The following is a 56,666-nucleotide window of genomic DNA, read 5'->3' as shown; positions in this document are numbered from 1 at the left end:
TTCACGCTCACCGATACGGTGAACACGGGGCTATGGTCGGGGCCGGAGCGATCGGCGACATCATAAAATGGCGGCTTGCGGCGATGCGCGGCGGCCCATTCCTGCAAGGCTGATTTGGGATGCTGCGGGACGGCGGCGGTGCCGGTCACTTGTTCTGCCCAAAGCTTGCGGATCAGCGCTTGCGCGGTGTCGATCCCGGCCTCGAGATAGATTGCGCCGATCAGCGCCTCCATCACATCGCCGAGAATATTGGTCGAGGACGATCCGCCATCGTCGCGAGCCTGTTTGCCGAGGCGCAATCGCGCCGGCACGCCTAGCGCACGGGCGATGCTGGCGCAGCTTTCCCCTGATACCTGTGCATTGAACCGTTTCGACAAATGCCCCTCTGGCTCGTCTGGATAAAGTTCATACAGCCATTGCGCCATCACGAGGCCAAGCACGCGGTCGCCGAGAAATTCCAGCCGCTGATAATGCACCTCTCCATGACTGCCATGAGTCAGGGCCTGCATGAACGGGGCAAGATTGGTCGGACGATGGCCGAGCGCATCGGCCAGCCAATCGGCGATGTCGGCGGGGGGTGTCAGAAACCTTCCCCGATGCGCGAGGGGCGCATGGCCCCAAGCCATGTCCACGGCAGCAGCCAATTGGCGCTGCCATCGGTGGAGAAATAGGTAAAGGCGGCACGGCCAATAAGGTTTTCCTCCGGCACCATGCCGATTCCGCCTTCATCCGGGCTAAAGCGGCTATCGAGGCTGTTGTCGCGATTGTCGCCCATCATGAAATAATGACCTTCCGGCACGACGGTCGGCGCGACATTATCCTTGGCGATATCGCCCAGATCGAGCACGGCATAGCTCTTGCCATTGGGCAATGTTTCGCGGAACCGGCGATAACGGCACACTTCATGGCCATCGGGCAGGATTTCGGCGACGGGTGTGTTCAGGAACGGCTGTGGTTCGCACTGGCTATTGGCGGATATGGGCTTCAGGAAATCATCCATCGGCACACGCGGCACCGGCTTGCCATTGAGGATGACCTGTCCGCTACGAATTTCCACCACATCGCCGGGCAGGCCGATCAGCCGCTTGATATAATCGACCTTGTTTTCCGGCGGGGCGCGGAACACGACGACATCGCCGCGTTGCGGTTCTTGCGCCAGAATCCGGCCATCGAACTGGATCAGGCCGAACACAAAGCTGTGGCGCGAATAGCCATAGGGCCATTTCGATACGAGCAGATAATCGCCGACCAGCAAGCGCGGCAGCATCGATTCCGATGGGATGTTGAACAGGCCGAAAACAAGGCTGCGGATCACGAAGGCGATCAGCAATACGGTCCCGAAGAAACGCAGATTTTCCCGCCAGCCTTCTTTTTGCGCGGCTGGGCTAGGCTTTTCGGGCGGAATCGATGCATTTTCGGTCATGGGTGACGGCTTTCGCGTGCCATTGCACCAACGTCAAGCCGCTTTCCAACTTGGAAGGGGGGCAGAAGCATGGTTATAGGCTTTCAACGGGTGTTAGGCCCGATTGGAGTGATGGTAATGACGCTTGGTTCTACTGCCCTGAAAGATCTGTTTGCGCATGATGCGGGGCGCGTAGAAAATTTCAGTTGGGAAGCCGCTGGAATCTGGTTCGACTGGTCCAAGACCCATATCGATGCCGCGCAGGTGGCGGCGGGTGTGGCGCGGCTTCACCAAGCCGATTTCGTCGAATGGCGTCGCCGCCTTGCCGAGGGCGAGGTGGTGAACGAAACCGAGGGCCGCGCCGCCGAACATACGGCCGAACGCGGCACGGGCGCGGAGGACAGCGTGGCGATTGCACGCGCGCTCCATGCCCGGATGCGCGGGCTGGTGGAGGCCATTCATCAAGGCCTACTGGGCGAGATCAGCCATATTATCCATGTCGGCATTGGCGGGTCGAAACTGGGGCCGGATTTGCTGGTCGATGCGCTGGGGCGTGAACATGCCCGTTATGAATTGCACGTCGTCTCCAATGTTGACGGCATGGCGTTGAAAGAAGCCTTTGGCCGTTGCGATCCGCATCGCACCCTATTGGTGATCGCATCCAAGACCTTCACCACTAGCGAGACGATGCTCAACGCGTCATCGGTGATTGAATGGATGGAAGAAGCGGGGGTCGAGGATTGCTATGGCCGGATTGTCGCGCTGACGGCCGATCCGGACAAGGCGCTGGAATGGGGCGTTGATGAAACGCGCATTTTGCCGTTTAGCGACACTGTCGGCGGGCGTTATTCTTTGTGGTCGTCAATTGGTTTTCCGGCGGCGTTGGTGCTTGGCTGGGATGCTTTTGCGGACCTGCTGGCAGGCGCAGCGGCGATGGACCGGCATTTCATGGAGGCGGACCCGGCCCGCAATGCCCCGGTGATCGCGGCGTTAATTGATCGGATTTATGTCGAACAATTCGGCTGCCAGACGCGGGCGGTGTTCGCTTATGATGAACGGCTGCGAGAATTGCCGGGCTATCTCCAGCAATTGGAGATGGAGAGCAATGGCAAGTCGGTCGATCATGCGGGCAAGCGCCTTGCCATGCCATCCGCCCCGATCACATGGGGCGGGGTAGGGACCGATGGGCAGCATGCGGTGTTCCAATTATTGCACCAAGGCACGGTGATTGCGCCGATGGAGTTTTTGGCGGTGATCGAACCCGGCCATGATCTCGATGAGGCGCATCATTTGCAATTGCTGACCAATTGCCTCGCGCAGGCATCGGCATTGATGACAGGCCGTTATAGTGATGATCCCGCGCGTTCCTATCCCGGCGACCGGCCTTCGGTGACGATCTTGCTCGACCGGATCGATCCTGTGACCTTGGGTGCGCTGATCGCCTTTTACGAGCATCGGACGTTCGTGAATGCGGTGTTGATCGGCAATAACCCGTTCGATCAATTCGGGGTTGAACTGGGCAAGCAGATGGCGCGTGAAATCGCGGAATCAGGGGCAGGGCATATGGACCCTTCGACCGCCAATCTCGCCAAACGGATCGGGATTTAAGCGCCGGGCTGGCGTTATCGGCTTATAGCCAGCCTTCTGCCCGATACCAGCGCGCGGCGAGGCGCGCGCCGCGTTCGGTCGGCATGCGCGGTTCCCAAATATGGGCGGGCGGCTGGCGATGCGCGGAACAGACCCAATCGGGATGGCAGAAATACGCGACGCGGTCGGCGGTCAGCTTGGCCTTTGGCCCGCGCAGCCGGACGTCGAGCCAGCTTGCCCATTCCATGATCTTGCGCGGCATCGGCAACGGCAGGACCGAACGATCCATCGCCCGGCCAAGGCACAAGGCGAATTCGCGATGGGTCCAGCCCTCAAGTTTGCCATCGTCCGGCTCGTACATCTGGCCGATGCTATCCGCAGTATCGGTCAGTTGCAGCAGCAGGCGGGCGAGATCCCCCGCCTCGATGATCGACATCGCGCCGCCGGGTGGCAACATCACGACCCGGTGCTTGGCCATGCGGAACAGTTCGAGCGTTTCCCGATCGCCTGCGCCATAGACCGCAGGCGGGCGGACGATTGTCCATGCCATGCCGGATTGCTGCACCAATGCCTCGGACTGCGCCTTGGACCGGCCATAGGCGGACAGTGACGGTTCACGCGCCGCGAGCGATGATACATGCACGAACCGGCCAATCCCTGCGCGGGCGGCGGCGGCCAGCACATTGGCCGTGCCGGTGACATTGCCCGCGATGAAGCCCGCCTCATCCGGCGCGTTGATGATGCCCGCGATATGCAGCACGGCATCCGCGCCCGCCATGAGTTGATCCAGCCCATCCGCATCGTCGAGCGATCCGCCCACCCATGTCACGCCGTCGCGCGGCGGTTGCATCCTGCGGGTGAGGGCGCGAATTTCGAGGCCGAGGTTGTGCGCCTGATCGAGCACATGGCCGCCGACAAAGCCGGTGGCGCCGGTAATCGCGATGACGGTCATATCAGATCAGGACCAGATGGTCGCGATGGACAAAAGCGGCGCGTGGCGCATAGCCGAGCAATTCGGCCAATGTGTCGCTGCGCTTGCCCATCACCAGTTGCGCTTCCTGCGCATCATATTCGGCCAGACCCTGCCCGATTTTCTCGCCATGGCTATCGATAATGTCGATCAGGTCGCCGCGTTCGAACCGGCCGGTCAGCGCGGTGACGCCCGCTGGCAACAGGCTGCTGCCGCGTTCCAGCGCGCGCATGGCCCCGGCATCGATGGTGGCGCTGCCTTTCACGGTCAGCCGTCCGACGAGCCAGGTCTTGCGCGCCGATCCGGCCTTGGAGGCGAGGAATACGGTGCCGATATTGCTGTGTTTGAAGCGCTTGAGCGGCTCGTCATGTTCGCCGGATATGATCGCGAGATTGATTCCGGCACGGGTGGCGATGCGGGCGGCCTCCAATTTGGAGACCATGCCGCCCGATCCCATGCCGGAACCGGAGCCGCGATCCGCCATCGCCATGATCTTCGCATCGATCCGGCTGACGATCGGCACAAATTTGGCGTCTGGGTCGGTCTTGGGATTGGCGGTGTACAGGCCGTCGATGTCGGACAGCAAGACGACCCCGCTGGCGCGGGCGGCCTGACCGATGCGCGCGGCCAGCCTGTCATTATCGCCAAAGCGAATTTCAGCGGTAGCGACCGAATCATTTTCGTTGATGACCGGCACGACGTCGAGTTCCAGAAGCCGATCAAGCGTGGCCGAGGCGTTGAGATAGCGGCGGCGGTCTTCGAGATCATCGAGCGTGACGAGGATTTGCGCGGCGATTAGGCCCCGCGCCTCCAGCAATTCAGCCCATTGCTGGGACAAAGCGATCTGGCCGACGGCGGCGGCGGCTTGCGCGTCTTCAAGGCTGGCGCGGCCACCCTTGGCGAGGCCGAGCCGTCGTGCGCCCAAGGCAATCGCGCCAGAAGAAACAAGGATGACCTGCTGACCGGCGGCGCGGCGTTCGGCAATGTCCCCGGCCATCGCCTCCAGCCAGTCGCGCCGGATATTGCCCTGTTGATCGACCAACAGGGCAGAGCCGATCTTGATGACCAGCCGGGCGCAATTTTCCGGTGCAAACAGGCTGGACGCCGGGATTAAATGGGCGACCATGTCCCGTCTCCACCCTCTGCATCATGGCCCGCTGCAACGGCCTCTACTTCACGCGCCTTGGTGATATTGGCGAGCAGTCGATCAAGAATCGCCTCCACGCCTTCGCCGCTCGCGCTCGAAAGCGGCATGACGGTGACGCCGCTTGCCTCTTCCAGATCATGCATCAGCATATCGCGCAGCTCGTCATCAATCGCATCGACCTTGTTGAGCGCGATGATCATCGGCTTTTCCAACAGGCCAGCGCCATAGGCATCGAGTTCGCCCATCACGATGTCATAGGCTTCGACCGGATCATTGCTGGTGGCATCGATCAGGTGCAGCAAGACTTGGCAACGTTCGATATGGCCGAGAAAACGGTCGCCGATCCCGGCACCCTCTGCCGCGCCTTCGATCAGGCCGGGAATATCGGCGATCACGAATTCACGTTCGCGGTGGCGCACGACGCCCAATTGCGGGCGGGTGGTGGTGAACGGATAATCGCCGACCTTGGCATTGGCGTTGGTCACGGCGTTGATGAACGTCGATTTGCCCGCATTCGGCAGGCCGACCAGCCCGGCATCGGCCAAAAGCTTGAGCCGCAGCCACACATAGCCTTCGGCACCCGGCCAACCGGGGCCGTGTTGACGCGGGGTGCGGTTGGTGGATGTTTTATAGGTCAGATTGCCGCGACCGCCATCGCCGCCGCGCATGAACACGATTCTCTGCCCGACCTTGGTAAAGTCAGCGAGCACGTCTTCCTTGTCTTCCGACAGAATCTGCGTGCCGACTGGGACCTTGATCACAAGATCGTCGCCGCCCGCGCCGGTGCGATTGCCGCCAGCGCCGCCCTTGCCGCGTGGTGCGCGGAAATGCTGGGTGTAGCGGAAGTCGATCAGCGTGTTGAGGCCAGCGACGGCTTCGAAAATGATGTCGCCACCCTTGCCGCCATTGCCGCCATCAGGGCCGCCATATTCGATGTACTTTTCGCGCCGGAAGCTGACAGCCCCCGGGCCGCCCGCGCCGGAGCGGACGAAAATTTTAGCCTGGTCGAGAAAATGCATGTTGTGGCCAGTAGAACGTCCGCGCCGAACGGGGAAGCATTTTGTGCATTTTTGGCTTTATCGCGTATGTTTGGCCGTCAAATTTGCAGCACAGGGACGTGATCTGTGGCTGGAATGTCGGGCGTCACGCGAATCGCCTCTGATTCGAGATGTTCGGCATGGGCCGTGGCGATGCCGATTCGCAGATGTTCAATCGCCATTTCGCGGGCGGTTTCCGGCGGCTGGCCAAGGGCCAAGGCAAATTCCTCGCCCAGCAGCGAATAGCCGAGCGCGCCCAGTACCAGGCTGAGCGTATGGCGCTGAAGCGGGATATTTGTCCCTGCCTGCATCAGATCGCCGACAACATCGCGCAAGGTCCGCAAGATCGGGTCGAGTACATCGCGATTGCCGGTCAGGATCATCCATGCCGCCAGCGGGCCGACGCCTTCTTTTTGGAACGCGTCATAAATCAGGTCGACGATTTCCGCCGGATTCGCCGCCTCATCCCGTACCCGGATCACGGCCTGACTGATTCGCGCGCCCACGCGCGCGGAAATCGAGGCGGCGAGCGCCTTTTGCAATTCGGCGGCGGTCCCGAAATGATGGAGGAGATTGGCATGGGTGCGGCCAATCCGATCGGCCACGGCTTTCAGCGTCACGGCATGCGGCCCGGCATGGAGCAACAGGCTACGCGCGGCCTCCAGCGCCAGTTCGCGGCCTTCCTCTTGGGTGAACCGCTTCTTTGATATTGACGCGATCATATGGATGTTCTCGCTACGCCACAGGACAAGTCTTTTCAGACGCTTACAGTCTAGCCGAGTCGCGATATGATGCAAGGCATGCCGTTGCAGGCCTTCCCTTGTTCGGGAAACATCCTATATTCTGCTCTTATGACAGATTTTTTCGCGGACCCGCGCCAGTTCCTTTATCGCCCTGACGGTCTTGATCCGATGGAGGCGCAGCAATTGACGGCCCATGCGTTGCGACATTGCGACGATGGCGAATTATACCTGCAATATGGCGCGTCAGAGATCTTCGGTTTTGACGATGGGCGCTTGAAAACCGCCAATTACAGCACCGAATCGGGCTTTGGCCTGCGCGGCGTATCGGGCGAGATGACCGGCTTTGCCCATGCCAATGAATTGAGCGCGGCGGCGATCCGTCGGGCGGCGGAGACATTGACCTTGCTTGATCCGGCTTCGGCTGCGCCCCAAGGCCCGCCGCGCCGGACGAATGAGATCCTCTATCCCGGTTCCAATCCGCTGTCGTTGACGCCTTTTGCCGATAAGGTGAAGCTTTGCGCCGAAATCGATGCCGCCGCCCGCGCCCGCGATCCGCGCGTGGCACAGGTGAGCGTCGGCCTGTCGGGGAGCTGGAGCGTCGTCGAAATCGTGCGCGCGGATGGCTTTGTCGCGACCGATGTGCGGCCCTTGGTGCGGCTCAATGTCTCGATCGTGGTCGAACAAAATGGCCGGCGCGAAAGCGGGTCGTTCGGTATGGGCGGGCGTTGGATGTATGACCGGCTGTTTACTGCCGATGCTCAGAATCGCGCGATTGATGAGGCGCTGGCACAGGCGCTGGTCAATCTCGATGCGGTCGATGCCCCGGCGGGTGAAATGACGGTGGTGCTCGGGCCGGGCTGGCCGGGGGTATTGCTGCATGAAGCCATCGGCCATGGGCTGGAGGGCGATTTCAACCGCAAGGGTTCAAGCGCCTTTTCCGGACGCATCGGTGAACGCGTGGCGGCTGCGGGCGTGACGGTGGTCGATGACGGGTCGTTGTCCGGGCGGCGCGGGTCGTTGACGATTGATGACGAAGGCACGCCGACGCAGGAAACCGTGCTGATCGAGGATGGCATTTTGCGCGGTTATTTGCAGGACCGGCTCAATGCCCGGCTGATGGGCGGGGTATCGACCGGCAATGGGCGGCGGCAAAGCTATGCCCATGCGCCGATGCCGCGGATGACCAACACCTTTATGAAGGGGGGTCAGGATGATCCGGCGGAAATCCTGTCACGGGTGAAAAACGGCATTTTCGCCAAGAGCTTTGGCGGCGGTCAGGTCGATATTACCAGCGGCAAGTTCGTCTTTTCCTGCACCGAAGCCTATAAGATCGAAAATGGCAAATTGGGCGCGCCGGTCAAAGGCGCGACGTTGATTGGCGACGGGCCAAGCGTGCTGACCCGCGTATCGGCGATTGGCAATGATATGGCGCTTGATGAAGGCGTGGGCATTTGCGGCAAGGGCGGCCAATCGGTCCCCGCCGGGGTGGGCCAGCCGACCTTGTTGATCGATAGCCTGACCGTGGGCGGGACCGCAGCTTGACGGCGGCGAGCATGAGCCTCGGCCCCTTGCGCCGCAAGCCGTTCTTCGCGGACAAGGATCGCGCCTTCTGGGTGCTGCAAACCGCCGGTTGGGGCGCGTATTTCGTGCTCAGGACATTGAGCGGCTTTGCCAATGGCGTCGATTTGCTGTTCATCGTGCCGATGGCGATTTCGACTGCCACTGGCTATTCGCTGACATTGTTGATGGCGGCGGCCTATCGCCGGTTGATCGATCAGCGCCCGATTATCACTTGGACGCTATCAATTACCGTGCTGATGATCGCAGCGGTGGCCTATGCCATGATCGAGACACAGGCGTTCATCACCTTCTATCGCCCCGGCGAACGGATGAATGCGCCCTTGTTCTTTGGCGCGTTTTTGCTCGATTCGATGCTGTTGCTCGGGTGGTCGGCGCTGTATTACGGCATTAACTTCTATCTGATGCTGGAAAAGCAGGCGGACCAATTGCTCCACCTCGAAAATCAGGCGTCGAGCGCGCAACTCGCGATGCTGCGCTATCAGCTCAATCCGCATTTCCTGTTCAATACGTTGAACAGCATTTCCACCTTGGTGCTGCTGAAGCAGACCGAGCGCGCCAATGCGATGCTGTCGCGATTATCGTCGTTTTTGCGATATACATTGGTCAATGAGCCGACGGCGCAGGTGACGCTGGCGCAGGAATTTGAGACGCTGAAGCTCTATCTCGAAATCGAGAAGATGCGGTTCGAAGATCGGCTGCGGACCGAATTTACGCTTGATCTGGCGGTGACGGCCGTGCGCTTGCCGTCATTATTGTTGCAGCCATTGGTCGAAAACGCGATCAAATATGCGGTGACGCCGCAGGAGGAGGGGGCGGACATTACCGTCGATGCTCGGCTGGTCGGTAATCGGGTGCAGATCACCGTAACTGACACCGGCCCGGGGTTGAATGCGCCGACGCCACGTTCCATCGAGTCTACAGGCGTTGGCCTTGCGAACATCCGTGACCGGTTGCAGCAGGCTTTTGGCGATGATCACAGTTTCGAGATTCTGCCGGATACGTCGGAGGGATTTTGTGTGCGCATCAACATTCCCTTTCAAACCGAACCCCAGAGGGAAGCAGCATGACGATTCGGACGATTATCGTCGATGACGAACCGCTGGCATTGCAGGGCCTGCGCTTGCGTCTCGAACCTTTTGAGGATGTCGAGATCATCGAGGCATGTTCGAACGGGCGCGAGGCGATCCGCGCGATCAAGACGCATAAGCCGGACCTTGTTTTTCTCGATATTCAGATGCCCGGATTCGATGGCTTTTCGGTTGTGCAGGGGGTGATGGAGGTCGAGCCGCCGTTGTTTGTCTTTGTCACCGCTTATGGCGAACATGCGTTGCGCGCGTTCGAGGCGCAGGCTGTCGATTATTTGATGAAGCCGGTGGATGTGGACAGGCTGGCCGATACGCTTGATCGCGTGCGCCAGCGCCTCGCCGAAAAGCGCGGGGTGGAAGAGGTCGAACGGTTGAAGGAAGTGCTGGCTGAACATGCGCCGGACGCGGTCGAGACGATGCCCGAAACCGGCGATGCACCTGCGGCCAATCGATATGAAAAGCTGATCAACATCAAGGATCGCGGCCAGATTTTCCGGGTCGATGTCGATACGATCGAACGGATCGACGCGGCGGGCGATTATATGTGCATCAATACGGCGGATAACAGCCTGATCCTGCGCGAGACGATGAAGGATCTGGAAAAGCGGCTCGACCCCCGCAAGTTTCAGCGCGTCCACCGGTCGACCATCGTCAATCTCGATCTGGTGCGCGAGGTCCGTCCGCATACCAATGGCGAATGCTTTCTCGTGCTGGAATCCGGCGCGCAGGTGAAGGTCAGCCGGTCTTATCGCGATGTGGTGGCGCGGTTCGTGCACTGACATTGCGTTCAAACGCCCAACGCAAAAAGGCCGCGCTTCCCTAGGGAGGCGCGGCCTTATTTATGGGATGGGCTGGAAGCCTATCCGTTAGATGTGTTTAACGACCGCCGCCGCCACCCGTTTTGCGGACGGCACCCTTATGGCCGCCCACGCCACCCGGCTTGCGAGCCGGACGGAACGGACGACGCGGACGTTCGCCCTCGGCACCACCGGCGGGGCGGGCGCTGCCGTCATGACGACGCTGCGCCGTCGGGCGGGCGGCTGCGGGCTTGGGCAAAGCACGCGATTTCTCCATGAAATCGGCGGGCAATGGGATGGAGGTCAGCTTGACCTTGGTCAGCCGTTCGATCCCGCGCAGATAGGCGCGTTCGTCTTCGGCGACGAAGCTCATCGCAATACCGGTGGCACCTGCGCGCGCGGTGCGGCCAATGCGGTGGACATATTGTTCGGCCACGTTCGGCAGTTCGAAGTTGAACACATGGCTGACGCCCGAGACATCGATGCCGCGCGCGGCAATGTCGGTGGCCACGAGAAACTTGATCGAACCCGAACGGAACAGACCCAAGGCGCGTTCGCGTTGCGGCTGGCTCTTGTTGCCGTGAATCGCTTCACAGCCGATGCCGGCAGCTTGCAGATGCTTCACCACGCGATCCGCGCCATGCTTGGTGCGGGTGAAAATCAGCGCGCGTTCGATCTTCTCATCCTGCAAGGTGAGCGTCAGCAGGCCCTGCTTTTCCGTCTGATTGACGTAGGTGACATATTGATCGACGCGTTCTGCCGTGGTGGCGGGCGGGGTGACTGATACGCGGATCGGATCGTTCAGGAAGCGATCGCCCAGTTCCGAGATCGCCTTTGGCATGGTGGCCGAGAAGAACAGGGTCTGGCGCTTTTTCGGCAGGAGCTTATCAACGCGCTTGAGCGCATGGATGAAGCCGAGATCGAGCATCTGATCGGCTTCGTCGAGGACGAAGATTTCGACGTTACGCAGGCTCAATGCATTCTGATCGATCAGATCGAGCAGACGGCCCGGCGTGGCGACGAGAATATCGACACCGCGCGACAAAGCCTTGATCTGGCGACCGATCGGCACGCCGCCGAAGACGGTTTCGACCGACAGGCGGAGGAATTTCGAATAATCCCGGCAGCTGACGGCGATCTGGCTGGCCAGCTCGCGGGTCGGCGAGAGAATCAGCATGCGGCAGCTCAACGGGATCGGACGCTTCAGATCGGCGGCAAGATGATGCAGCGACGGGAGCGCGAATGCGGCGGTCTTGCCGGTGCCGGTCTGGGCGATGCCGCACAGGTCGCGACCCTGCAGCAGGACCGGAATGGCCTTGATCTGGATCGGCGTCGGCGTTTCATAGCCCTTGGCGGCCAGCGCGCGCTCAATCGGTTCGGCAAGGCCGAGGTCTGTAAATTTCGTCATGTTTCGTTACGTCTTTCAATCGTGCAACGACAGGCCGGCCACGACCGGAAACGATCATGGGCCTGCGCAGCGGGGTCAAATGACAACCCGCGTGAAAAGGGATGCCGGTGGCATGAGTCGATCTGAATTCCGGCCCGGATGTCAGGCCCTTGAACAAGGCCTGTATTTCTGGTTCACGCTGCCGGATGGGCTTTTCACACTGCCCTGACAAGCAGGTAATCCTGCCGATCGACGCCCGCCCTTTATCTACCCAGACCGAAAAAAGCAAGGCAATAGCGCCGATTGATGCGGTTGCCTCTGGATGTGCCTTAGGTCGCGAAATTATATTTAGCTGGCGGGGTCTTCTTCCAGTGCTTCGAACAGCCAGTCGTGGAACAGGCGCACGGCCCTTACCGACATCGCGGAACGACGGCAGGTGAAGTAGTAATTATAGGGGCTGGCAATCTTTTTGGTGAACAAGGGGACGAGGCGTTCCGCATCGTCCCATTCGCTCAGGTGCGAATCGAGCATGAAGGCGATGCCTAGGCCTTGTGCCGCAGCTTCCAGCATCAACTGCCCCGAATCCATATGATCGATGGCGGCCGGTTCGACATCGGGCTGGCCCATGGCATCGCGCCATTCGTCGAAGGTTTCCGGCATGTCGCGATGGAGCAGGATCGTGTGGTGACGCAGATCTTTCGGGGTTTTGATCGGGTGGGGACCGTTGATCAATTCGGGCGAGGCCAGCGCGACGACGTAATTGACGCCCATCCTGCGGCCATAAAGCGAGGGCTCGACCGAGCGCACCAGCACGATGGCCGCATCCAGTCCTTCACCGACGCGGGCCATGGCATGGGGGGCGGTATCGATGTCGAGATGCAATGTCGGATGCAGTTCACGCAGGTCGGGCAGGCGGTGAATGATCTGCTGCGATGCAAAAAGAGGGGGCATGCCGATGCGCAGGCGCATGATTTCAGCACCGCCAACGGTCGCGTCAATCGCATCGACCATGGCATCAAGCGCGGGTGCAATCCGGTGGAGCAAAGCTTCGCCCTCAGCGTTCAACAGCACGCCTTGATGCACGCGGTCGAACAAAGGGCGGCCCAATTGCCGTTCCAGCCCCTGAATGCGGCGGGAAAGCGCGGGCGCAGACAATAACAGCGACTCGGCAGCAGCCTTGACGGAGCCAGTCCGGGCGACCTGTACAAAGGCCTCAATCCCTGAAAGCGGTGGTAGCCGACGCATCTATCTATCCTTATCGTTTTGCCAGTCTGGCCCGTTTTATCCGTTCAGCCTGTGCGCGACGTTACGTATTTGCGCCATTTGCTCTTTTGCCTGTCTGCTTGTTTATAGGCGGCATCGAAACATTTGTGCAGTGTAGCATTAGTGATGGGTATCGCATGCATAAAATGCAACCCACCTCTTCTTCTTCGCAGTTGCACAATAATCTGTCCTGAGAGATATAGAAAGTGCCTTTCAGGCATCCTCTCCTATAAAACTTCCAAGGCCGGTCGGTAACTCGACCGGCCCTTTTTTTGCCCCCAGAACGAACCTAAACTGATGAACCTGCTCTCAAAGCGGTTCAATCAATTGCGCAGATAACAATTGGCACTAGTTTATAATTGCAATTGTTGCATCTGTACCGTTCATCTTCGCATTTGCACAAAACCGAGTCGGCCCGCATATAGGGAGTGCCTTTCAGGCATCCTCTCCTATAAAACTTTCAAAGGCCGGTCGGTTCATTCGACCGGCCCTTTTTTTGTCTTTGACGCCTGTATATGTTTGAATGACCTGATTGTTTGCTAGTCCCGGTCGGACTGGACGCGCAGCAGGGTGACCAGGATCGCCCCGCCCATCGCTGCCGCCGCTAATTCGAATGGCAGGGCGTGCGACAGGCCATAAAGCATCATCCCAAAAGCCGGACCAATGATATAGCCCGCGCCATTCACCGCCGTGACCTTTCCAGCGACATCGCCTTGTTCATGCCGATCAACCGCCAGTGATGCACCCGCCGTGAAGCCGGGGCGGAAAAATCCGAAGCCCAGCATTGACAGCGCATAGCACACGGCAATGGCGTGCAAATTGGTAACATGGGCTGTGAACAATAGGCCAATGGCCGAGATCAGGCTGCCAAACAACACCATTTGCCGTGGCGACAGGCCCAGTTTCGGGATCAATGCCCATTGTGACAACAGGCCGGCCCCAGCGCCGACCATCAAGACCAGCCCGATCAATGACTGTGCCTGATCGGGCGGGAGTTGGAGTCGGTCCAGCACCAGAAAGCCGATGGTCATGCCGGTAATGGCCTGTGCGTGGCCGCCGATCAGGCCCGCGAGCAGCCAAGGCTGGATGCGCGGATCGCGCCAGCGCAACTTGACCGTGCTGGGTGGCGCGGTGGCGATCACGATCGAGGCGTCGGTTGGTTCATTGCCGACGCCGGGGTAGGATTCGGATGCAGGCTGAAGATCATAATCGATCGGATCATTGTCCGGCAGCTTTGCCATCACCGCAATCAGGGTGATTAGGCCAAATAGCCCGAAAATGATCGGCGATCCGGCATAGTCGATCAAGGGGAGGATGAAGAACGGGGCCATGGCCGGACCGATGATCGTGCCAAGCCCAAAGGCCGAGGCGAACATCGCCATGGCGTTGGTGCGTTCTTCCGGCTTGGTATGCAGTGCGATACGCGCTTGTGCGGCAGGCGGGGCGGCGGCGCCCATAAAGCCATAGATGGCCCTGCTCGCGATAAAGCCCGCAAAGGCATATAGTGGTGGAATGATGCCGAGCAGACCCAGGCCCAAGGTCAGCGCACATAATAATTGGGAGCAGACATAGCCAATCAGTCCGCCCAAGATCAGTTGGCGACTGCCACGCGGGTGGATTTGCCGTGACCAGAAGGGGGCGGAGGTGGTCCAGATCAAGGAGGAGCAGGAAAAGGCGATCGCCAGCGCGACGTCCGGTAGATCGAGCCTGCGACTGATGACCGGCATCAAGGAAATGAGCCCGGTATTGCCCGAAGCGATGACGAGCATGACGGCGAACAGGATCGCGAATTCCTGCTTTGGCCGGAGTGTGGTGCCGGGTGCCTTGAAACGTGATAGCATCGGCACGGCCATTCAACGCTCCTTATGATGTGCCGAAATTCCATTTTCGCTGCAAATTCAGGCTTGGCCCTGAGCTGGTGTCGAATTTCTGCTCAACTCTAACGCCTTATCCTTGCCTTTGCCACGCGCATTTGCCAACGCTTTGAACAGATTGTCGAACACAAGGCGTAGCGAATATGATGTCATCCGATGGGGCGGCCCTCGAAAAAGCCGGTATGCGGAAAAAGCGGGTTGGCCCATGGGCCATGTTTTTCAAGGGTTTTCTGAAGCATCCGGTGATGGTTGGTTCGGTGATTCCCTCGTCGGATACGTTGATCGCTGCCATGCTCGACCGTGTCGATTGGAAGGCGTGCAGCCTGTTCGTGGAATATGGTCCGGGCGTCGGTACGTTCAGTCGCGCCATTCTCGAACATATGGCCCCGGATGCGACCTATATCGCGATCGATACCAATCCGGACTTCATTGACTATCTGGCGAGCGAGATCGCGGACAGCCGTTTTATCCCGGTGCTGGGGTCGGCGTCGGATGTGCTGGAAATTATTCGCCAGCATGGTTTCGAACATGCCGATTATATCCTGTCGGGCCTGCCGTTTTCGACTCTGCCGGATGGCGTTGGCCCGTCGATTGCAGCCAATACTTGGGCGGCGCTGCGGGGTGGCGGCGCGTTTTTAGTGTATCAATATTCGCCGAAGGTGCGGGCCTTCATCGCCCCCTATTTCAAGCATATCGATCAAGGCCATGTGTGGTGGAATATCCCGCCTGCCCGGCTTTATTGGGCATGGAAAGAGGATTCCAACTCTCTTTCCACCTGAAACACGCGGCGCAGCAAGCGCCGTGTCACCGTCGGGTCGAGCGTGACGACGATATAATAGCTGAGCCGCCACAACAGTCGTGCGCCAAAAGTGGCGACGCGTTCAAGCTTTTCGGGCGTAATCGGGCGCGAGTCGGACTCCAGGCCGTCGATCAGGGCGCGTGTTTTGGCCGCAAAACCGGCGTCCGAGACACGCAACATCACCTCGGCATTGATGAACATGCTGCGGACATCGAAATTAGCAGAGCCAATATAGCTATCATCATCAGCGACGATCAGTTTCATATGCAGGCGGGCGGGTTGATATTCGACGATATGCGCATTGTTGCGCAATAATCGGCCATAGCAATGGCGGGCGGCATGGATGGTCGTGCGATTGTCCGAGCGCGAGGGGGTGATGATTCGCAATGTGCCACGCTGCGCTGCGCGGCCAAGGCGTCGAATCATGCCGGGGGTCGGGGCGAAATAGGCCGCGACGATGTCGATCTTGTGTGCAATCGCGATCTGGTGGCGGATATCGCGGGTGAGCGGGCTAATGCGAGCGAACGGGCCGGAAAACATCCAGCGTAATCGTCCTTCTGGCTGCAATCGGTCATGGCGTTGCAACAATGCCCGAAATGATCGCAGGCCGGCACTGCCGCTTTGCACCCAACCATCGAGATCGTCATAATAATGGGCCAATGGCGCGACCGCAGGGCCATCAATTTCCACCATCAGATCGACCCAATTGCCGCCATCGGGTGATTCGATAAAATAATCGCGTTCGATATTGCAGCCGCCGACCATTGCGCGTTCGCGATCAGCGATGATCAGTTTCTGGTGGTTGCGCAGGACATATTTGCGCCCAAAGCCGGGTAGGAATCGTGCGCATCTTGCCCCCAAGGCGAGGAGCGGGGCAAAGAAGCTGTCGGGCAGTTGTTCACTACCGAAGCCATCGACCAAGAGGTCGATCTCGACCCCGCGTTGCCGCGCATTGATCAGCGAGTCGCGCAGCTTGCCGCCATATTCATCGTTGCGGATGATATAAAAGAACAATTGCAGGTTGGTCGTCGCGCTATCGATCAAGGCGATGATCGCATCGAACCGGGCGGGGCCGCGCGGGTATAATGCGAGGCGATTACCCTCGATAATGTGATTCAGGGGCTTGTTGCGCCAATCCTCGTCCTGCATGTCATCCACATGCCCTGTTTATTGACAGCGGCGCAAGGCCCTGCTAGCCCGCGCGCTTCTCAGAATTCTCTTATATCGGAGCCTATTCATGGCGCGCGTCACCGTTGAAGATTGCGTCGACAAGATCACCAACCGGTTTGATCTCGTCTTGCTGGCTGCCCAGCGTGCCCGCGAAATCAGCAGCGGTGCCGAGCTGACCCTTGATCGCGACCGCGATAAAAACCCGGTCGTGGCGCTGCGTGAAATCGCGGAAGAAACCGTTCTTCCTGATGATCTGCTCGAATCGGCTATCTCCGGCATGCAGAAGGTGCGTGTCGATGAAGATGATGTGGTCGATGAAATGGGCTCGCTGTCGCAGCAGTCTGAAGCACTGCGCCTGACGGCGGCGGCACCGCCCCGCAATCAGAATCTGGGCGGCGATTACGACTGATCGTCTGCACTATCTGTAATAACGAAGAGGGCGGCCATTGTGCCGCCCTTTTTGTTTAAGGGGTTTTTTGTTTAGTCCCTCAGGCGCCGGGCGCGGGCATCCGCCCGCTTGGCTTCCTCGCAATAAGCTCGGGCGGCCGGTCGGCCTTGCGGCGCTAAAGCGCCGTTGGTGGGGGATTGCTAAGCTGCTGCTCGATCAATGCTGCATGTGTTCGCTGCCGCCGTCTTCGCCCGGGGCCTTGACCAAGGCCTCGACATTGACCGGATCGCCATTGGCAAAGCGGAAGGTCAGCAGGATTTTCGATCCCGGCTTCACCTCAGGCGCGATGCCGAACATCATTGCGTGCATCGTACCGGGCGCGAAGCTGAGGGTGGCATTGGCAGGCACGACCACGCCCTTATCGAGATGGGCCATCTCCATCATGCCATTTTGCATCCGGGATTCATGGAGTTCGATGCTGGCGACTTTCGGGCTGGTGACGTCAAGCAGTCGATTGTCGGTCGCGCCGCCATGCAGGGTGAAATAGCCGCCCGCCGGATTGCCCTCGACTGCCGCAAGCCGCACCCAGGCGTCGGTCACTGGCCCTTCAGCAGTCGGCGAGGCGCTGCACGCGGTGAGCGCGAGCGCGGCGACGGGGGCGATCAGGGACAATAGACGACGCATGGATAATCTCCGTTTGGGCACAAAGAGAAAGAGGCTGCACCCATCTAGGCGAGCTGCGCGCCCAGATAAACGTCTCGCAACCCTTGCGACAAGCGAATTGCCACCTATATCGGCCTCAAAGTTGCAGTGAATGGATGCCGCGCCATCGGTTCGGGTTCATTCCTTTCTATCGTATGGGGTTTGAAAAACATGGGAAAAGTAATCGGGATTGACCTTGGCACCACGAACAGCTGCGTTTCCGTCATGGAAGGCGGCAAGCCAAAGGTGATCGAGAATGCCGAAGGCGCGCGCACCACGCCGTCAATCGTCGCCTTTGCCAAGGATGGCGAACGTCTTATCGGTCAGCCGGCAAAGCGTCAGGCCGTCACCAACCCGGAAAACACGATTTTCGCCGTGAAGCGTCTGATCGGTCGCCGGTTCGAAGATCCGATGACCCAGAAGGATATGGGTCTCGTGCCGTACAAGATCGTCAAGGGCAAGACCGGCGATGCTTGGGTGAACGCGGGTGGCGAAGATTATTCGCCGTCGCAGATTTCCGCCTTTACCTTGCAAAAGATGAAGGAAACCGCCGAGGCGTATCTCGGTGAAACGGTGACGCAGGCGGTGATCACGGTCCCGGCCTATTTCAACGATGCCCAGCGTCAGGCCACCAAGGATGCGGGCCAGATTGCCGGTCTGGAAGTGCTGCGTATCATCAACGAACCAACGGCGGCGGCGCTGGCTTATGGTCTCGACAAGAATGAAGGCAAGCTGATCGCGGTCTATGACCTTGGCGGCGGTACGTTCGATATTTCCGTGCTGGAAATCGGCGACGGCGTGTTCGAAGTGAAGTCGACCAATGGCGATACCTTCCTTGGCGGTGAAGATTTCGACGCCAAGATCGTGCAATATCTCGCCGATGACTTCAAAAAGGCGGAAGGCATCGACCTGACGCAGGACAAGCTGGCGCTCCAGCGTTTGAAGGAAGCTGCGGAAAAGGCGAAGATTGAATTGTCGTCCGCGCAGACGACCGAAGTGAACCTGCCGTTCATCACCGCGGATGCCAATGGGCCGAAGCACCTTGTGAAGGCAATCACCCGCGCCGATCTTGAAAAGCTGGTGGCCGAACTGATCCAGCGTACGCTGGAGCCTTGCAAAAAGGCGCTGGCGGATGCTGGTCTGAAGGCTGCTGACATTGCCGAAGTCGTGATGGTCGGCGGGATGACCCGCATGCCGCGCGTGCGCGATGTCGTGAAGGACTTCTTCGGCAAGGAACCGCACACCGGCGTGAACCCGGATGAAGTCGTCGCCATGGGCGCGGCCATTCAGGCGGGCGTGTTGCAGGGCGACGTCAAGGATGTGTTGTTGCTCGATGTGACGCCGCTGTCGCTCGGCATCGAAACTTTGGGTGGCGTGTTCACCCGCATGATCGACCGCAACACCACGATCCCGACCAAGAAGTCGCAGGTCTATTCGACGGCTGATGACAATCAGCAGGCGGTCACGATCCGCGTGTTCCAGGGCGAACGCGAAATGGCGGCAGATAACAAGATGCTCGGCCAGTTCGACCTCGTCGGCATTCCGCCCGCCCCGCGTGGCGTGCCGCAGATCGAAGTGACGTTCGACATCGACGCTAATGGCATCGTGTCAGTCCATGCCAAGGACAAGGGCACGGGCAAGGAACAGCAGATCAAGATTCAGGCCTCCGGTGGTTTGACCGATGCCGATATCGATCAGATGGTGAAGGATGCCGAACGCTTTGCGGATGAAGACAAGAAGCGTCGTGAAGCTGCCGAAGCCAAGAACAATGCGGAAAGCCTGATCCACACCACCGAACGCCAACTGGTCGAACATGCGGACAAGGTCGATGCGGCCCTGAAGGCGGAAATCGAAGCGGCGATCGCCGACACCAAGGCGGCTGTCGAAGGCGGTGAGCCGGAAGCGATGACCGAAAAGGCGCAGGCCTTGGCGCAGGTCGCGATGAAGCTTGGTCAGGCGATTTACGAGAAGGAACAGGCATCGGCTGCGTCGCCGGGTGCGGATGCACCGGCGCAGGATGATGTTGTCGACGCCGAATTCTCGGAAGTGGACGACAATCAGAAGGGCTAAGGCCGAAGCGATGCACATGATCCGGTCCCGTCCAAAGACGGGGCCGGACCGTGTTGATGGGGGCTATGATGGCCGATAGTGACGATTATTATGAATTGCTGGAGATTGAGCGCACCGCCGATGACGGTACGATCAAATCTTCCTATCGCAAGCTGGCGATGCGCTATCACCCAGATCGCAATCCGGGCTGCACTGAATCAGAATCAAAGTTCAAGGCGATCAGCGAAGCCTATGACTGTTTGAAGGACCCGCAAAAGCGCGCGGCCTATGATCGTTTCGGCAAGGCAGCGTTCCAAAATGGCGGCGGCGGCGGTGGCCAGCAGGATTTCGGCGGGTTTTCGGATATTTTCGAAAATATCTTCGGTGAATTCATGGGCGGGCGCGGGCGTACCCAATCCGGGCCGCAGCGCGGCGCGGATTTGCGTTACGACCTCGAAATTTCGTTGGAAGAGGCATTTCACGGCAAGACGACCGAGATCGACATTTCGGTATCGGCGGCGTGCGAACCCTGTAGTGGCACGGGCGCCAAGCCCGGCACCGGGGCGCAGACATGCGGCACCTGTGGTGGCCATGGCAAATTGCGCGCGCAACAGGGCTTTTTCATGGTCGAACGGCCTTGCGGCGCATGTCGCGGGACCGGGCAGATCATTGCCGATCCCTGCACCTCCTGCCGCGGCGAAGGCCGGGTAGAGCGCGACAAGACCTTGCAGGTCAATGTCCCGCCGGGTGTCGACGATGGTACACGCATCCGTTTGTCGGGCGAGGGTGAGGCGGGCGCGCGTGGCGGCCCGTCGGGCGATCTCTATATCTTCATTCATTTGTCGCGGCACAAATTGTTCCAGCGCGATGGGACGACCTTGTTCACCCATGCGCCGATCAGTTTCACCACGGCGGCGCTGGGCGGGGTGATCCATATTCCGGGGCTGGCGGGCGAAAAGCATGAAATCCGCATCCCGGCGGGGGTGCAATCAGGCAAGCAAATCCGCCATCGCGGCGCGGGCATGCCGGTGCTGCAAGGGCGCGGCGCGGGTGATCTTGTCGTGCAGATCGATGTCGAAACGCCAACCAAATTGACAGCGAAGCAGCGCGAACTGCTGGAACAGTTCCGCGAGACCGAGACAGGCGAGGAATGCCCGCAGAGCGCCGGTTTTTTTACCAAGCTCAAGGATATGTGGGACGATCTGACTGACTAGGCCCCATCGACATTCAGCCCATGTCGGGCTGCAAATGTCGGTTTACCGTGCTTCCGGTGCTCACGTACATTAAGTACGCTGCGCGCCGGGTCACGGCAAACCACCATTTTCGCCTCGACCTGAACTAAATGTCGATGGGGCCTTCGGCCCTGGGTATCGGGGTTTTCTCTAGTCGAGTGATCGAACGAGTTGGTGCGCCACGGCGATCCATGGCGCACCAGCCACCACCTGTTGGCGATGGCCGGCCCCCGGCGGCAGGATCAAGATCCGGTCGGCATCCAGCCCGATCATCCGCCCAAAGACGAAGCGCCCTGCCGGACGCGGCACTAATATATCGCGATTGAGCACGGCGGCAAAGTCAGCTGGTGCGGTGCGGCGACACCATAACACATCGCCGCTGCGATATTCCCCGACCGTGACCAAAATCTGCACCGCCACATCCTCGGCCATTGGCTGGGGCGGGGGGAGCGCCAGTTCGCGCTCCGGCGCCTGAGCGCCATCGGCCCCGATACGGGCGATGACCGGCAGGTTCGACTGGTCGGGCAAGGTGACGAGATCGCTTGCGGTGACGCCTAGCGCCGTGGCGATGCGGTTCAGCCATTCGACCGACACCGTGCGCATGCCGGTTTCCAGCCGCCCGATCGTTTGTGCGGTGGTCGGCGGGGCGCAACGCGCGGCGACATCGGCGAGGGTCATCCCCTTGGCCTTGCGAACTTGTCGGATGGCGGTGATCATGCGGGCCTCTTAATAACCTATATGGTTATTATTCTTTCCAACAATTATGCGGATATGGCAAGTCTTGTCCTCAAATATTGATCAGGGAGAGGCAGGCCATGGGACTTCAGACACGCGATCAGGCATTGGCGGAACGGGCGTTGCTGGTGCCGGACGAACAGGCGGCGGATGGGGTTGCGCGGCGGCGGGTGATGGTAAATCGCGCCGAATCGCCTCTTTCATGGCTGCATGGGCGGCAACTCATCACCGATTTGCAATTTGCAGCGGGCGAACAATTGCGCCGCGATTATGAACTGGCCCAACTTGGCCCGCGCGTGACGATGCGCTGGGATGCGGCACCCGGCGGCGCAAAAGGCGGCGCGGCGATGATGGACGCGACCGACCGCCAAATTGCGGCCAAGACGCGATTTCACGCCGCCGTCGATCATTTGGGGGCGGGGCTGCAAGATATTGCATGGCGGATCATCTGCGCGGGCGAGGGCATGGCGGCGGCAGAGCGTGGCTTGAACTGGCCTGCGCGGTCCGGGCGGCTTGTACTCGGCCTCGCGCTGGATCGCTTGGTGGTGCATTATCGGTTGGGGTGATGGGGGGATAGCCGGGCCCACACTTTGAAAGTGCCACCAACGGCTCGCCGTGCCGCAAGTCCGAACGGCTGCCGCGCCTTATTGGCGCGAAAGCCTAAGCGGACGGATGTACGCGCAGGCGATGGAGGCTAACTGAGAGACAAAATGGAGCGGGTGAAGGGAATCGAACCCTCGTCGTAAGCTTGGGAAGCTTCTGCTCTGCCATTGAGCTACACCCGCATTCCAATCACTTAGCACTGGTCTAACCCTTTCGGTTTACAACCGGGTTTACAGTGCTAGCGGCGATACGATCCGCCAATTGCACTATAACCCTAGCTTGGTCAACATAATGGCTGCGAATATTGGCAACTTGCTCAGGTGCCCAGCCAAGCACCCCGGCGGCCTCTTGATCGGTGAAGCCCGACAAGATCAGGTTGGTAGCGAAAGTGCCCCGCAGGTCGTGCGGATGCTTCTTTCGTCCATCGTCATGCACAATGTTGGCAGTGTCGCGAGCCTTCGCAAAAGCATGGGTGAAGTTGTCCAGCCCCCAAGGTTCGCCCGCTTCCGTCACCAGAACATTCGCCACGCCTTCGTTCCGATGCCGTTCGCGCAACTCATCCAGTAGCGCACGCAGCTTTGGGTAGATCGGGATAACAGCCTTGCGCGGTTTCCGACGTTTCGACTTGTTGGTGACGCGGATAATGGCAGTCGTGCCGACCTCGCCCCATTGCAGTTCCAACAGATCGGCCCGACGTAAACCAGTCATACTTGCTAAGCGCAGGCCATCAAATATGTCGGGACGTGCGTGCTCTTTGAACGCCGATATATCCTCATCGGTCCATATGATTTCCGCACGGTTTCCGCCTTCATAGATTTGCGGAATACCAACAGCCACATTGACAGAGACGCGACTATTCAGACGACCCCATTCCAGCAGCGCACGCAATACCGTGATGCGATAGTCGGCTTCCCTTGGGGTCGAATAGGCATCATCACGCCACGCCTTCACCTTCACAACCATGCGCGGATCGGACCAAATTGAAATCGGGGTTACGCCCCATTTGGCTTCAATCAAGTCGAGCCGGATGCCCCACTGTTTCCGCGTGGTCGGTGCAAGCTTTTGCCATTCTCGACTGTTCCGATAATCCCGGACAAGTGCCGCAAGCATAGACGGCTTGACTGCACGAGTATCGGCCATGACTTCATGATATTTGTCGATGGCGTCAGGCCCTAGCGCAGGGCGCGTCCCGCCCACCTTGGTCATGATGCAAGGACCTCCCCGCCAAGCATAGACATACCAGCGCACCGGATGGCCCGCCTTCCGCTTAGCGACGATATGCAGCCCCTTAATACTCACAACCGAGACTCCCATTTGGTAAACTCATCGTTCGGGGCGGTTGGTTTGGCATGGGCTTCGGAAATGCGCATAGTGCCATCAGGTGCAAACTCGACAATTGCCGGGGCCATCCCAGCTTCACGCACGGCATCAACCATTCGCTTAACCTGCGACTTGTGCGGGTAGTTGAATGAGGATGCCACTATAGCCATTACGCCGCAGCACTCCCGCGCTTGTTCCAGCCTTCAATCTGGCGAACTTCATCAGCATCGAGCACGCCGGTTTCGAGCGCGATCTTATGCGCGTTCCACCGGGTTTCAGGATCACCGCGCAAGAAGCCCGAAAGATCCAATTCCAGTTCGAAATTGCCACCAGCAGGGAAAACAGAACGGGCGAACTCGGCCTCGATCTTGCGTGCCCAAGGTGCCAAGCAGAACGTCGCGAACCACAGGCCAGCTTGTGCGGCATTGGTAAAGGTGTTGTTCTCATACGCCTGCACGATCGGCGGGGGCACCTGAAACAAGCGGCAGATCTCGACAACGCCGAACTTGCGGGTTTCGAGCAATTCCGCATCCTCAGGCGAGATTTGCGACGGCTTCCACGTCATGCCGCCATCAAGAATCAAAGTATTCCCTGCATTGGTCGCACCTGCATGGCGCTGAGAGAACGCTTGTCGCACCAGTTCGCGTTTATGCGATCCCATTTCCTGAGGCACCTCGATCACGCCGCTAGGGCTAGCTCCATTGGCAAGGAAAGATGCCGCGTGCCTGTTAGCAGCCTGCACGCCTGTTACCGTCTCAGCAGCCCTAGACAGACGCGAACGGCCAATGATGCCATCATCAGTGCGATCACGCAGGTGAAGCACTTCGCCCTCAAGCAAGCGACGGGTGCGGCCCTTGCCATCCGATACGTCATAGGCGAGCCGTCCGCTCGACAGTTCGGAGACAGTCACAAAAGACCAAGGAATATGACGAAAGCCCGAAAGCTGCCCGTTACCGCTCCGCACGATCTCCGCCAGCCCGTTACCGGTCAACAGCGACGATGCGATGAAGTGTTCCAGAAAGTCGGGCCAAGTCATGCTTGGATTGGCACCAGCACGCACAATCTTGCCCAATGGATGCGCCGTTGTCTCAGTCCGGTTGCCGTCTGGGTCACGACGATAAACAAGCGCAGGGACATAGGCCAAAGCGGTCGAGATGGCGTTGACGCACGCCAGCACCGTCGAGAGGTTTTCAGCCGTCCGTGCTGAGACGCTTGACCCTGCACCGATGGATGGCGCCAGCGCAGCCCATGACGGGTCGTGAGCGCGTTTCTCATAGCCCATGCGGGCCAGCATGTTATCAATCAACTGCACGGCTCACCTCCGCCAAAATGAGCGCCCGCTTGCGTCGATTGGCTTCCGCGCCGGTCATCAGCGCACGAAGGGCAATCTCAGTGTCGGGATATGCGGGCCATGCCTGCACGATGGAGATTTCCCGCAGTGCGATCTTGCTGAGGGTGCGAATATTGCCGTTCCAGCTTTCGCCGCCTTTGGAAATCATAAAGCCAAAGCTCATGCCGCCCAGATCATCCCGTTCGGCCAAAGCGAGAATATCACGCCCCGCCTGAGTGTCTGGCAGGTCGAGCGAGAACTTAAGGCCCTTGCTATCCTCAGACAGGCGCAAGGTGCCGGAGCGGGTCCGACCAAGCACTTTGCCGGGGTCGTGGTCGAGCATGGCGAGAACATCGCCCGCCAGCGCGTCACGGAACGCACCGGGGGCGATTGTCTCTTTGAAGCTGCCTAAGTCAGCCTCAGACCCGAAGGTGGCGGCATACCCCTCGATACGCCGCCCAGCGGTGCGAACCTCCGTAAAGGCTCGCCGTTCAAGAGGTGCCGCCACAGTCATTACGCGATGCCCACAGCGGCAGTCGTCACGTCCTCAATGGACACGAACGCCTTCGGGCGTCAATGTTGGTACCGGTGTCGCTATTGTTGCAGAGCAAACCAACGATGTGGACAGCACGGTATCGGCCAGCACGACCGGCTCTGCGAGCTTGGCATCCGGCGCTACTGTGGCCGACTCCTCGCTGACGCTGAGCGGTAACAAGCTGCAATCGCAGGCCACTGGGGTCGTTTCGAGCAATAACCTCGCTGTCACTGCGACCAATGTCACGCTGACCGGCGCCGACGTCATTGCTCCAGCCGTGATCGATGACGGTGAAGGCACCGTGAGCGGCGCCTTTGCCACGCTCAATGATCAATCCGTGAGTGGCGCCGTTTCGGCGACCACTGCTGCCAATGCCGACGTATCGGCCTATTCCGTCAAAGCGATCGGCGCCGTCACGAACAGCGCTCTCGCCGTCGACAGCAACAGCGTCATTGCGAAGGCACAGGGTGCGGTGACTACCAATGCCACCACCCTCAGCATTGCCGCTTCGCTGGACGCCGGTGATGCTGTTGCCAGTGGCGTGACCAATGGTGCGACCATAGCCAATGTCCAAAGCATTGCCGACACTGCCGACATTACGGCAACTGTCACCACCTCAGGCCCGAACACAATCGCCAATTGGGCAGACTCACTCGACAACTCGTCGATGTCGGCGTCCTCGAACATCTTGCAGGCAATTGCGGATGGCACAAATGCGACCAATACGCTGGCTGTCACTGCGACCAGCCTGTCGACCCCGGCCGACGCCGCTGGCTTTGCGTATGTCGATACCGCCGCAGATGGTGGTGTAACGACCGATGCAGCCTTTAGTGTGGCCAATGTGCAGAGCACGGGCACTGGCGCTGTGAGTGCGACGCTGGGCGACATGGCCACCGTCAAGAATTTCGTGGACTATGCGACGTCGGACTCATCTGTAACTGCGAACAGTAACCAGTTCAGTGCGTTTGCTACCAGCAACAAGGCATCGAATGGCCTCACTCTCGCTGCCACTGATCTTGCCAGCGACGGCGGTGTGGTCAACGTACAGTCCAGCAGTGCCGATGTTTCGGCAACGGTTGGCGATCTCGATAACGCTGGTGCTCTCACCGAATTGGCATTTGATGTTTACAACAGCTCTGTGGCGGTAAATAGCAACGTCGCGCTTGGATCATCGATCGGTAACTCGGCTGCCAACACGCTTGCAGCGTCAGCGACAAACCTTTCCGGCACTGGCGACGGCGGGCAGGGTTATGCCGAGGGCACCAACACGCCGACGGCTTATGCCTCGGCCAACTACTCGGTAGCCAACCAACAGTCCGTAGATAGCGACAGCAGCTCGACCACCTCGGTCAATACGACCTTTGGTATCGATCAGTCGCTCGACTATGACCTCTCCAATTCTAAACTATCTGTGTCCAACAACACGCAGTTTGGCGAGGCTCTGGGCAACAGTGCGACCAACAAGCTGTCACTGACAGCGACCGACGTTGGGGCAGGTATCGCTCCGACTGCGGCGCTCAGCAACACCCAATATGGGGATACAGTGAACGTTGAAAGCTCGTCGTACATGACTGGCTATGAGGACTTCCGCCAGAGCTACGTCCTAAACGTCAAGCTCGTCGACTGTCTTTTGAGTGATCGGCTCCGCTATGCCGATCAAACGTCGAAGCTTTTCGAGTTTCTCTCATCCGAATTCGACAGCTGCGAGGGCTTTTTCGAAGCCTATTACGCAGGCGGCCGCGATGCACCAGGGTTACTTTCGGGACTGGTCGGCGCTTGGAAAAAATTCGTCCCGACCGCCATCGCCAGCTCGCGAAATCTATCTCACGTAACGCAACTGCTCATGAGCCTGTCTGAAAGTCTGCTCGAGACCCTAGCGAACGATGTCGACGAGCTTCCGGAATTCGTCTCGGCGAACCTTCCTGATATTCTGGTGCGTGCACCTGAACTGGTGCCGGAGCGGCTCGAGCGCCTCGGCTTCGAGGTCCAGGATCTCGCCGCTATCAGGGAGCACCCCGGAATTGTAAGGTCCATGTTCTCAAAGGGACTTTTCGAACTCACGATCGCCAACCTAGAATACGCCTATCACGAGATCTTTGGTGAAAACGATCTCGAGCCGCTGCGCGCCGGGAACTACACCACCTTGCGTGAGACGAACCACGCTGTTTTGATAGAGCGGATCGAGCGTGATTTCGATCTCTACTTGCATGACGTCCTACTGGAGCTGCAAGAAAATTCGAACGAGGATGCCCAAGCCATTCTGGCTATCATTCGCCGTGATAATCTTGATGAAAATGATCTAAGGGAATTTCTGGGACGACAAGCGACCCTGCTGCCATCTCTAGAAAATGTGCCTGATAAATTGCATGCAATGCTGTTCCAGCTGCATTCGATCGAACCGACCTGGGCGAACTGCCTCACCTTCATGGGAGGCGAGGGATTCGATAAGGAAAGTCTCGTCGCTTATCTCGATCAGGAAGATGTCCGGGCGGCTATCCTGACAGACCCGATACCGAGTGACACGAATACACAACCTCTGCGCCAATTCCTCATCGAGGCGGCCACGCTGTGTGACGCCGCGTATCAGGAATATGCGCAGGCGCTGCCGATGCCGTTCAAGAAATTCCCCGAAGGCCTCGAAAGAACCAAGCTTCGAATCCTGATAGCGGAAGGGAAAATCACGTTCACCAAGGATAGTCTGGACGCGCTTGCCGACGAAACGGACTTGCAGGCGCTTTTCGTCGCGGCCAACATCGAAACATATCTGGCTGATCCAGGCAAGTTTGCGCTCGACGACGATTTCCGAGAACAACTTCTACGAGCTGAAATTGGCAATGAAGACAAGCGCGCACTAATCGAATTGATGGACCTGAACGCGCTTAACGGTCTTCCCGAGCGAGCGGCACTTATCGGCCCGATCCTAGACCGCATCGACACTAACATTTCCCGGCTTGATGCGAATATCGCGCATTCCCTGATAACGCATTCAAGGCCTATCGCGACGCAAATCTCGCTCTTCAACAAATGTCATTCCGTTCTGACGGATGACGACGTGCGTGTGGTTCTGGCTAATCTCCCGCGACCATTTTCGGAAATAACGACGGGCTACCAAACACCGAGATTGATGAACAGCCCCGAAAATATTGCCTTGGTTAAATGGCTTGATTCCAGAAACATCATCTCGTCGTGGAGCGAAGGCTGGCTCTTCACCGACGACATACGCGTTAATCTAAAAAGGCGATGACTAGACCCTAGGAAATTCCGCGCTTTCGCGGTGCGTGAAGCTCGTTACACAGCAAATGACAGACTTTCTCTCCCTACCCCCGAATAACGACACCATTTTTTCGGCTTTGATGTACACGATTGAGCAACGATGAGCGCGAACCGGCCGTCCGTGCCGCAGATAGGCGTAGCGCAGACCGGCCTGTAGACGTAGCTTGTCCGTCAGCTGTGCATAGAGCTGCGAAAAGGCCGAAAGTGAGGTCGAGCGTTGCCGTTGCGTCTGCGGCTGCCCCAGACCGAGCGCGAAACCATCGAGCTTGGTACCCTGAATAAGGGAGTATTTCTGGTGGAAGGCAAAGCCGCCAAAGATCATCTGCACGGCATCGGTCAGATTCACAGTATCGCGGAGTTCCTGTGAATATTGTTCATGCTTGATCTGACGGCGACTCTGCAGGAGTACGGCAGGCACGGCATCATCATCGCTGTACAGATCATGGTTGTAGCTGCGATAATTCGTGATCGACACAATATCGCCAAGCCCAGTACCAATATTCTGGGTCAACGTGGCGCTATAGCTGTCACGATTATTATAATTTGGCTGATCCGTGCTCTGACCGCGGCTATATCCCTTGTTATTGGGTGAGCTATAGACCGGGTCGTAAATCAGCAAGCTCGAATCCGAGAGGTTGAGATTGGTCTGGGAATCATTGCGCGAACGTCCATATTCACCGATCAGGGTCGCATTATACGCACTCCCGCCATCAAACTTCAGATAGGCGCGTAGGTTCGTCATATCGACCTTGCCGAGATTGGCCCCTGTCAGCACATTCTTGAAATAGCCGTCGCGTCCCGTGTGGAGGACGCTGATCTTGCCCGCCAAATGATCGGCCAACGGAAAATTCACGGCGGCGTTCAATTCCAGACGGTTGTAATTGCCATAAGTGACCTGTGCCTCACCACCGAATTCACCCGTCGGCTGCTTGGTCACCACGTTGATGACGCCGCCAGTGGTATTGGCGCCGAACAAGGTACCCTGAGGACCGCGCAGGATTTCCACGCGCTCAATGTCGAACAAATTGCTCAACGCCGCCGTGTTGACGCCAACGACCACGCCATCCACCACAACCGACACGGTCGTACCAACATAAGGATCCGGATCATTGACGCCGACGCCTCGGATCGTGAAAACCGCCGAATCCGGCGAATTGGCCCATTGATTGATCTGCACATTCGGGATGGAGTTCGCGAGCCCTGCGATGTTGGTAATCTTCTGGCGCTCAAGCGATTCACCCGACACGGCTGCAACCGAAATAGGAACGCTTTGCAGGTTTTCTGAACGCTTCTGCGCGGTCACCACAATCTCTTCGAGACCACCCGCGCTCTGCGTGTCACTGCCAGCCGACGACTGTTAGCGCCACCACCCCGCCCGATTTCCAATCCGTCGATGCAGAATTCACCACGGAGACTCTGGCTGAAATCACCTCATTTAAGTGCATATTTATAAAATATTTTCAGTCTCTTGAGGTACAATTAACCGGCTCATAATGGCGCAAGCGCCGGAAACTTCGGGATAAGTTTACACACCACAAGTTATTGGTATAAAATGATAATGTGTCTTGAGATCCAAACCGAAATCGAACCTTCGCATTTGGAATTTTTATTATATTATCCATTCAGATACTTACATAACAAAAATGCGCGCTCAACTGGATGATTATGCCCGAAGTAAGTGGCTTTTGAGCTTGTACCTGTACTGGTGACTGGCCACCTTACACGCAGGACGCTACCTTTCGTCTTTGAGACCGGCGCCTGTGGTTAAGTTCGCCACTGCCGCTGTAACGGAAGCGGCAGTGGTTCGTATGTCAACCCTTTGTTTCTAGACCTACAATGGTGCGGCGTCCTATTTAGATAGGCTAGGTTGCGGATCGTTCAGCTCAGTGCCGAAAGCCTCAGCGATATGACCTTCCGCCGCTGCTGCTTCAGAGATAAGAAGGCGAAGTGCGTTCGCGGTGTCTTTTAGAACGCCGGCGCCAAGAGGCCGCTCACCATTGATAAAACGTCGGATAGCTCGTTCGTCTATACCGAGGCGCCGCGAGGCAGCAGTGGTGCCGCCAAACACTTGTACGCAGTGGGCAAAGTGCTCACACATATCTTGCTTTGTGAATGACTCGGTCATCGTTCCCTCTTTCACAATTGTGGGCGGTTAGTATCGTGTGTGTGGTTGAGAATAGCAGCTTCGCACGCTCTCTATTATAGTATGGAAAATGGCAATGACGGAAGAAGACCAATCGTTGAGTAGGCCCCAAAGGCGGTTGCTTCGCCGGATCTACAACGGTCGTTCAGTCCCAATCATTGTTGATGGAAGGCCCTTCCTGACCTACAAAGATGCAAGCCAATATCTTCAATCACTGGCGTCTCAAGCCCGTGACGCGGCATATGCCGAGATGAAGGAGAAGGCAAAATAGACGTTCCGAAAACTGACCGTGCCTGACGCTGGAAAAGGAACGGAATCAACGATAGCGATAGTTTTCCCAGATGCTGAATGTTCAGCCGCTATTGGACATCAAAGCTTAATGGATAAAAGTCAGCGATGTTGGCGCTTCCTGTCAGTCTAGCCCGTCAGACTTCGCGCCATCCCCCTCCGCGCCCAACAACGCATCGTCCCCTACAAACAGGTCGTCAAAGCGTAAGGCCATGCGCCTTTCGTGCGTCCGACGTCAGCGCCCGCCAAATAGACTGCGATTCCTCGTCAATGATTTCCTTGTGCCAATCCTTGATGTTCACCCGCGCAGCCATCCAAGGCACTGCCTCGATATAAGCCCGCGCCATGCGATACAGGACGCCCGCCTGTTCACGGTCAAGCGCAGCGGCATAGCATTCGCCATAGGGTTCGGTCATCGGTCCAAGCAGGTGCGCCAGTGACAGGCCCGCAAGGATTGCAGATTTACCGTTGCCGCGTGCGACAGACAGCGCAGCGAGCCGAACACGACGACGCCCTAAATCATCCACATCGGAATAGATCCCACGAACGAACTGTTCCTGAAAGTCGAGCGGCTCCATCGTCTCGCCAGCCTTCAAGCCGGAAACAATCGGCAGGCTCCGCAGGAAGGCCAATACCTGTTCAGCAGGCGGCATCCCCTCTTGCTCCCAAGGATGCGACACTATCGCAGGTGCAGCTTGTGCAGCGGCTCGCAATCGGCCCGCGCCGGGTCCACGCTTGCCCATTATCGACGGCCCTTAGAAACTAATTGATTTCGAAGGTTCCGCGCCGGTCCTACGATGTCGGCCCTGAGCGATTCTTCCGCATCCGGAGCAGAAAGCTCACGCATCGAACAATCAATCGCAGGATCTTCACCACTACCCAGATCGCAAACATTGCCAAGAGGAGCCGCGCTACCAACAGCGGGTGCATTACCACCCAGAGGCCAATGCGGCTGATTGCGAGGACGATATACCAGAGGATTGCTTCCATGCGGCCCATGCTTAGTCCAAGGGTGGTCCGCGTCAAGCGGCGAGCCATCCGGGTTGCATCCCTTCCTTGGCTTTGTGCTCTTGATTGCGCCCGCCTCAGTCCCGCGTGCTGTCTTGGCTGAGTGACAGGCTGGGCAATATGACGCCAAGCCATCATGATCGGGAAAGGCAGATCCGCCGTCACTGATAGGCGTGATATGGTCAACCGTGTTCGCCACGACGAGACGCCCGATTGCATGGCACCCGCGACACAGTGGTTCAATCGACAGGTGAGCACGACGAAGCCGCGCCCATGTTGAGGTATTGTAAGGCCAATCAGCCATGACTTGCGTTCCTTAATTCACGCGCAAGCCGCTTCAGCTCGCGTTCGATCTCATGTCGGTTTTCGAAATAACGTTCGGGGTTGCGCCAATCTGGCGACAGCCTCCCAATCTCATTGGCGATGTTTTGCAGGCGGGTTGCGGTGCCGGTCATATGAAGCTCCATTCGGTTGAGGAGCTTCCCATTAAGAGCATTGATTCGTTCCCCGCTACGGACGGGACGTGAACCACATTCAACCGCCGCACGCCGGTCATAGGTCCGCGTCCAGACCATCATCGCCCCAGTCTATTCCATCATCATCCGGGGCGGGGACACCAAGGCCCGCCCCGGTTATATACGTAGTATATAGGGGGGGTGGCGCACGCAGGGTCGGCGCATTGATTTCAATGGCTTGGCTGTGGGGTTGGCGCAGGTCAGCGCATGGGGTTAGCGCAGGGGGGTTGGCGCACATTTCAACGGCCTTGATGCCGCATTTAGGATGCCGGTTTGGACCCCTCCACAGTTCTGCATCAATCTCGATTTCACCAAGGTAGAGAAGCCGTTCGAATGCCTGTTCGAATGCCTTGCGGTTGAAGCCCTTACCCTCTGGCATCTTCATAAACACGGTCGGCGCATAGTTGACGCCGGGGTTATGAGACACGGCCCGCTTGTTTTCGGTCGCTGCCGACAGGCACCGCAGGAACGCCGCGTTCTCTTTTGCGGCCTTGGCATTAGCTGACATTTCGGCCCGCGCATCGGTCGGCAGATCATCCTCGCGAACGAATGCCCAGTTGTGCCAATGGAAGCGCATCGCCTCGCCCTTGCGTGCGTAGTTGGCCTTGCCGACAGTCAGCACCCGCGCATCAAGATCGATCACGTTGCCTTCCGCATCGCGTTCATGGTCGATAGTGATTTGAGAGCGCACTGCATTGAGCCACGCGGTCGAGCCGGAATAGCTATCGCCACTTTTGTTCGGATGCCCCAGCAACAGGATTGCCGCGCCTGTATCGCCCGCCAATTTGTTCAGCAGGTTGATAAAGCGGGTGACTTGCCCCCGGTCGTTTTCATTGCCGGTGAACAGATGCGCGACGTTATCAAGGAACACCAACTTTGCGCCGGTCGCCTCTATCATATGGGCAATGCGATGATATGCCGGTGTCAGTGACAGCGTGCCATCAGATGCATAAATGCCAAGTGCGTTATCCAGTTCGCCACGCAAGCTGGCAAGGTGCAACCGACCTGCAAGGCTCGCCATTGAAACGCCCATCGACGCGCAGATGTGAGACTGCCGATAATGCAATTGTTCGGCATCATCCTCGCAGGTCAGATAGATTGCAGGCCCAGCCATCACGCCCAGCCCAAGGCACGACAGGCCCGCAGCCGCAGCCGTTGCCAATTGCTGAGCCAATAGCGACTTGCCACCGCTTCCCGGCCCGGTGAACAGCGTCACCTCTGCAAGTGGTGCCAGCCGCTCGATTGCAAAGCGTTTGGCTTGGGGTTCCACCGTTGACAGCGCCGCAAGGTCGAGCGTCGGCAACAGCTTCACCGGATCGGTGACTTTCAATTGATTGACGTTGATCGGGAACGGGTCGTTCGCCCGCACGGTTGCAAGGTCACGCGGCATAGAGCACCGCCTTTCGGGTCGAGATTTGGGGAACACGCACCGGGCGGCTCAGGATCGAGCGCAGGTGGTCGGCAATGTCGGGGTCGGCCTCGATGGCGTGCAGATTGGCAAGTTCCCGGATCTCCGGTGCGCCCCAATCCAGAACGCAAATGCCATCAGCGCCACCGCGCAACCAATCCAGCGGGGTCGCATAGAAGCGGGTCGGTTGGTCACAGTCCCAATGCGGTCCGGTCAAATAATGGCCCAAGCACCAGCCAAGGCCCGTCCGCAGTGCCCACGACGCCGGATTATCCGTGCGCCATGCAACTAGGTCGATCACGTCGCCCATCTCATAGATCGGCTGAATGACATGCTCCCGGCCCTCGCAGGGTTGATAGTAGCCATCCTTCAACCGTTCGCACGCCATGACGCCAAACGGGGGCACGGATGATCCCGACGCGCCAAGAGTTGCCGGTGAAACGCCTAGCGACAGCAGGCGGTCCAGATGCGGTTGACGAACATTCGATGAAGCGGTGAAGATTTCCGATTTGAGGTCGTGCATCATTGCACAGCCTCCCGGCTTGCGGTATCATCCGCTCGCCTGTCCGCGCCCGTGGTAAGGTATTCAGCCCTCGCATCGGTGCCAGCCTTTGCGGGGGTTTTTATTTGTCCGGGCGGGGCGTGAAGCTGTTTACAGACGCCGCCCAACATTTTGATTTTAGATAGGTGTTTTTCGGGGTGTTTTACATCAAGGCATTCGGATTTCTGGGAAATCGTTAAGCTTGGGAAGCTTCTGCTCTACCATTGAGCTACACCCGCTTGTCTGGACAGGAGAGGCGTTGGCCTTGTCCATAGCGCGACGGCCTATGCCTGATTCCCCGGTCGGGGGCAAGTCGTTAGCGGTGCCAATCGACCTGCCCCCTTGAGACTTGAATGTCAGAATTTCATCCGAACGCCCGCATAGGCGCTGCGGCCCCATGCGGTGAAGCTGAAGACCTGTTCATATTGTTCGTCGAACAGGTTTTCGACCCGCGCAAAGACCGAGAGATTCTGGTCCAATTTATATTCACCGTTCAAATTGACGGTGGTGAACGCCTGATGCTGCACCAGTGCCGGGATGTAGGACGGGTCGATAAAGGCCAGATCATTTTGCTTGCCGGTGTAACGCACGGTCAATGCGCCGCTATAGGGCTTGTCCGCAGTCGCATAAGCGAGGTTGAAGCTGGCGATGTTCTTTGGCCGACGCACGGCCTGACCATGCCATGGCGTGGCGACATAATAGACCTGCGGCAGGACGTCGCGATCTTCCTTCCCATCGAGATAGGTATAGGCCAGATCGGCGCGCCAGCCATTGCCCAGACGTGCCTCGGCATAGGCTTCCACGCCCTTTTGGCGGGTGTGGGTGTCACGGTTCTGCGGCACGGTCAGGAACTGGCCGTCGATGAACTGATAGGTCGAATAGATTTCATTGTTGAACTTGTTGGCGAAATAGGTCGCGCCGATGGTGAGGCGATCACCGAATAATGCCTGATCGAAACCGACTTCCCAGCCCTTTGATTCTTCCGGTTTGAGATCGGGGTTGCCGGTATATTGACCGTCATAATAGCCGAACAGTTCATCAAAACCGGGAGCCTTGATGCCGGTGCCCGCCGCCGCCCGCACCCGCAGGCCAAGGCCCAAACGGACGCTGCCATGCACGCGCCAGGTGGTAGCGTTCTGAAACAGGTCGTTATCGTCAAAGCGATAGGAACCGCCAAGGGTGATGCGGTCGAACAGGGACGCATCATATTGGGCGACGAGGCCGATCGTGTCCTTCTGGTGCTTGCCAGCAAAGACGCCCGGATTGACATCCGTGGGCGAAATGTTGCGATATTCCTCGCGTTCGGCATCGAGCGCGACCGTCAGGCGCTGTTTGACCGTTTCGCTGTCGAAGCGGAAGCTGCTTTCATAGCTGCCGCGATAACGGCGGCCCTGATAGCCATAACGGAAACCGACCGATTGGCCGATACGGGAGATGCTATTGTCCGGCACATCGAAGGTCTTGCGTTCGGTATCGACGAATTGCGCGGACAGGGCGTTGACCCAGCGATCATCGAGCGCGGTCAGTTCGGCCCGGACCATGCCATAAAGCGCATCAGCGGTGTTGTGCGTGCCATAGCTGTCTTCGGCCATGCCGAAATTCGGGCTGACATAGGTCAGTTCGCCCGTGTCCCAGTCCATGACATAGATTTCGTTCTCCTTATTGGAGTCCGTGTTGTTGTGATTGTAGCGCAGGACGCTGCTCAGTTTGAAATTGTCGGTCGGCGTCCAGTTGACCTTGGCGGAAACGCTGGTCGTGTCCGATCCGATGTCGCGCTGACCGCCACGCGCCGTGGGGGCGCCGCCGGTGTGGTAATAGCTGCCGATCAGGGCATAATCCACATCGCCCTTTACGCCTGCGATCCGGGCGCTGCTGGAGATGGTTTCAAACGAACCGCCCTCAATCCGGAAGCGCATGCCGGGGGCTTCGCGGCCATCGAGCGTGATATAGTTGACGACGCCGCCAATGGCTTCCGAGCCATAAAGCGAGCTTTGCTGGCCGCGCAGCACTTCGATCCGGGCTGCGTCATCGGCGATCAACTGGCCGAAATCGAACTCCCCGGCGGAGGGGTCGCTTGCCTTGATGCCATCGATCATGACCAGCACATGATTGGCTTCCGACCCGCGCACGCGGATCTGGGTGCGGCCAGCCGGACCATCGGCCCGACTGACGGCGATGCCGGGGATGTCGCGCAGAATGTCGCTGACCTGTCGGGTCTGGCGCTGTTCAAGTGCCTGTGTGTCGATCACGCTGACCGAACCGCCGAGTTGATCGACGGGGATGCCAACGCCGCCGCGCGATGCGGTGACGATGATGTCGTCAAGTGCAACGGCAGCAGTTTCGGCGCGCGCGCCAGCGGACAGGGCTATGCCCATAGAGAGCAGGGCAGCGCCAGCGAACAGGGTATTGGTGGTCTTCATGATAAAATTCTCCCGTAACGACACAAGAATGTCGCCACGACGAGGGCCGGTTACGGCCTCGATCACCCGGTTATCCCGCCCGCGTGAAGGACGACGACGAGTGGCAGGTCTCCTGGCTTCCGGGTCAATGTTCTGGTCCCCCCTTCCCGGCAACTTGTGTCGCCAGTGGGATTATGGGACCGGTTCTCGCCGGTTACAGTTGCGGGAACAGCGTCGGATTGGTGGATGGACCCACGCACCGAACTTCCCTTTTCATCCCTTTTAACGGGGAACCTCAAGTCTGGGCGGGCCTTTAGGGGGTTGGCGGGACGAAGGTCAAGCCAAAATGACGGGGATTAGGGGCGCGTCTTAGAGCCGGGCGAGCGACTTGGCGCTGGCGAGATGGTGGGCATGGGTGATGGCTACGGCCAATGCGTCGGCGGCATCCGCCCCTACGATCTTGATTCCCGGCAACAAACGGCTGACCATCGCATGGACCTGCGCCTTGTCGGCATTGCCGACGCCGACCACGGATTTTTTAACCAGCCGCGCCGCATATTCGCCCACTTGAAGCCCGGATCGCGCCAAGGCCAAGAGCGCCACGCCGCGCGCCTGCCCCAGTTTCAGCGTCGATTGCGGGTTGGCGTTGACGAACACCTCTTCCACCGCGCCATGATCGGGCTTGTGAGTCAGCAGCAGATCGGTGAGCGCATTGTCGAGGGTGAGCAGCCGATCCGGCAAGGCAGCCTTGGGGTCGGTTGCGATCTGACCATTGGCGACATGGGACAGGCGATTGCCATGGGCGATGATGACCCCCCAGCCAGTTGTGCCAAGGCCCGGATCGATGCCGATCAGCAGCATTGAACCTGCTTATTGTTTCTTGGGCGCGGGCGGTGTGCAGGCGTCCTCATTGGTGAAGACATAATCGGCGCGGATATAAGGTTCCATCACCTCATTGGTGCGGGCTTCCAGCCGGATTTGCTTGATGTCGGCGTTTAATGGTTTTGCCGGGCTGCCCCAGATAAACGCATATTGGCGTACGCCACGGGCAATAGCCTGTGCCCAGAGGCTGGGCTTGCACAGGCCTGCGCCTTTGGACTTGTCCTTGTTGTCGCAGCTATCGATGAAGCCGGTCGGTGAGCCATATTTGGCCTGTATCGCCTGTCCAGCCTGCGCCAATCGGCCTCGCACCGCATTTTCATTGCTGACCGCGAAATTGCCGGACACGGCGGTGACCTGACAAATGCCGATATTCTCGCGCACGATCACCGCATAGCTTGTAAACGGCGCTTCCGGCTTCGGCACTTCGCGCATCACGGCATAGCCCTTGGCATCGGGCGTGCTGCCGATCTGGATGTCGGGGATCAGATCGCCCTTGGCGAGGCCGAAGGGCGCATTGGGACGGTTCGCCTTGTCGGTTTCCGCCTTGTTGCAGCCGACCAGCGCCAATGCGCAGGCCAGCATCAATATGCCCTTCATCGCCATCTGATCGCTCCCTATTTCGGACTTGAAGCCCGGCTGATCAGCCGAGCTTTTCCATCACATCGTCCGGGATGTCGTAATTGCCCCAGACCGTCTGGACGTCGTCGTCATCGTCGAGCACGTCGAGCAACTTCAACAGAGTCGTCGCATCGCCAACGTCGATAGTTACCATAGTTTGGGGACGCCATGCCAGCTTTGCGCCTTCCGGTTCGCCGAGAGTTGCTTCCAACGCCTTGGCGACGCCGTGGAGATTTTCAACGCTGGTCCAGATTTCATGGCCTTCATCGGTCGAGGCGACATCGTCGGCCCCGGCTTCCAATGCGGCTTCGAACACCTTGTCGCCATCGCCGACGCTGGCCGGATAGGTGATCAGGCCCATGCGATCAAAGGCGTGGCTGACGGAACCGGACGCGCCGAGATTGCCGCCATTTTTCGCCACTGCCGTGCGGACGTTCGTCGCGGTGCGGTTGCGATTGTCGGTCAACGCCTCGATGATCAGAGATACACCGCCCGGGCCAAAGCCTTCATAGCGGATTTCTTCATAATTATCGCTGTCGCCCATCGACGCCTTGTTGATCGCGCGTTCGATATTGTCTTTCGGCATCGACTGGGCGCGGGCGGCGAGGACGGCGGCGCGCAGGCGCGGGTTCATGTCCGGGTCGGGCGTGCCCATTTTCGCCGCGATGGTGATTTCGCGGCTGAGCTTGGAAAACAGGGAAGAGCGCTTCTTATCCTGAGCGCCCTTGCGATGCATGATGTTCTTGAATTTTGAATGACCGGCCATGGCTCGTCTTTTCGCTGTTGGTGCATTGGAGTGGAATTGGCCTCGCCTTTACCAACCGGCGACGTTTTTTCAAAAGCCTTTTATAGCAATTGGTCGATGGCATGGAGTGCCAGCCCGACCAAGCCGCCGACCAACGTGCCATTCAGGCGGATAAATTGCAGGTCGCGGCCCACCGCCTGTTCGATCCGGCCACTGATGGTGCGGGCATCCCAACCGGCAATCGTATCGGAAATCAGGGTAACGATGCCGTCGCCATAGCTGGCGGCCATGCCGACGACGGCGCGCCGCGCAAAGCGGTTGATCCCCGCCTTCATCTGTTGATCGGACCCGATGGCCTGCCCCAATTGTTGCAGCATCTCGCCCAAGCGACCCGCCAGCGCTGCATTGGGGTCGCGCGCGGCGGTGAGCATCGCGCGGCGACCCTGTTCCCAGATGCTGTCGATCCATTGGCTGATCGCCGGATTGGCGAGGATCGAGCGTTTGAAATTCTCCGCCTTGGCGCGGGTTTCGGGATCATGTTGCAGGTCATGGGCAAGCTTGGCCAGCCCTTCCTCCCCCTTGGCGCGTAACGGGTGATCGGGGTCCGCGACCATTTCCGCGAGCATTTTTTGCAGGCCATCGAGAATGGCATTGGCGATGGTTTCATCCAGCCCGGTCAGCCGCAACAGCGCATTGGCGCGGGCGTGGATCATGTCGCGGATCAATTGGGCATTGGCATCCAGCGTGCGCGCGGCCCAGATGATGATGCCGTCCAATAACGGCACATGGCGATTTTCGGCGATGGCGGCTTGCAGGCCCCGGCCCAACAAAGGGGATATTTCCAGCCGGTCGAGCCGTTCGGCGATCAGGCTGCGGACCATGCCGCCGAGCCGGTCTTGATCCAGCCCTTCAAAGATCGACGCGAACAGGCGGCTTGCCCCTTGGCGCATCCGGCCATCGCCCGCCGGGCGGGACAGAAACATGCCGACCGTTCCTGCGATATCGGCATGGCGCATCCGCCGCGCGACGACCGAGGGGGTGAGGAAATTGTCGCGCACGAACTGGGCCAGCGCTGCGCCGATCCGATCCTTGTTTTCCGGGATGATCGCGGTGTGCGGGATCGGCAGGCCCATCGGGTGGCGAAACAGGGCCGTGACCGCGAACCAATCGGCCAAGCCGCCGACCATCGCCGCCTCGGCAAAGGCGCGGGTCCATCCCAATAAGGGATAATCGGCAACCAGCAGCCGCGAGGCGAGATAAAGGGACGCCATTGCCAATAATAATCCGGTCGCCGCCTGACGCATGGATCGGCCCGGATCAGCGATGGACCCGGTCAGGCCTGCGCCATTTGGCGAGGTGGATCGCCAGAACCGCAATGGCTATTCCGCTGCCTGTGGGGCGGTGGTGGCATCCGCATCGCCGCCGGTTGTCAGATGTTTGCTGAGCAAGGGACCGATCCGGCGTTCGAAGCCGATGGCGAGGCTGAAGGCAGCCGGGACGATGACGAGCGTGAGCAAGGTCGACACGATCAACCCGCCGATCACGGTGATACCCAAAGGTGCGCGAAAGCTGCTGTCGCCTGCCAGCGAGAGCGCGGTCGGCACCATGCCCGCGACCATGGCGACGGTCGTCATCATGATCGGCTGGGCGCGTTTATGCCCTGCGTCGAGAATGGCGGCGGTGCGATCCACCCCCTTGTTCATTTCCTCCAGCGCGAAATCGACCATCAGGATCGAATTTTTGGCGACGATGCCAAGCAACATCAACAGGCCGATCATCACTGGCATGGACATCGGATTATTGGTGAGGTGCAGCGCAAGGCCAGCGCCAAGCGGGGCGAGCAGCAGCGAGCCCATGTTGACGAAGGGCGGCATGATCCGGTGATAGAGCAGCACCAGCACCGCCAATAACAACAGGATGCCGGACACGACGGCGATGATGAAATTGGTCAGCATTTCCGCCTGCCATTTGGATTCGCCAAGTTTCAGCCGCTGAATGCCATCGGGCAGGTTTTTCATCGTCGGTAGTTCGGCGATCTGCTTTTCCGCATCCGAATTGACCACGCCCGGCGCAAGATCGACGCCGATGGTTGCGCGGCGGATCTGGTTGGTCCGCTGGATCACGGTCGGACCTTCGCCAAAGCCGATTTCCGCCACGGTCTTGAGCGGGACGGAGCCACCGCTGGTCGTGGGGACTGGCAAATTTTCGATGGTCGACAGATCGGCGCGCGATTGCTCCGTCAATGATACGCGGATCGGTATCTGGCGATCGAGTAGCGAGAATTTCGCCGTGTTCTGGTCGATTTCGCCCAATGTCGCGATGCGGATGGTCTGGCTGAGCGCGGCGGTGGTTACACCCATCGAGGCAGCGAGGTCGAGGCGCGGCTTGATCGTGATTTCCGGGCGTTTGAGATCGCCATTGAAACGCGGCGCACGCAGGCTGGGAAGGGTGGCAAGCTCGGTCACCAACTGATGCGCGGTCTTTTCCAACATGGCGGGATTATCGCCGCCCAGGGTGATCGTCACATCGCGGCCAGTAAAGCCGCCGGACTGGGACTGAAACGTGATTCGCGCATCGGCGATCTGGTTTAGCCGGGGCGCCCATGCACGTTCAAATTCGGTCGATGTGACGGGGCGATCCTTGCGCAGGGTCAGATAGATCGTCGCCTTGTCGGTCTGGATATCGGCAAAGGCGGCCTCGATCACCTCTGGCGCGCCTTGTTGCAGCAGATGGGCGACATTTTCGGCCACAGCGCGTGATTGGGAGAGGGTCGCGCCGGGGACGAGTTCGATCTTCACCTGCGAATTATTATAATCCATCTTCGGCTGGAAGGTGAACGGCAGGGTGGCAAAGCTCAACACCGTGAGCGCCAGTGCGATCACGCCAATGCCGATGGTTTTCCAGCGATTGCGGAGCGACCAGCGCAGCAAGTCCATATAGACATCCATCAACGGGCCTTCGCCATGTTGTTGGCTACCTTGCGCCTTGAGAAAATAGGCCGCGATCATCGGCGTGATCAAGCGGGCGACGCCAAGGCTGAGCAACACCGCGAACACCACGGTAAAGCCGAAATTCTTGAAGAACTGCCCGGAAACGCCGGGCATCAAACCGACCGGCAGGAACACCGCGACAATCGCCATGGTGGTCGCCAGCACAGCAAGACCGATTTCGTCAGCCGCATCGATCGATGCCTGATAGGCGGATTTGCCCATCCGCATATGGCGCACGATATTCTCGATCTCGACAATCGCATCATCGACCAGCACCCCGGCCACCAGACTGAGCGCAAGCAGGCTGATCGTGTTGAGGGTAAAGCCCATCATATCCATGAACCAAAAGGCCGGAATGGCGGACAATGGAATGGCGATGGCGGAGATGATCGTCGCCCGCCAATCGCGCAGGAACAAAAACACCACCAACACTGCCAGCACCGCGCCCTCGACCATCGAGGTCATCGCTGCATGATATTGAGCCTTGGTATAATCGACGGTGGTGTACAACAGGGTGAACTTCACCTTGGGGTAGCGCTGCTGGATGCGCGCCAGTTCTTTTTCCACCTCCTCGAATACGGTCACATCAGACGCGCCTTTGGAGCGTTGAATGCCGAAAGACAGCACCTGCCGATTGTTCATCAGCGAGACCGCGCGCTGTTCCGCATAAAGGTCGCGGACCTCGGCCAGATCGGCCAATTTGATCGCACGGCCATTGCTAAGCGCGATTTGCGTCTGGCCGAGCTGATAGGCGTTGAGCGCATTGCCGAGCACGCGCACAGATTGTTCCGCGCCCGCAATTTCGGTGCGGCCACCGGCAGCGTTGACATTGGTCTGGCGCAATTGGGCGTTGACCTGCGCCGCCGTCACGCCAAGCGATTGCAATTTGACGGGATCGAGCATGACCCGGATTTCACGGCTGACGCCGCCGCCACGAAATACCCCGGACAGGCCGGAAATGGTCCGCACTTGTTTGGCAATATCATTGTCGACGAACCAGCTAAGCTGTTCGAGCGTCATGTCGGTGGCCTCGACCGCGAAATACGCAATGGGCTTGTCCGATGTGTCCATCCGGGTGATTTGTGGTTCCAATATCCCATCAGGCAGATCGGCCCGGATGTTGGATATGGCATCGCGCACATCGTTCACCGCCCGATCAATCGGGGTGCCAATGGTGAATTGTACCATTGTCATCGATACGCCTTCGCGCGCGGCTGAATTGACCTCGTCCACGCCTTGCAGGCTGCGGACGGCGGCCTCGACTTTTTGCGTGACCTGTGTTTCAAGCTCGGTCGGCGCGGCGCCCGGCTGGGCAATCATGATCTGCGCCATCGGGAATTCGACGTCCGGGTCCTGATTGACGTCCATCCGCAAAAAGGCCGAAATTCCCATCGCCATCAGCGCAACGAACAGCACCAGCGGCGGGATCGGGTTGCGGATCGACCATGCCGAGATGTTCCGGAAGCTCATTTTGCGTCGCCTTCGGCCTTTGCGCGGACCGGCAAGACTTTTTCGCCGGGGTTCAGGAAAGCGCCGGCCAGCACCACGACCTGTTCATTGCCATTCAGCCCTTCGGTGACCGCAATTCCGCGATCCGTCACTGCGCCGATTTTGATCGCGCGGCGCTGCGCCTTGTTATCGGCGTCGATGATATAGACATAGCTGGCCTGTTCATCCCCCTGAACAGCCGATTCAGGCACCAGCGGCACGGCTGCCTTGCCCGCGACGAGCCGTGCGGCGGCAAATCCGCCGGGACGCAGTTGCGGATCATAAGACAAGGCGATGCGGGCAATGCCCTGACGAGTTTGCGGGTCGATGACCGGGGCGACCTGCCATATTTCGCCATCAAAGCTGCGGTCCGAACCGACCGGCGTTACGCTGGCACGATTGCCGACGGCCAGCCGGATGAGGTCGGATTCGGCGAGACGGGCCAACAGTTCAAGTTCGCCGCCCTTGGCCAGGCGGAACAAGGTGCCGGAGCCGGGGCTGACGACCTGACCCGGTTCGGCCTTGCGTTCAAGCACCAGTCCTGCCGCAGGGGCGCGGATGTCGAGACGACCGATGCGGGCGTTGATTTCGCCATATTGGGCGCGGGCGATGTCGCGCGTCGCGGTTTTGCGGTCGATATCGGCCTTGGACACAAAGCCGCGGCTTTGCAGCGACAAGGCGCGGTCGAGTTCGGCCTGTGCCAGTGCGATGCTGGCGCGCAATTGGCGGGCCTGTTGCTCTTGCACCGAACGTTCGATGGTGGCGAGCACCTGCCCGGCAGCAACCCAATCGCCCGGTTCGACCAGAACGCGCGATATCATCCCGCCTTCGCCCGCAATACCGACCGGCATTTCACGGCGGGCGGCAAGGGTGCCAGTCGCACTGATCGCGATTTCGACCATTTCCCGGCCCGGCACCACGACAGTGACAGTTTGCGGCATCGGTGCGCGCGGGGCATCCTGGTTCGCGGTCAGGAGCTTTACCGCCAATAATGCGACGACCAGCAAGCCCAGCACGAGCAAGCCGAATGTCTTGTAGCGGCGCTGCAACGCGGCGCGGGCATCGTCCTGATCATCATTTTCGGCACCAACCGGCTGCATGGGAGAAAAGCCTTTTTCGAAATTCATCAATAATTCTGCCTATTAGGCTGGATCTGGCGATGAATAAAGCGCCGTACCAATCCCCGAATGAACTGTGTTGCGACCATATAGCAGTGCGCCGCACCCTGCAATGCCAGTTCCGACAGCGGTGGATGAATTTGGCGTAATCCAGCTTGTTCAGCCCCGGTTGATCTGTGATGCTGCAAAGAGGATGTTGGGGATCGGGCCATAGCTGCGCGATCATGGCATGTCGGGAGGCGTAAATCATGGTGAAAGCAAGAAAAAAAGTCTGGGGACTGACGTGCATTGTGTCGAGCGTGATCGCGGCCGGTCCGGCGGCGGCGCAAGGTCCGATGATGATGGAATCCCGGTACATGGGGCCGCAAATAGGAACGCGGCTTGATGTCAGTGCCGAAGCGAGCATCACGCGGGTGCCGGATCAGGTCCAGATTTCGGCAGGGGTGATGACGCAAGCACCAACGGCACAAGCGGCCCTATCGGCCAATGCCGAGCGCATGGCGCGGGTCATTGCCGCCTTGAAAAAGGCAGGGATCGACGACAAGTCGATCCGCACCGCATCGATCAACCTCAGCCCGCAATATCATTATGTCGAACAGCAGCCGCCGGTCATCACCGGCTATCAGGCGAGCAATCAGCTGAGCGTGATATTCCGCAATGTCGCCAAGGCGGGCGCGATCCTTGATGCGCTGGTTGCCAATGGCGCGAACCAGATCAATGGACCGAGCTTTGGCCTGAGCGATAATGAGGCGGCGCTGGATGAGGCGCGGGTGGCCGCAATCCGCAAGGCGCGCGCGCGGGCCGAATTATATGCAGGGGCGACGGGCCTGAAGGTCAAGCGGATCATTTCGATGAGCGAAGGCGGCAACGGCCCGGTCTATCCGCTGCCGATGGTCGCGATGTCGGCGCGGGCGGACAAGGCGGAAACCATGATTCAGCCCGGTGAACAGGCCGTATCTGTGACAGTGTCAGTTGCGTTTGAATTGGAATAAGGGAAAGATTGGCATGATGCCGATGGCGCGCGCGCTTTTGGCTGAATGGTTTTGGACAATATTCGGGAAAAGAACATGACACGTAAAATTGCTTTGATGACCTTGTTGGCTGCATCGCTGCTCGCCACCGCCTGCAATACGGTGCGGGGCGTGGGCCGCGATGTGCAATCGGTCGGCCAGGCGGTCGAAAAAACGACGAACTGATTGGCTTCACTGCTGGCCGATCAGGCGCGCAGAGAAAATGGCCCCGGACCTGATGGTGCCGGGGCCATATAGTGCGGTGTAAGTGAGTGGCGTGAGAATTATATCAGCGCAGCAGGTTCATCACACCCTGCTGGCTTTGATTGGCCTGTGCCAACATGGCAGTCGATGCCTGGGAGAGGATCTGCGCTGCGGCCAATTTCGTCGATTCCATCGAAAAATCTGCATCTTCGATCCGCGATTTTGCTTCCGTCAGATTGGTGACGGTGGACGTCAGATTATTGACGGTGATTTCAAGCCGGTTCTGTACCGCACCGAGATTGGCGCGTTCGGTGGCCACCGTTTGAATGCCGGTGTCGATCAGTCCCAATGCGGTGGCGGCACCTGCGGCGGTCGAGATATCGACCGCGTCAACGCCAAGGCCGCTTGCCGTCACATCTGCGATGGTGACGTTGATGTTTTCGCCGCTCTTGGTGCCGGTCTGGATGTCGAGATCGGCGGTGCCGTCGAGCAGTTGCGTGCCGTTAAAGTCGGTACGGCCCGAAATATCGCCGACCTGCGACAGCAAAGCCGTGACTTCTGCCTGTAGGGCGGTGCGATCGGTCGAGGTTGCAGTGCCGTTCGACGACTGGATCGCCAGTTCGCGCATGCGGACCAGAATGTTCGAGATTTCGCCCATCGCGCCATCGGCTGTCTGTGCGAGCGAGATGCCATCGCCCGAGTTGCGGATCGCCTGATTCATGCCACGGACCTTGGCATCCATGCGGGTGGCGATGGCGAGACCGGCGGCGTCGTCTTTCGCGCTGTTGATGCGCTTGCCGCTGGAGAGGCGTTCCATGGCGGTGGAGAGCGAGCTATTGGCAGAGCGCGAGCTGTTCTGGGCCCGGAGTGCGCTCACATTCGTGTTGATGACGGTCATAAAGAGTCCTTTCCGACATAATGAAGATGTAATTGAAGTCGTGGCCGAATATTGCTTGGGCGGCCCAGGTTCGGGTGAGCAGCCTCACCAGCAGTAACGGCACGCCCGCCACGGGGTTTAGCGCGCCGCTTATATTTCGATGGTTTGTCGCGTCGGGAATTTGGCGACAGGTGGCCGAGCGCTGGCGACCCTGCCGAAAAACGCGGGAATCCTGACCATTCCCCTGATTGGCACGGGCTTTGCATTTTTAGCGTCAGGGGCAATTCCGCCTGACCAAAGCAGATGTACCGCTCATCATGTCCACCATAGATTCGTCCCGGCTGTTGCAGATGCGCAGCACGATCCTGAACCAGAACAGCGCGTTGCAGCGTGCGGCTGGTCATGGCGTGGAAACCGGCGGTGCTTCGAGCTTCGCGGCCAATATGGGCGATGCGCTGTCGGCGGTGAACGCGCAGCAAAGCAAGGCGGCGGAATTGAGCGCGTCCTATGAGCGCGGGGATACCAATGACATTGTGCAGGTGATGGTGGAGCGGCAAAAGGCATCCATCGGCTTTGAAACGACCCTGCAGGTCCGCAACAAATTGCTGTCTGCGTATCGCGACGTCATGAATATGCCGGTGTAAGCGATGGCTGACGGGGACATCCTGCCTGTGGTGGCTTCATCCGGTGGCGATAATGGCCGCGCCGGGATGAAAGGCGATCCGTTTGCCGCGCTGCGCCAGATCAGCCGCCAGCCTGCGGTCCAGCGCGCCATGCCTGCGCTTGGCCTGTTGGGGGCGATGGCACTGGCGGCTTTGGCCTATTGGGGGCTGCAAAGCCCGGCGCAGACGCCGATTTTCCAGGGTCTGGCCGATGCCGACAAGGCGGCGGTCGCCGATGCCTTGCAAGGCGCGGGCATTGCCTATGAGATCAACACCGGCACCGGCACGATCGACGTGCCGGAAGACGATGTGCAGCGCGCGCGGATCATGCTCGCGGCGCAAGGCCTGCCCAAGGCCGCGCCGAGCGGGGATGCGCTGATTGCCAAGCTGCCGATGGGATCGAGCCGCGCGGTCGAGGATGAAACCCTGCGCGGTGCGCGGGAGATGGATCTTGCCCGCACGATCGAGGGAATCGAGGTGGTGAAGAGCGCGCGGATTCATCTTGCGGTCGCAGAGCCATCGGTCTTTGTCCGCGATCAGGCCCAGCCTGCCGCATCGGTGATGTTGACATTGCAACCGGGGCGCACCTTGTCGGCGGCGCAGGTGCGGGCGATCCGCCATCTCGTCGCCTCGTCGGTGCCGGGTCTATCGGCGGCGCAGGTGTCGATCATCGATCAATCGGGCGCGTTATTGTCGCAGGACGATGCGGCCGAAAATCCCGCGTTCCAGCTTCAGATGAAGATGGAGGAGCGCTATCGCCAAGCCCTGATCGCGTTGTTGTCGCCGATTTTGGGGGCCGATAATTTCACCACCGAAGTCCATGCCGATATCAATCTGGCGGAAAGCCAGTCGACCCGCGAAACCTATCCCAAGGATGACCGGGCATTGCGGCGCGAAGAGGGGTCGTCCAACGCCTCTGGCCAGCCGTCCGCCGCCGCCGGTATACCCGGTGCGCTGGCCAACCAGCCGCCGCCTGCCACCAATCTCGCCAATGCGCCCGGTGGCACGGCGCCCGCCAATGGTGCCACGGGCGAGCAGCAAAAGGCCGAAACCTATGATCGCACCTTTGATGTTGGGCGTGAGATTTCGGTCACTCATCAGCCGCAAGGCCAATTGGCGCGGCTGACGGTTGCGGTTGCGCTGCGCGATCCGCCGGGTGCGAAGCCGCGCACGCCGCAGGAAATTGCGGCGCTGGATGCACTGGTCAAAGGTGCGGTCGGGTTCAATGCCCAGCGCGGCGATGTGGTGGCGATTAATTCGCGCGCCTTTGCGCCGGTGGTGCCGGAAGTCCGTAATTTTTGGGATGCGCCTTGGTTCATGCCGCTGGTGCGGCAGGCCGGGGCGGTGCTGGTCGCGTTATTATTATTGTTCTTTGTCGGTCGCCCGATGTTGAAAACGATGAAGGCCCGCGCCGCCGAACGGCGCGAGGCCGCAGAGATCGAGCGCAATTTGTTGACGGCGACCGATGGCATGTTGCCGCCGTCTTCGTCATCGGCATCTACCAAGCAGGATGTGACGATTGATATGATCGCCGCTGCCCCCGGCTATGAAGAGCGGGCGGCATTGGTCCGCACGTTCGTCCGTCAAAATCCTGATCGCGCCGCGTTGATCGTCCGTCAATTGATGGAGGGTCGCAAGGATGGCTGATGAAGCGCCCGCAAACGAGGCGGCAGGGGATGCCGCGAACGTCAGTGGCCGCGATGTGGCGGCGATCCTGATGATGTTGCTGGAAGAAGGGGATGCGGCGGCGATCCTGCGTCAGCTTGACCCGGATATGGTGCGCGATTTGGGCGCGGCGATGCTGGACGTGGCCCATGCGGGCGAAGAGGTGATTCAGGACGCGCTCGGTCGTTTTGTCGATGCGACCCAAGAGATCAGCGAACTGGCCGCCACCGCCGAACCACGGGTGCGTGGCGTGATGAACGCCGCCCTTGGCGCGGTCCGGGCCGATAATATTCTGGCGACCATCGCGCCGCGTTCCAGCGCCGCGACATTGGAAATGCTGCGGTGGATGGAGCCGGAGGTGATCGCCGAGATCCTGGCCGAGGAGCATCCGCAGGTCGCTGCGATCATTCTCGCCGTCTTAACGCCAGAGGCGGCGGCGGTGGCGCTGGAGCCGCTGGACGATAATCATCAGGCCGATCTGGCATGGCGCGCGGCGCGGCTGGAAAATGTGCCTGCAGAAGCGATTGCCGAGCTGGAAATCATTCTCGCCCATGCCGCCGACAGGCCGGGACGCAAGCCCGGCATGCGGCTGGGCGGCAAGAATGAGGTCGCCCGCATCTTCAACACCATGAAAAAGCCGGTGGGCGAACGGGTGCTGAAATCGCTGAAGAAGAAAGACAAGATTCTAGGGCAAGCGATCGAGGACGAGATGTTCGTGTTCGAGGATTTGAACGAACTCGATGCCAAGGCCTTGGGCGCGGTATTGCGTTCGGTCGATGCGGCGACCTTGGGGCTGGCGCTGAAGGGCGCGGATCAGGCGCTGATTGATCGGATGCTGGGGTCGATGTCGGCCCGCGCGGCGGAATCGATCCGCGACGAAATGGCCGAGGCCGGTCTCGTCAAGCGGGTCGAGGTCGAAGAAGCGCAAAAACAGATCGTCGGCGTGGCGCGTCAATTGGCGGCGAGTGGCGAGATCATGCTGGGTGCGCCGGGGGATGATTATGTCTGACCCCACCCAGACGATCCGCCCGACCCGCATCGCCATTTCCGCCTTGCCCTTGGCGATGGGCCGGTTTCGGCCACAAGATGTGGGCGGGCCGTCCTCGGCCCCGGTTCCGCCACCGCCCGCCGCGCCCACGCGCGAAGTTGAAATCGACGCGGCCTATCAGCGCGGCCATGCGGACGGCCTTGCCGAAGCCCATGCGGCGATGATGGCGGAGCGGACACGCTTGCTGGCGTTGGTCGCCAGTGCCGAGGCGCTGCGTAATGAGCCGAGCGAAGAACTGGCCCAGTTGATTGCCGAGACCGTCGAACGGCTGGTGACCCAGATTCTCGGTGATGTCCCCATCGACGGCCCGCAATTGCGGCGTCGTGCCGAGGCCGCCGCCCGATTGATCGGGGATTGCGATGCGGCGCGGACCTTGTGGCTTCACCCGGATGACATGGCGTTGATCGAACAGGCCCCAATGGGCCTGACATTGATGGTCGATCCCAAGGCCGAGATGGGGTCGATCCGGATCGATTGCTCCGCCGGTTGGATCGAACATGGCACCGCCCTCTATCTCGATGCCCTGCGGGCCGAATTAGGATTGAAAGGAACCGATGCATGACGGGGCGACTGATGATGTCGGGCGAATTATTGCTGGAGGGGATCGACCTTGCCCATGCCGCGCCGCGCCGGATTGGCACGTTGATCGCGCATGAAGGGCAGGTGTTGGAGGCCGAGGGGCTGGATCAGCCGCTTGGCACCAATGTGCGGATCGCGACCAGCCAGGGCGACAGCGTGCGAGGCGAGGTCGTCGGCTTTCATGGTCGGCGCAGCCTGATCCAGAGTTTTGACAATGATGCGCCGTTCGCATCGGGGGCGGCAGTCACGCCCATTGGGCAGGGCGGGCTTGTGGCCTGTGGCCATGGCCTGTTGGGCCGGGTGATCGATGCCCATGGCGCGCCGCTGGATGGGCGGCCACCAGTATCGACCCGTTATACCTGGCCCTTGGCGGGCAAAAGATCGAACCCTCTCAACCGTGGCCGGGTGGTGACGCCTTTCGATGTCGGCGTGCGCGCGATTGATGCGTTGTTGACGATGGGCGAGGGCCAGCGCGTGGCGTTGGTCGCCGGGTCGGGCGTCGGCAAATCGGTGTTGATGGGGCAGATGCTGGCCGGGGTCGATTGCGATGTCGTCGTCATCGGCCTGATTGGCGAGCGTGCCCGGGAAGTCAGCGATTTCGTCGAGACCAAGCTCGATGCGCGGTTGCGTCCTCGTTCGGTGGTGGTGGCGGTGCCGGCGGATCACCCGCCGCTGCTGCGGATCAGGGCGGCGATGCGGGCGACCGCCATTGCCGAATTTTTCCGCCATGAAGGCAAGCGCGTCTTTCTGATGATCGACAGCCTGACCCGTGTCGCCCATGCCCAGCGCGAGATTGGCCTCGCCTTGGGCGAACCGCCAACGATGAAGGGCTATCCGCCGTCTGCGCTCGCGCTCATTCCCCGGCTGGTCGAACGCGCGGGCGCGGATCGCGACACCGGCGGGTCGATCACGGCGGTCTATACCGTGCTGGCCGATGGCGGGGACAATGACGATCCGGTGGTCGATTCCGCCCGCGCGATTGTCGATGGCCATTTCATCCTGTCCCGGCATTTGGCCGAACAGGGTGTGTATCCCGCGATTGATATCGCCCGGTCATTGTCGCGGACCATGGTCGATGTGATCGATGAGGAGCATCTCGCAGCGGCGGCGCGGTTTCGCCAGCTTTGGGCGGCCTATGAGTAAAATCGCGATCTGGTGATGATGGGGGCCTATGTCGCGGGGAGCGATCCGGTGGTCGATCTCGCCATGGCACGCCGCGCCGATATGACCGGCTTTATCGCGCAACCGCGTCAACAACTGGTCGATTATAATATGGCCCGCGCCCAGCTGATTGAAGGCTTTGGCGCATGAACAGCCCGACCGAGAAACGCGCGCGCTTGCTGCGGCTCCGCATGATCGAACGCCGACAGGCCGAAATCCGCATGGCCCGGGCCGGGACAACGCTGCAAGGGCTGGAAGCGATTGCAGCCCGGCTCGAGGCGCTGCGGGCCGAACTGGTCCCGAGCATGCAGGTCCAGCCCGGTGTCGTGATCCGCGCGATGGCCGATATGCAATTGCGGCTGGAAGCAGCGGCACATGAGTTGAATGTCTCGCTCAAGACCGCGCGGGCGGTGTTCGACCATGAGGCCGAGCGGCGCAACCATGCCACCCGCCGCGAGGATGGCGCGGCGCGGCTGCATGACGCCGCCTTGGCACAGGATGAAATATTGGCCGAACGCCGCGTCGATGCGCTGCGGATCGCGCCTGCGCGCAAACGGAGAAATGAACAATGATGATGGCGAATTCTTCCCTTTTGGGGGCGGGCACACCCGCGCCCGCCCCCAGCCCAAATGCGTCGGGGCTTGTTGTGGGTTCGGGTGCCATGGCGTCGATCACGCAAGGGACAACAGCCCTGCAAGCGGCCGATGAAGCCGGTGCCGCCACGGCTATGGTCACCGCCCCCACCCCGGATTTTGCGGCGCTGCTGGCGTTGCATATTTTGGGCGCCATGCCCGCAGGCACATTGCCCGGCGGCGCTGCAATCGATGGCGGGCTGGAGACAGGCGCGGATGCGGCGCAGGACGATGCATTGCCAGAGGGGACCGTGGCGGAGTCTCTGACGGAGCCATTGGCGATGGCGCTGCTGGCGTTGAATGGGGTCGTGGTGCCGATGCCCGGCGCTGCGCCTGTAATGTCGCCCTTATCCGCAATATCTAATATGCCGGGCGGGGCGGCGGGTGTAGCTGCGCCTACATCCGCCGTGTCAGAGGCTAGGGCTGCAACCGTAACCGCCGCCAACATCATGGCGGCGATGCCGATGCATGAGGGGGGGGGCGCGCCTGTGGGTGGCGCATTGCCCAATGGTGCGACGGCCCTTGGCGTGCAGGGGATGTCGTTCGACACAGCGGCAGCGGGATTTTTGGCAGGTGGCGATCAGCCGTTGGCGCGGGTGGCATTAGCGGCGGCCACACCGCCTGCGCCGTCAGTCGATAGCGCATCAGATGCGGCATCCATGCATATGGCTGCACCTGTCGCGATGCCGTTGGTGCTGGCGGCGAAATCGGCCTCGCCCCGGGCCGACATGGCCAAAGGTCCAGCCATGCCAGATGCGCCTATGCCTTTCATGGCCGACATCGTCGCGCCCGCGCCCAATATGTCGCCGGGCAAGAACGGACCGCTGGTATTCGGCGTACAGGAGGTGGCAACGTCCGGTCGGTCCGCCTCGACCGCGCCCGCGTCTGGACCGATCCTGTCGCCATTGGTCGTGACGGCATCTGGCCTAGCAGTTGCCCGCCCGGATAATGCCATGACGTCAACCGATTTCGCTCTAGCCGATACGGGGGCCGCGCAATCGCCCGTCGAACGTCAGCTTGATCTCGCCCGGCATGATCGTTGGGTGCATGACCTCGCCCGCGATATTGCGGCGTCTGCCAGCAGCGATGGCAAAATGTCGTTCCGGCTCGATCCGCCGCAGCTTGGTCGATTGGCGGTGACGTTACAGCAAGTCGAGGCAGGGCTTTCGGTCCGGCTTGATGCCGAAACGGCAGAGGCGACCCAGATCATCACTCATGCCCAGCCCCGGTTGATGGAAGACCTGCGCCAGCAAGGCGTGCGCGTCGCGGATGCATCCGTTGGCACGCAAACCGGCCAAAATCAGCACCAGAGCCAGCAACACAATCAGGGCCAGCAGCAGGGCCAGAATATGGCGCAGGCCAATAGCGGCCAGCAAGACACGTCTCGGCAGCAAGGTCGCGCCTTTGATCTGAACGGCGATCAGTCCGCGCCACAGGCCGAGGCCAAGTCGGTTGTGCCGGATGCCGATGCCCATCGCCGGGTGGCCTGATCCGATCATGAGGAAATGAAGAATGAGCAAGGCAAAGACCAAGGATGAAACGGCGGATGCAAAGCCCAAAGGAGGCAAGGCGAAGAAGTTTCTGTTGATCGGTATCGGCGCGATTATCCTGTTGGGTGCGGGCGTGGGTGCGGGCCTGTATGCGACCGGCAGCGGCATGGTCGCCAAGCATGAACCGGAAGACCCCAACCGCCCCAAATTGGTCAAGCGCAGCGAAGAACCTGCGGAAGCGGGCGGCGAAGGCGGGGAGGGCAAAGCCCCCGAACCCAAAATCGGTACGATCACGACCAAAACCGATGCCTCGCCCAAGGAAGCGCGCGAATATGAGGTGACCTATTTCCCGATCGAACAGACATTCACCGCCAATCTGTCGGATGGCAGCGGTTTTGTGCAGGTCGGTTTGAGCCTTGCGACCTATTTCGATGGCAAGGTGATCGCCAATATCAATCGCCAGATGGTGCCGATCCGATCCGCCGTGTTGATGGTGCTGTCCGAACAGGATGCGACGGTGTTGTCGAGCGTGCAGGGCAAGCATGAATTGCAGCGCAAGCTGACGGACGCGATCAACCATATCCTGCGCGAGAAGGAAGGCTTTGGCGGCATCGACAATGTCTATTTCACCAATCTGGTGATTCAATGAACAAGGCTGCGGGTCTGGATCAGGATGCGGCGGCGGATGCGCCATTGGCGATTTCGCTGGTGCGGCGCAATGGCCAGCCCGCGGCCCTGCCCGGGCTCGGTCCGGTGATTGAACGGTTTAATCTGGGCCTGCGCCACCAGATCGCCGCCATTGCCAATATGCCGCCGGTGATCCGGGCCGATGCGTTACGTCAATTGCGGTTCGAGGACTGGCAGGCGAGTGTCGCTGCCGACCGGATTGCACTGCATTGCAGCCTCGCCAATGGCAAGCTCACCGCCTATTTGATGGTGCCGGTGCCGTTGGTGATCGGGTTGGTCGACCTTTTTTACGGCGGCGATGGCGCGGCCTGTGCGCCGCGCCCGCAATTAACGGCGGCGGAATATCGGCTGGCGGAACGATTGGCGGATGAGTGTTGCCGGGTGCTGGCCGCCGCATGGCGTCCTATCGCCGAGTTGCGGGCCGAAAGCGCGATGGTTGAGGCGGACATATCGCGACTGGCGCTGTGCCGCGCCGATGACCCGGTCATTGTCCAGCCGCTTGAACTTGGCTGTGACGCACTGGGCAGGCATGACCTCGAACTTGTGTTCGGCATGACGCAATTATCGGCATGGCCGGTGCTGGCGCGCGACCCCAATGAGGCCCCGGCCCCGCGTATCGACCGGGCCGCCCGCGACCGCATGTTGGCGGCGTTGATGCAGGTGCGGCTGCCGGTCAAGACCGTCTTTACCCGGCCTGAATTGCCGCTGTCACAATTGATGACATTGCAGGTGGGCGACATCATTCCGATCACCCTGCCCCAATTCATTCCCGTGACCGTGGCCAAGCGCATTTTTGCCCATGGGACATTGGGTGAAGCCAATGGCCATGCCGCCATTCGCATCGCCCGGATCGAACCGACCACCGCGCCCTCTTTGCCTGAAGGATTATTGCGCCATGAGTGACATGACTGAAATCCCCAATGTTGCCGATATCGTGACGGCAGCCCCTGCGCCGGACCATAATCTGGAATTGCTGGCCGGGGTGTCATTGCGGCTGTCGGTGGAGGTCGGGTCGGCGTCGATCCGGCTGTCTGAATTGCTGTCCCTGTCGGAAGGCAGCGTGGTCCAGCTTGATCGCGAAGCTGATGATCTGCTCGATATTTTCGCCAATGGCACGCTGATCGCCAAGGGCGAGGTGATCGCCACCAACGGTCGTTATGGCATTCGCGTGGTCGAGGTCGTGTCGCCCGATCGCCGCATGGTCGGGATGGAGCGCCGTTCATGATGTTTGATTATATCCTGCGCTTGTTGATCCTGTTGCCATTGGTGGGCGGGCTTGCCTGGGGTTCGCTCTGGCTGTGGCGCAAAATGCAGATGGGCCTGCCGACTACGGGCAAGGATATGCGTCCGGCCCGGGTGGTCGGGGTGGTGCCGATGGGACCGCAGGCCAAATTGGCGGTCGTCGATTTCCACGGGCGCGAATTATTGCTGGCCGTATCGCGCGGGCAGATCAGCTTGCTGGCCGAACAGGCGCTGGGCGATTTCCATGACTAAGCGGC

The 56,666-nt window shown here is 59.8% G+C and carries 54 protein-coding genes, 1 tRNA gene, 1 pseudogene and 1 riboswitch (2 of these 57 running past the window's edge); of the genes and pseudogenes, 25 read left to right on the top strand and 31 right to left on the bottom strand.

The features are described from left to right. Together rnc and lepB are read right to left on the bottom strand one after the other, a co-directional pair. Positions 1-626: the 5' portion of a ribonuclease III gene (gene rnc, locus K6117_RS11980; RefSeq protein ID WP_221795321.1), read on the bottom strand. 88 nt of this gene lie to the left of the window's left edge; only the first 626 of its 714 coding nucleotides appear in the window; it begins with the start codon at positions 624-626; the stop codon falls past the left edge of the window. Next, a complete protein-coding gene (gene lepB, locus K6117_RS11975; protein ID WP_221795319.1) occupies positions 581-1,423 on the bottom strand; it encodes a signal peptidase I in 843 nt (280 codons plus the stop codon). The genes rnc and lepB overlap by 46 nt, the downstream gene beginning before the upstream one ends. 117 nt (positions 1,424-1,540) lie before the next feature. Between lepB and pgi the strand changes: the two genes are divergently transcribed. Next, positions 1,541-3,010, top strand: a complete 1,470-nt coding sequence (pgi, locus tag K6117_RS11970; protein ID WP_246605064.1) for a glucose-6-phosphate isomerase — start codon at positions 1,541-1,543, stop codon at positions 3,008-3,010. Between the two features lie 22 nt (positions 3,011-3,032). Here the strand turns inward: pgi and K6117_RS11965 are convergent, their stop codons facing one another. The 4 genes from K6117_RS11965 to K6117_RS11950 form a co-directional block, all read right to left on the bottom strand. Further along, the gene (locus K6117_RS11965; protein WP_221795315.1) at positions 3,033-3,941 is read right to left on the bottom strand and encodes an SDR family oxidoreductase; all 909 of its coding nucleotides are present in this window, start codon (positions 3,939-3,941) and stop codon (positions 3,033-3,035) included. A 1-nt stretch (position 3,942) separates the two neighbouring features. Continuing rightward, positions 3,943-5,085: a glutamate 5-kinase gene (gene proB / locus K6117_RS11960; protein ID WP_221795313.1), complete on the bottom strand. Its 1,143-nt coding sequence runs from the start codon at positions 5,083-5,085 to the stop codon at positions 3,943-3,945. Further along, on the bottom strand, positions 5,070-6,125 hold the full coding sequence (gene obgE, locus K6117_RS11955; RefSeq protein WP_221795310.1) for a GTPase ObgE: 1,056 nt from the start codon (positions 6,123-6,125) through the stop codon (positions 5,070-5,072). The genes proB and obgE overlap by 16 nt, the downstream gene beginning before the upstream one ends. Positions 6,126-6,202: 77 nt before the next feature. Beyond that, entirely contained in the window at positions 6,203-6,865 is a 663-nt protein-coding gene (locus tag K6117_RS11950) for a TetR/AcrR family transcriptional regulator (protein ID WP_221795308.1), read from the bottom strand. A gap of 129 nt (positions 6,866-6,994) precedes the next feature. Here K6117_RS11950 and tldD point away from each other — a divergent pair, with 129 nt between their 5' ends. From tldD to K6117_RS11935, 3 genes are read left to right on the top strand one after another with little or no spacing between them, the layout of a single operon-like run. Further along, the gene (tldD, locus tag K6117_RS11945) at positions 6,995-8,428 is read left to right on the top strand and encodes a metalloprotease TldD (protein WP_221795307.1); all 1,434 of its coding nucleotides are present in this window, start codon (positions 6,995-6,997) and stop codon (positions 8,426-8,428) included. An 11-nt stretch (positions 8,429-8,439) separates the two neighbouring features. Then, on the top strand, positions 8,440-9,534 hold the full coding sequence (locus tag K6117_RS11940) for a sensor histidine kinase (RefSeq protein WP_221795306.1): 1,095 nt from the start codon (positions 8,440-8,442) through the stop codon (positions 9,532-9,534). Then, positions 9,531-10,331 carry a LytR/AlgR family response regulator transcription factor gene (locus tag K6117_RS11935; RefSeq protein WP_221795305.1) on the top strand — a complete coding sequence of 267 codons (801 nt, stop codon included), beginning with the start codon at positions 9,531-9,533 and terminating at the stop codon, positions 10,329-10,331. The genes K6117_RS11940 and K6117_RS11935 overlap by 4 nt, the downstream gene beginning before the upstream one ends. A gap of 97 nt (positions 10,332-10,428) precedes the next feature. Here K6117_RS11935 and K6117_RS11930 read toward each other — a convergent pair whose 3' ends face one another. The 3 genes from K6117_RS11930 to K6117_RS11920 all read right to left on the bottom strand — a co-directional run bounded on the left by K6117_RS11930 (position 10,429) and on the right by K6117_RS11920 (position 14,852). Next, positions 10,429-11,757, bottom strand: a complete 1,329-nt coding sequence (locus K6117_RS11930; protein WP_221795304.1) for a DEAD/DEAH box helicase — start codon at positions 11,755-11,757, stop codon at positions 10,429-10,431. A gap of 327 nt (positions 11,758-12,084) precedes the next feature. Beyond that, entirely contained in the window at positions 12,085-12,981 is an 897-nt protein-coding gene (locus K6117_RS11925; protein ID WP_221795303.1) for a LysR substrate-binding domain-containing protein, read from the bottom strand. A 557-nt stretch (positions 12,982-13,538) separates the two neighbouring features. Continuing rightward, entirely contained in the window at positions 13,539-14,852 is a 1,314-nt protein-coding gene (locus K6117_RS11920; RefSeq protein WP_246605063.1) for an MFS transporter, read from the bottom strand. 164 nt (positions 14,853-15,016) lie between these two features. On the opposite strand from K6117_RS11920, the gene K6117_RS11915 reads away from it, so the two are divergent. Beyond that, positions 15,017-15,652: a class I SAM-dependent methyltransferase gene (locus K6117_RS11915; protein WP_221795302.1), complete on the top strand. Its 636-nt coding sequence runs from the start codon at positions 15,017-15,019 to the stop codon at positions 15,650-15,652. Here K6117_RS11915 and K6117_RS11910 read toward each other — a convergent pair. Next, a complete protein-coding gene (locus K6117_RS11910; protein WP_246605079.1) occupies positions 15,610-16,821 on the bottom strand; it encodes a phospholipase D-like domain-containing protein in 1,212 nt (403 codons plus the stop codon). The two genes, K6117_RS11915 and K6117_RS11910, sit on opposite strands and share 43 nt — an antisense overlap. Positions 16,822-16,909: 88 nt before the next feature. Between K6117_RS11910 and rpoZ the strand changes: the two genes are divergently transcribed. Next, positions 16,910-17,251, top strand: a complete 342-nt coding sequence (rpoZ, locus tag K6117_RS11905; RefSeq protein WP_221795300.1) for a DNA-directed RNA polymerase subunit omega — start codon at positions 16,910-16,912, stop codon at positions 17,249-17,251. Positions 17,252-17,446: 195 nt separating this feature from the next. On the opposite strand, the gene K6117_RS11900 is transcribed toward rpoZ, so the two are convergent. Continuing rightward, positions 17,447-17,914, bottom strand: coding sequence for a copper chaperone PCu(A)C (locus tag K6117_RS11900; RefSeq protein ID WP_221795299.1), 468 nt, complete (start codon positions 17,912-17,914; stop codon positions 17,447-17,449). A gap of 189 nt (positions 17,915-18,103) precedes the next feature. On the opposite strand from K6117_RS11900, the gene dnaK reads away from it, so the two are divergent. After that, entirely contained in the window at positions 18,104-20,002 is a 1,899-nt protein-coding gene (gene dnaK, locus K6117_RS11895) for a molecular chaperone DnaK (RefSeq protein ID WP_221795298.1), read from the top strand. Between the two features lie 68 nt (positions 20,003-20,070). Beyond that, positions 20,071-21,195: a molecular chaperone DnaJ gene (gene dnaJ / locus K6117_RS11890; RefSeq protein ID WP_221795613.1), complete on the top strand. Its 1,125-nt coding sequence runs from the start codon at positions 20,071-20,073 to the stop codon at positions 21,193-21,195. A 168-nt stretch (positions 21,196-21,363) separates the two neighbouring features. Here dnaJ and K6117_RS11885 read toward each other — a convergent pair whose 3' ends face one another. Continuing rightward, positions 21,364-21,930 (bottom strand): helix-turn-helix domain-containing protein, encoded by a 567-nt coding sequence (locus tag K6117_RS11885; RefSeq protein WP_221795297.1) that lies wholly within the window; start codon positions 21,928-21,930, stop codon positions 21,364-21,366. 98 nt (positions 21,931-22,028) lie between these two features. Between K6117_RS11885 and K6117_RS11880 the strand changes: the two genes are divergently transcribed. After that, the gene (locus K6117_RS11880) at positions 22,029-22,514 is read left to right on the top strand and encodes a DUF6456 domain-containing protein (RefSeq protein WP_221795296.1); all 486 of its coding nucleotides are present in this window, start codon (positions 22,029-22,031) and stop codon (positions 22,512-22,514) included. 145 nt (positions 22,515-22,659) lie between these two features. On the opposite strand, the gene K6117_RS11875 is transcribed toward K6117_RS11880, so the two are convergent. The 4 genes from K6117_RS11875 to K6117_RS11860 form a co-directional block, all read right to left on the bottom strand. Beyond that, positions 22,660-22,733 (bottom strand) — tRNA-Gly (locus K6117_RS11875). 22 nt (positions 22,734-22,755) lie between these two features. Further along, positions 22,756-23,757 (bottom strand): tyrosine-type recombinase/integrase, encoded by a 1,002-nt coding sequence (locus K6117_RS11870; protein WP_221795294.1) that lies wholly within the window; start codon positions 23,755-23,757, stop codon positions 22,756-22,758. A gap of 283 nt (positions 23,758-24,040) precedes the next feature. Next, a complete protein-coding gene (locus tag K6117_RS11865) occupies positions 24,041-25,183 on the bottom strand; it encodes a phage portal protein (protein WP_221795293.1) in 1,143 nt (380 codons plus the stop codon). Beyond that, positions 25,170-25,715: an HK97 family phage prohead protease gene (locus K6117_RS11860; protein WP_221795290.1), complete on the bottom strand. Its 546-nt coding sequence runs from the start codon at positions 25,713-25,715 to the stop codon at positions 25,170-25,172. Before K6117_RS11860 ends, K6117_RS11865 begins: the two co-directional genes overlap by 14 nt. Before the next feature lie 166 nt (positions 25,716-25,881). Between K6117_RS11860 and K6117_RS11855 the strand changes: the two genes are divergently transcribed. Next, a complete protein-coding gene (locus tag K6117_RS11855; RefSeq protein WP_221795288.1) occupies positions 25,882-28,980 on the top strand; it encodes an autotransporter outer membrane beta-barrel domain-containing protein in 3,099 nt (1,032 codons plus the stop codon). Here K6117_RS11855 and K6117_RS11850 read toward each other — a convergent pair whose 3' ends face one another. Both K6117_RS11850 and K6117_RS11845 read right to left on the bottom strand, forming a co-directional pair. Beyond that, complete coding sequence (locus K6117_RS11850) at positions 28,981-30,312, bottom strand: TonB-dependent receptor (protein WP_221795286.1); 1,332 nt, start codon at positions 30,310-30,312, stop codon at positions 28,981-28,983. A 546-nt stretch (positions 30,313-30,858) separates the two neighbouring features. Further along, on the bottom strand, positions 30,859-31,134 hold the full coding sequence (locus tag K6117_RS11845) for a helix-turn-helix domain-containing protein (protein WP_221795284.1): 276 nt from the start codon (positions 31,132-31,134) through the stop codon (positions 30,859-30,861). Positions 31,135-31,228: 94 nt separating this feature from the next. On the opposite strand from K6117_RS11845, the gene K6117_RS11840 reads away from it, so the two are divergent. Beyond that, a complete protein-coding gene (locus tag K6117_RS11840) occupies positions 31,229-31,423 on the top strand; it encodes a hypothetical protein (RefSeq protein WP_221795282.1) in 195 nt (64 codons plus the stop codon). 214 nt (positions 31,424-31,637) lie between these two features. On the opposite strand, the gene K6117_RS11835 is transcribed toward K6117_RS11840, so the two are convergent. From K6117_RS11835 to K6117_RS11780, 12 genes are all read right to left on the bottom strand, one after another. After that, a complete protein-coding gene (locus K6117_RS11835; protein ID WP_246605062.1) occupies positions 31,638-32,183 on the bottom strand; it encodes a terminase large subunit domain-containing protein in 546 nt (181 codons plus the stop codon). Next, positions 32,183-32,752 (bottom strand): HNH endonuclease signature motif containing protein, encoded by a 570-nt coding sequence (locus tag K6117_RS14660; RefSeq protein WP_221795280.1) that lies wholly within the window; start codon positions 32,750-32,752, stop codon positions 32,183-32,185. Before K6117_RS14660 ends, K6117_RS11835 begins: the two co-directional genes overlap by 1 nt. Then, a complete protein-coding gene (locus K6117_RS11825) occupies positions 32,745-32,903 on the bottom strand; it encodes a hypothetical protein (protein WP_221795278.1) in 159 nt (52 codons plus the stop codon). The genes K6117_RS14660 and K6117_RS11825 overlap by 8 nt, the downstream gene beginning before the upstream one ends. 97 nt (positions 32,904-33,000) lie before the next feature. Next, positions 33,001-34,353, bottom strand: a complete 1,353-nt coding sequence (locus K6117_RS11820; RefSeq protein ID WP_221795276.1) for an AAA family ATPase — start codon at positions 34,351-34,353, stop codon at positions 33,001-33,003. Beyond that, positions 34,343-34,897: a hypothetical protein gene (locus tag K6117_RS11815; RefSeq protein ID WP_221795275.1), complete on the bottom strand. Its 555-nt coding sequence runs from the start codon at positions 34,895-34,897 to the stop codon at positions 34,343-34,345. The genes K6117_RS11820 and K6117_RS11815 overlap by 11 nt, the downstream gene beginning before the upstream one ends. A 371-nt stretch (positions 34,898-35,268) precedes the next feature. Next, positions 35,269-37,332, bottom strand: a complete 2,064-nt coding sequence (locus tag K6117_RS11810) for a TonB-dependent receptor (protein WP_221795273.1) — start codon at positions 37,330-37,332, stop codon at positions 35,269-35,271. A gap of 85 nt (positions 37,333-37,417) precedes the next feature. Continuing rightward, positions 37,418-37,624: riboswitch (cobalamin riboswitch) on the bottom strand. A 56-nt stretch (positions 37,625-37,680) separates the two neighbouring features. Continuing rightward, positions 37,681-38,172 carry a crossover junction endodeoxyribonuclease RuvC gene (gene ruvC, locus K6117_RS11805; protein ID WP_221795271.1) on the bottom strand — a complete coding sequence of 164 codons (492 nt, stop codon included), beginning with the start codon at positions 38,170-38,172 and terminating at the stop codon, positions 37,681-37,683. Positions 38,173-38,181: 9 nt separating this feature from the next. Next, positions 38,182-38,796, bottom strand: a complete 615-nt coding sequence (locus tag K6117_RS11800) for a hypothetical protein (RefSeq protein WP_221795269.1) — start codon at positions 38,794-38,796, stop codon at positions 38,182-38,184. Between the two features lie 37 nt (positions 38,797-38,833). Beyond that, the gene (locus K6117_RS11795) at positions 38,834-39,577 is read right to left on the bottom strand and encodes a YebC/PmpR family DNA-binding transcriptional regulator (RefSeq protein ID WP_221795266.1); all 744 of its coding nucleotides are present in this window, start codon (positions 39,575-39,577) and stop codon (positions 38,834-38,836) included. Positions 39,578-39,657: 80 nt separating this feature from the next. Further along, positions 39,658-40,860: a DUF445 domain-containing protein gene (locus K6117_RS11790; RefSeq protein WP_221795610.1), complete on the bottom strand. Its 1,203-nt coding sequence runs from the start codon at positions 40,858-40,860 to the stop codon at positions 39,658-39,660. A 75-nt stretch (positions 40,861-40,935) separates the two neighbouring features. Continuing rightward, a complete protein-coding gene (locus K6117_RS11785; protein WP_221795264.1) occupies positions 40,936-44,016 on the bottom strand; it encodes an efflux RND transporter permease subunit in 3,081 nt (1,026 codons plus the stop codon). After that, positions 44,013-45,161: an efflux RND transporter periplasmic adaptor subunit gene (locus K6117_RS11780; protein WP_246605061.1), complete on the bottom strand. Its 1,149-nt coding sequence runs from the start codon at positions 45,159-45,161 to the stop codon at positions 44,013-44,015. Before K6117_RS11780 ends, K6117_RS11785 begins: the two co-directional genes overlap by 4 nt. A gap of 239 nt (positions 45,162-45,400) precedes the next feature. On the opposite strand from K6117_RS11780, the gene K6117_RS11775 reads away from it, so the two are divergent. Together K6117_RS11775 and K6117_RS11770 are read left to right on the top strand one after the other, a co-directional pair. Next, positions 45,401-46,144: an SIMPL domain-containing protein gene (locus K6117_RS11775; RefSeq protein ID WP_221795262.1), complete on the top strand. Its 744-nt coding sequence runs from the start codon at positions 45,401-45,403 to the stop codon at positions 46,142-46,144. Positions 46,145-46,219: 75 nt separating this feature from the next. Beyond that, on the top strand, positions 46,220-46,348 hold the full coding sequence (locus tag K6117_RS11770; protein WP_221795260.1) for an entericidin A/B family lipoprotein: 129 nt from the start codon (positions 46,220-46,222) through the stop codon (positions 46,346-46,348). A 103-nt stretch (positions 46,349-46,451) separates the two neighbouring features. Here the strand turns inward: K6117_RS11770 and K6117_RS11765 are convergent, their stop codons facing one another. After that, positions 46,452-47,264: a flagellin N-terminal helical domain-containing protein gene (locus tag K6117_RS11765; RefSeq protein ID WP_221795258.1), complete on the bottom strand. Its 813-nt coding sequence runs from the start codon at positions 47,262-47,264 to the stop codon at positions 46,452-46,454. 296 nt (positions 47,265-47,560) lie between these two features. Here K6117_RS11765 and fliE point away from each other — a divergent pair, with 296 nt between their 5' ends. The 12 genes and pseudogenes from fliE to fliP form a co-directional block, all read left to right on the top strand. After that, complete coding sequence (gene fliE / locus K6117_RS11760; protein ID WP_221795256.1) at positions 47,561-47,887, top strand: flagellar hook-basal body complex protein FliE; 327 nt, start codon at positions 47,561-47,563, stop codon at positions 47,885-47,887. Positions 47,888-47,890: 3 nt separating this feature from the next. Further along, positions 47,891-49,552 carry a flagellar basal-body MS-ring/collar protein FliF gene (gene fliF / locus K6117_RS11755; RefSeq protein WP_221795254.1) on the top strand — a complete coding sequence of 554 codons (1,662 nt, stop codon included), beginning with the start codon at positions 47,891-47,893 and terminating at the stop codon, positions 49,550-49,552. Then, on the top strand, positions 49,545-50,579 hold the full coding sequence (gene fliG, locus K6117_RS11750; RefSeq protein ID WP_221795252.1) for a flagellar motor switch protein FliG: 1,035 nt from the start codon (positions 49,545-49,547) through the stop codon (positions 50,577-50,579). Before fliF ends, fliG begins: the two co-directional genes overlap by 8 nt. Beyond that, complete coding sequence (locus tag K6117_RS11745; RefSeq protein WP_221795249.1) at positions 50,572-51,180, top strand: FliH/SctL family protein; 609 nt, start codon at positions 50,572-50,574, stop codon at positions 51,178-51,180. The genes fliG and K6117_RS11745 overlap by 8 nt, the downstream gene beginning before the upstream one ends. Then, a pseudogene (locus tag K6117_RS11740) lies at positions 51,177-52,508 on the top strand (FliI/YscN family ATPase). Before K6117_RS11745 ends, K6117_RS11740 begins: the two are co-directional and overlap by 4 nt. Then, a complete protein-coding gene (locus K6117_RS11735) occupies positions 52,505-52,930 on the top strand; it encodes a hypothetical protein (RefSeq protein ID WP_221795248.1) in 426 nt (141 codons plus the stop codon). The pseudogene K6117_RS11740 and the gene K6117_RS11735 overlap by 4 nt, the downstream one beginning before the upstream one ends. After that, positions 52,927-54,480 carry a flagellar hook-length control protein FliK gene (locus K6117_RS11730; protein WP_221795246.1) on the top strand — a complete coding sequence of 518 codons (1,554 nt, stop codon included), beginning with the start codon at positions 52,927-52,929 and terminating at the stop codon, positions 54,478-54,480. The genes K6117_RS11735 and K6117_RS11730 overlap by 4 nt, the downstream gene beginning before the upstream one ends. A 22-nt stretch (positions 54,481-54,502) precedes the next feature. Next, complete coding sequence (locus K6117_RS11725; protein WP_221795243.1) at positions 54,503-55,129, top strand: flagellar basal body-associated FliL family protein; 627 nt, start codon at positions 54,503-54,505, stop codon at positions 55,127-55,129. Then, the gene (locus tag K6117_RS11720; protein ID WP_221795241.1) at positions 55,126-56,070 is read left to right on the top strand and encodes a FliM/FliN family flagellar motor switch protein; all 945 of its coding nucleotides are present in this window, start codon (positions 55,126-55,128) and stop codon (positions 56,068-56,070) included. Before K6117_RS11725 ends, K6117_RS11720 begins: the two co-directional genes overlap by 4 nt. Beyond that, positions 56,063-56,392, top strand: a complete 330-nt coding sequence (fliN, locus tag K6117_RS11715; RefSeq protein WP_221795239.1) for a flagellar motor switch protein FliN — start codon at positions 56,063-56,065, stop codon at positions 56,390-56,392. The genes K6117_RS11720 and fliN overlap by 8 nt, the downstream gene beginning before the upstream one ends. Continuing rightward, on the top strand, positions 56,389-56,661 hold the full coding sequence (locus K6117_RS11710; protein WP_246605060.1) for a flagellar biosynthetic protein FliO: 273 nt from the start codon (positions 56,389-56,391) through the stop codon (positions 56,659-56,661). Before fliN ends, K6117_RS11710 begins: the two co-directional genes overlap by 4 nt. After that, positions 56,654-56,666, top strand: the 5' portion of a protein-coding gene (gene fliP / locus K6117_RS11705; protein WP_221795236.1) for a flagellar type III secretion system pore protein FliP. Its footprint extends 770 nt past the window's final position; the window shows 13 of its 783 coding nt (coding positions 1-13); the start codon lies at positions 56,654-56,656; its stop codon lies beyond the right edge, outside the window. Before K6117_RS11710 ends, fliP begins: the two co-directional genes overlap by 8 nt.

The sequence above is a fragment of the Alteraquisediminimonas sediminicola genome (assembly GCF_019740335.1).
GTDB lineage: Bacteria > Pseudomonadota > Alphaproteobacteria > Sphingomonadales > Sphingomonadaceae > Alteraquisediminimonas > Alteraquisediminimonas sediminicola.
This window is presented reverse-complemented; position numbering and strand designations above follow the sequence as displayed.

Excerpts from the sequence above, each read along its gene's own strand:
- lepB (WP_221795319.1), bottom strand. The coding sequence starts at position 1,423 with ATGACCGAAAATGCATCGATTCCGCCCGAAAAGCCTAGCCCAGCCGCG.
- pgi (WP_246605064.1), top strand. The coding sequence starts at position 1,541 with ATGACGCTTGGTTCTACTGCCCTGAAAGATCTGTTTGCGCATGATGCG.
- K6117_RS11965 (WP_221795315.1), bottom strand. The coding sequence starts at position 3,941 with ATGACCGTCATCGCGATTACCGGCGCCACCGGCTTTGTCGGCGGCCAT.
- proB (WP_221795313.1), bottom strand. The coding sequence starts at position 5,085 with ATGGTCGCCCATTTAATCCCGGCGTCCAGCCTGTTTGCACCGGAAAAT.
- obgE (WP_221795310.1), bottom strand. The coding sequence starts at position 6,125 with ATGCATTTTCTCGACCAGGCTAAAATTTTCGTCCGCTCCGGCGCGGGC.
- K6117_RS11950 (WP_221795308.1), bottom strand. The coding sequence starts at position 6,865 with ATGATCGCGTCAATATCAAAGAAGCGGTTCACCCAAGAGGAAGGCCGC.
- tldD (WP_221795307.1), top strand. The coding sequence starts at position 6,995 with ATGACAGATTTTTTCGCGGACCCGCGCCAGTTCCTTTATCGCCCTGAC.
- K6117_RS11940 (WP_221795306.1), top strand. The coding sequence starts at position 8,440 with ATGAGCCTCGGCCCCTTGCGCCGCAAGCCGTTCTTCGCGGACAAGGAT.
- K6117_RS11935 (WP_221795305.1), top strand. The coding sequence starts at position 9,531 with ATGACGATTCGGACGATTATCGTCGATGACGAACCGCTGGCATTGCAG.
- K6117_RS11930 (WP_221795304.1), bottom strand. The coding sequence starts at position 11,757 with ATGACGAAATTTACAGACCTCGGCCTTGCCGAACCGATTGAGCGCGCG.
- K6117_RS11925 (WP_221795303.1), bottom strand. The coding sequence starts at position 12,981 with ATGCGTCGGCTACCACCGCTTTCAGGGATTGAGGCCTTTGTACAGGTC.
- K6117_RS11920 (WP_246605063.1), bottom strand. The coding sequence starts at position 14,852 with ATGGCCGTGCCGATGCTATCACGTTTCAAGGCACCCGGCACCACACTC.
- K6117_RS11915 (WP_221795302.1), top strand. The coding sequence starts at position 15,017 with ATGATGTCATCCGATGGGGCGGCCCTCGAAAAAGCCGGTATGCGGAAA.
- K6117_RS11910 (WP_246605079.1), bottom strand. The coding sequence starts at position 16,821 with ATGCAGGACGAGGATTGGCGCAACAAGCCCCTGAATCACATTATCGAG.
- rpoZ (WP_221795300.1), top strand. The coding sequence starts at position 16,910 with ATGGCGCGCGTCACCGTTGAAGATTGCGTCGACAAGATCACCAACCGG.
- K6117_RS11900 (WP_221795299.1), bottom strand. The coding sequence starts at position 17,914 with ATGCGTCGTCTATTGTCCCTGATCGCCCCCGTCGCCGCGCTCGCGCTC.
- dnaK (WP_221795298.1), top strand. The coding sequence starts at position 18,104 with ATGGGAAAAGTAATCGGGATTGACCTTGGCACCACGAACAGCTGCGTT.
- dnaJ (WP_221795613.1), top strand. The coding sequence starts at position 20,071 with ATGGCCGATAGTGACGATTATTATGAATTGCTGGAGATTGAGCGCACC.
- K6117_RS11885 (WP_221795297.1), bottom strand. The coding sequence starts at position 21,930 with ATGATCACCGCCATCCGACAAGTTCGCAAGGCCAAGGGGATGACCCTC.
- K6117_RS11880 (WP_221795296.1), top strand. The coding sequence starts at position 22,029 with ATGGGACTTCAGACACGCGATCAGGCATTGGCGGAACGGGCGTTGCTG.
- K6117_RS11870 (WP_221795294.1), bottom strand. The coding sequence starts at position 23,757 with ATGACCAAGGTGGGCGGGACGCGCCCTGCGCTAGGGCCTGACGCCATC.
- K6117_RS11860 (WP_221795290.1), bottom strand. The coding sequence starts at position 25,715 with ATGACTGTGGCGGCACCTCTTGAACGGCGAGCCTTTACGGAGGTTCGC.
- K6117_RS11845 (WP_221795284.1), bottom strand. The coding sequence starts at position 31,134 with ATGACCGAGTCATTCACAAAGCAAGATATGTGTGAGCACTTTGCCCAC.
- K6117_RS11840 (WP_221795282.1), top strand. The coding sequence starts at position 31,229 with ATGACGGAAGAAGACCAATCGTTGAGTAGGCCCCAAAGGCGGTTGCTT.
- K6117_RS11835 (WP_246605062.1), bottom strand. The coding sequence starts at position 32,183 with ATGGGCAAGCGTGGACCCGGCGCGGGCCGATTGCGAGCCGCTGCACAA.
- K6117_RS14660 (WP_221795280.1), bottom strand. The coding sequence starts at position 32,752 with ATGGCTGATTGGCCTTACAATACCTCAACATGGGCGCGGCTTCGTCGT.
- K6117_RS11825 (WP_221795278.1), bottom strand. The coding sequence starts at position 32,903 with ATGACCGGCACCGCAACCCGCCTGCAAAACATCGCCAATGAGATTGGG.
- K6117_RS11820 (WP_221795276.1), bottom strand. The coding sequence starts at position 34,353 with ATGCCGCGTGACCTTGCAACCGTGCGGGCGAACGACCCGTTCCCGATC.
- K6117_RS11815 (WP_221795275.1), bottom strand. The coding sequence starts at position 34,897 with ATGATGCACGACCTCAAATCGGAAATCTTCACCGCTTCATCGAATGTT.
- K6117_RS11810 (WP_221795273.1), bottom strand. The coding sequence starts at position 37,332 with ATGAAGACCACCAATACCCTGTTCGCTGGCGCTGCCCTGCTCTCTATG.
- ruvC (WP_221795271.1), bottom strand. The coding sequence starts at position 38,172 with ATGCTGCTGATCGGCATCGATCCGGGCCTTGGCACAACTGGCTGGGGG.
- K6117_RS11800 (WP_221795269.1), bottom strand. The coding sequence starts at position 38,796 with ATGGCGATGAAGGGCATATTGATGCTGGCCTGCGCATTGGCGCTGGTC.
- K6117_RS11795 (WP_221795266.1), bottom strand. The coding sequence starts at position 39,577 with ATGGCCGGTCATTCAAAATTCAAGAACATCATGCATCGCAAGGGCGCT.
- K6117_RS11790 (WP_221795610.1), bottom strand. The coding sequence starts at position 40,860 with ATGCGTCAGGCGGCGACCGGATTATTATTGGCAATGGCGTCCCTTTAT.
- K6117_RS11785 (WP_221795264.1), bottom strand. The coding sequence starts at position 44,016 with ATGAGCTTCCGGAACATCTCGGCATGGTCGATCCGCAACCCGATCCCG.
- K6117_RS11780 (WP_246605061.1), bottom strand. The coding sequence starts at position 45,161 with ATGAATTTCGAAAAAGGCTTTTCTCCCATGCAGCCGGTTGGTGCCGAA.
- K6117_RS11775 (WP_221795262.1), top strand. The coding sequence starts at position 45,401 with ATGGTGAAAGCAAGAAAAAAAGTCTGGGGACTGACGTGCATTGTGTCG.
- K6117_RS11770 (WP_221795260.1), top strand. The coding sequence starts at position 46,220 with ATGACACGTAAAATTGCTTTGATGACCTTGTTGGCTGCATCGCTGCTC.
- K6117_RS11765 (WP_221795258.1), bottom strand. The coding sequence starts at position 47,264 with ATGACCGTCATCAACACGAATGTGAGCGCACTCCGGGCCCAGAACAGC.
- fliE (WP_221795256.1), top strand. The coding sequence starts at position 47,561 with ATGTCCACCATAGATTCGTCCCGGCTGTTGCAGATGCGCAGCACGATC.
- fliF (WP_221795254.1), top strand. The coding sequence starts at position 47,891 with ATGGCTGACGGGGACATCCTGCCTGTGGTGGCTTCATCCGGTGGCGAT.
- fliG (WP_221795252.1), top strand. The coding sequence starts at position 49,545 with ATGGCTGATGAAGCGCCCGCAAACGAGGCGGCAGGGGATGCCGCGAAC.
- K6117_RS11745 (WP_221795249.1), top strand. The coding sequence starts at position 50,572 with ATGTCTGACCCCACCCAGACGATCCGCCCGACCCGCATCGCCATTTCC.
- K6117_RS11735 (WP_221795248.1), top strand. The coding sequence starts at position 52,505 with ATGAACAGCCCGACCGAGAAACGCGCGCGCTTGCTGCGGCTCCGCATG.
- K6117_RS11730 (WP_221795246.1), top strand. The coding sequence starts at position 52,927 with ATGATGATGGCGAATTCTTCCCTTTTGGGGGCGGGCACACCCGCGCCC.
- K6117_RS11725 (WP_221795243.1), top strand. The coding sequence starts at position 54,503 with ATGAGCAAGGCAAAGACCAAGGATGAAACGGCGGATGCAAAGCCCAAA.
- K6117_RS11720 (WP_221795241.1), top strand. The coding sequence starts at position 55,126 with ATGAACAAGGCTGCGGGTCTGGATCAGGATGCGGCGGCGGATGCGCCA.
- fliN (WP_221795239.1), top strand. The coding sequence starts at position 56,063 with ATGAGTGACATGACTGAAATCCCCAATGTTGCCGATATCGTGACGGCA.
- K6117_RS11710 (WP_246605060.1), top strand. The coding sequence starts at position 56,389 with ATGATGTTTGATTATATCCTGCGCTTGTTGATCCTGTTGCCATTGGTG.